Annotated in this window: 48 protein-coding genes and 2 pseudogenes; 10 read left to right on the top strand and 40 right to left on the bottom strand. The window is 58.7% G+C overall.

Features of this window, described 5'->3' with window-relative positions:
• Positions 1 to 34: 34 nt before the first annotated feature.
• The 15 genes and pseudogenes from KJQ12_RS01390 to KJQ12_RS01315 all read right to left on the bottom strand — a co-directional run bounded on the left by KJQ12_RS01390 (position 35) and on the right by KJQ12_RS01315 (position 11508).
• The gene (locus KJQ12_RS01390; protein WP_015255728.1) at positions 35 to 460 is read right to left on the bottom strand and encodes a hypothetical protein; all 426 of its coding nucleotides are present in this window, start codon (positions 458 to 460) and stop codon (positions 35 to 37) included.
• Between the two features lie 16 nt (positions 461 to 476).
• Positions 477 to 626, bottom strand: coding sequence for a hypothetical protein (locus KJQ12_RS01385; RefSeq protein WP_015255729.1), 150 nt, complete (start codon positions 624 to 626; stop codon positions 477 to 479).
• 36 nt (positions 627 to 662) lie between these two features.
• Complete coding sequence (locus KJQ12_RS01380) at positions 663 to 1562, bottom strand: hypothetical protein (protein WP_015255730.1); 900 nt, start codon at positions 1560 to 1562, stop codon at positions 663 to 665.
• Between the two features lie 15 nt (positions 1563 to 1577).
• Positions 1578 to 2546 (bottom strand): hypothetical protein, encoded by a 969-nt coding sequence (locus KJQ12_RS01375; RefSeq protein ID WP_244860357.1) that lies wholly within the window; start codon positions 2544 to 2546, stop codon positions 1578 to 1580.
• The gene (locus KJQ12_RS01370) at positions 2516 to 3847 is read right to left on the bottom strand and encodes an ATPase, T2SS/T4P/T4SS family (RefSeq protein ID WP_213483169.1); all 1332 of its coding nucleotides are present in this window, start codon (positions 3845 to 3847) and stop codon (positions 2516 to 2518) included. The genes KJQ12_RS01375 and KJQ12_RS01370 overlap by 31 nt, the downstream gene beginning before the upstream one ends.
• Positions 3847 to 4683 (bottom strand): hypothetical protein, encoded by an 837-nt coding sequence (locus tag KJQ12_RS01365; RefSeq protein WP_213483168.1) that lies wholly within the window; start codon positions 4681 to 4683, stop codon positions 3847 to 3849. Before KJQ12_RS01365 ends, KJQ12_RS01370 begins: the two co-directional genes overlap by 1 nt.
• Positions 4680 to 5420 carry an SAF domain-containing protein gene (locus tag KJQ12_RS01360; RefSeq protein ID WP_015255734.1) on the bottom strand — a complete coding sequence of 247 codons (741 nt, stop codon included), beginning with the start codon at positions 5418 to 5420 and terminating at the stop codon, positions 4680 to 4682. Before KJQ12_RS01360 ends, KJQ12_RS01365 begins: the two co-directional genes overlap by 4 nt.
• Positions 5421 to 5609: 189 nt before the next feature.
• Complete coding sequence (locus KJQ12_RS01355; RefSeq protein ID WP_425315948.1) at positions 5610 to 5891, bottom strand: ribbon-helix-helix protein, CopG family; 282 nt, start codon at positions 5889 to 5891, stop codon at positions 5610 to 5612.
• Between the two features lie 245 nt (positions 5892 to 6136).
• Positions 6137 to 6487, bottom strand: coding sequence for a type II toxin-antitoxin system PemK/MazF family toxin (locus KJQ12_RS01350; protein ID WP_015255736.1), 351 nt, complete (start codon positions 6485 to 6487; stop codon positions 6137 to 6139).
• A 4-nt stretch (positions 6488 to 6491) separates the two neighbouring features.
• Positions 6492 to 6773 (bottom strand): CopG family ribbon-helix-helix protein, encoded by a 282-nt coding sequence (locus KJQ12_RS01345; RefSeq protein ID WP_015255737.1) that lies wholly within the window; start codon positions 6771 to 6773, stop codon positions 6492 to 6494.
• Between the two features lie 118 nt (positions 6774 to 6891).
• Positions 6892 to 8070 carry an alanine racemase gene (gene alr / locus KJQ12_RS01340; RefSeq protein ID WP_213483167.1) on the bottom strand — a complete coding sequence of 393 codons (1179 nt, stop codon included), beginning with the start codon at positions 8068 to 8070 and terminating at the stop codon, positions 6892 to 6894.
• Positions 8071 to 8408: 338 nt separating this feature from the next.
• A pseudogene (locus KJQ12_RS19485) lies at positions 8409 to 9143 on the bottom strand (SDR family NAD(P)-dependent oxidoreductase).
• 114 nt (positions 9144 to 9257) lie between these two features.
• On the bottom strand, positions 9258 to 9695 hold the full coding sequence (locus KJQ12_RS01325) for a MarR family winged helix-turn-helix transcriptional regulator (protein WP_213483165.1): 438 nt from the start codon (positions 9693 to 9695) through the stop codon (positions 9258 to 9260).
• A 121-nt stretch (positions 9696 to 9816) separates the two neighbouring features.
• Positions 9817 to 11070 carry a DUF4367 domain-containing protein gene (locus KJQ12_RS01320; RefSeq protein ID WP_213483164.1) on the bottom strand — a complete coding sequence of 418 codons (1254 nt, stop codon included), beginning with the start codon at positions 11068 to 11070 and terminating at the stop codon, positions 9817 to 9819.
• 123 nt (positions 11071 to 11193) lie between these two features.
• A complete protein-coding gene (locus tag KJQ12_RS01315) occupies positions 11194 to 11508 on the bottom strand; it encodes a hypothetical protein (RefSeq protein WP_213483163.1) in 315 nt (104 codons plus the stop codon).
• Positions 11509 to 11753: 245 nt separating this feature from the next.
• On the opposite strand from KJQ12_RS01315, the gene KJQ12_RS01310 reads away from it, so the two are divergent.
• Positions 11754 to 12035 carry a hypothetical protein gene (locus KJQ12_RS01310; protein ID WP_213483162.1) on the top strand — a complete coding sequence of 94 codons (282 nt, stop codon included), beginning with the start codon at positions 11754 to 11756 and terminating at the stop codon, positions 12033 to 12035.
• A gap of 517 nt (positions 12036 to 12552) precedes the next feature.
• Here the strand turns inward: KJQ12_RS01310 and KJQ12_RS01305 are convergent.
• From KJQ12_RS01305 to KJQ12_RS01255, 11 genes are all read right to left on the bottom strand, one after another.
• Positions 12553 to 13419, bottom strand: coding sequence for a carbohydrate ABC transporter permease (locus KJQ12_RS01305; RefSeq protein ID WP_213483161.1), 867 nt, complete (start codon positions 13417 to 13419; stop codon positions 12553 to 12555).
• Positions 13420 to 13430: 11 nt separating this feature from the next.
• Complete coding sequence (locus tag KJQ12_RS01300; RefSeq protein WP_213483160.1) at positions 13431 to 14300, bottom strand: carbohydrate ABC transporter permease; 870 nt, start codon at positions 14298 to 14300, stop codon at positions 13431 to 13433.
• Positions 14301 to 14378: 78 nt separating this feature from the next.
• A complete protein-coding gene (locus KJQ12_RS01295) occupies positions 14379 to 15713 on the bottom strand; it encodes an extracellular solute-binding protein (protein WP_213483159.1) in 1335 nt (444 codons plus the stop codon).
• Positions 15714 to 15811: 98 nt separating this feature from the next.
• Positions 15812 to 17416: a response regulator gene (locus KJQ12_RS01290; protein ID WP_213483158.1), complete on the bottom strand. Its 1605-nt coding sequence runs from the start codon at positions 17414 to 17416 to the stop codon at positions 15812 to 15814.
• Positions 17404 to 19230, bottom strand: a complete 1827-nt coding sequence (locus KJQ12_RS01285) for a cache domain-containing sensor histidine kinase (protein ID WP_244860355.1) — start codon at positions 19228 to 19230, stop codon at positions 17404 to 17406. The genes KJQ12_RS01290 and KJQ12_RS01285 overlap by 13 nt, the downstream gene beginning before the upstream one ends.
• Before the next feature lie 818 nt (positions 19231 to 20048).
• Entirely contained in the window at positions 20049 to 21368 is a 1320-nt protein-coding gene (locus KJQ12_RS01280; protein WP_213483157.1) for an ABC transporter substrate-binding protein, read from the bottom strand.
• Positions 21369 to 21533: 165 nt separating this feature from the next.
• Positions 21534 to 23171: a response regulator transcription factor gene (locus KJQ12_RS01275; protein WP_213483156.1), complete on the bottom strand. Its 1638-nt coding sequence runs from the start codon at positions 23169 to 23171 to the stop codon at positions 21534 to 21536.
• 30 nt (positions 23172 to 23201) lie between these two features.
• On the bottom strand, positions 23202 to 24956 hold the full coding sequence (locus tag KJQ12_RS01270) for a cache domain-containing sensor histidine kinase (RefSeq protein WP_213483155.1): 1755 nt from the start codon (positions 24954 to 24956) through the stop codon (positions 23202 to 23204).
• A gap of 6 nt (positions 24957 to 24962) precedes the next feature.
• Positions 24963 to 25808, bottom strand: coding sequence for a carbohydrate ABC transporter permease (locus tag KJQ12_RS01265; protein WP_213483154.1), 846 nt, complete (start codon positions 25806 to 25808; stop codon positions 24963 to 24965).
• Positions 25805 to 26752: a carbohydrate ABC transporter permease gene (locus tag KJQ12_RS01260; RefSeq protein ID WP_244860354.1), complete on the bottom strand. Its 948-nt coding sequence runs from the start codon at positions 26750 to 26752 to the stop codon at positions 25805 to 25807. The genes KJQ12_RS01265 and KJQ12_RS01260 overlap by 4 nt, the downstream gene beginning before the upstream one ends.
• A gap of 232 nt (positions 26753 to 26984) precedes the next feature.
• Positions 26985 to 28202 carry an MFS transporter gene (locus tag KJQ12_RS01255; protein ID WP_213483153.1) on the bottom strand — a complete coding sequence of 406 codons (1218 nt, stop codon included), beginning with the start codon at positions 28200 to 28202 and terminating at the stop codon, positions 26985 to 26987.
• 156 nt (positions 28203 to 28358) lie between these two features.
• On the opposite strand from KJQ12_RS01255, the gene KJQ12_RS01250 reads away from it, so the two are divergent.
• Positions 28359 to 29252 carry a LysR family transcriptional regulator gene (locus KJQ12_RS01250; protein WP_213483152.1) on the top strand — a complete coding sequence of 298 codons (894 nt, stop codon included), beginning with the start codon at positions 28359 to 28361 and terminating at the stop codon, positions 29250 to 29252.
• 138 nt (positions 29253 to 29390) lie between these two features.
• Positions 29391 to 29527, top strand: a pseudogene (locus KJQ12_RS19480) (large conductance mechanosensitive channel protein MscL); the annotation flags it as partial.
• Positions 29528 to 29872: 345 nt separating this feature from the next.
• On the opposite strand, the gene KJQ12_RS01245 reads toward KJQ12_RS19480, so the two are convergent.
• Positions 29873 to 31024 (bottom strand): phosphotransferase family protein, encoded by a 1152-nt coding sequence (locus KJQ12_RS01245; protein ID WP_213483151.1) that lies wholly within the window; start codon positions 31022 to 31024, stop codon positions 29873 to 29875.
• On the opposite strand from KJQ12_RS01245, the gene KJQ12_RS01240 reads away from it, so the two are divergent.
• Both KJQ12_RS01240 and KJQ12_RS01235 read left to right on the top strand, forming a co-directional pair.
• Positions 31015 to 32313, top strand: a complete 1299-nt coding sequence (locus tag KJQ12_RS01240) for an APC family permease (protein ID WP_213483150.1) — start codon at positions 31015 to 31017, stop codon at positions 32311 to 32313. The two genes, KJQ12_RS01245 and KJQ12_RS01240, sit on opposite strands and share 10 nt — an antisense overlap.
• Complete coding sequence (locus tag KJQ12_RS01235) at positions 32297 to 32860, top strand: bifunctional transcriptional activator/DNA repair enzyme AdaA (protein WP_244860352.1); 564 nt, start codon at positions 32297 to 32299, stop codon at positions 32858 to 32860. The genes KJQ12_RS01240 and KJQ12_RS01235 overlap by 17 nt, the downstream gene beginning before the upstream one ends.
• Positions 32861 to 32911: 51 nt before the next feature.
• On the opposite strand, the gene KJQ12_RS01230 is transcribed toward KJQ12_RS01235, so the two are convergent.
• On the bottom strand, positions 32912 to 33373 hold the full coding sequence (locus KJQ12_RS01230) for a VOC family protein (RefSeq protein WP_213483149.1): 462 nt from the start codon (positions 33371 to 33373) through the stop codon (positions 32912 to 32914).
• 320 nt (positions 33374 to 33693) lie between these two features.
• Between KJQ12_RS01230 and KJQ12_RS01225 the strand changes: the two genes are divergently transcribed.
• A complete protein-coding gene (locus KJQ12_RS01225; protein ID WP_213483148.1) occupies positions 33694 to 35925 on the top strand; it encodes an S-layer homology domain-containing protein in 2232 nt (743 codons plus the stop codon).
• 141 nt (positions 35926 to 36066) lie between these two features.
• Here KJQ12_RS01225 and yidC read toward each other — a convergent pair whose 3' ends face one another.
• From yidC to KJQ12_RS01215, 3 genes are read right to left on the bottom strand one after another with little or no spacing between them, the layout of a single operon-like run.
• Positions 36067 to 36876: a membrane protein insertase YidC gene (yidC, locus tag KJQ12_RS01220; RefSeq protein WP_244860349.1), complete on the bottom strand. Its 810-nt coding sequence runs from the start codon at positions 36874 to 36876 to the stop codon at positions 36067 to 36069.
• A complete protein-coding gene (locus KJQ12_RS19475) occupies positions 36761 to 37165 on the bottom strand; it encodes a hypothetical protein (RefSeq protein WP_244860346.1) in 405 nt (134 codons plus the stop codon). The genes yidC and KJQ12_RS19475 overlap by 116 nt, the downstream gene beginning before the upstream one ends.
• A gap of 24 nt (positions 37166 to 37189) precedes the next feature.
• Complete coding sequence (locus KJQ12_RS01215) at positions 37190 to 37783, bottom strand: TetR/AcrR family transcriptional regulator (protein ID WP_213483146.1); 594 nt, start codon at positions 37781 to 37783, stop codon at positions 37190 to 37192.
• 134 nt (positions 37784 to 37917) lie between these two features.
• On the opposite strand from KJQ12_RS01215, the gene KJQ12_RS01210 reads away from it, so the two are divergent.
• Positions 37918 to 39330, top strand: a complete 1413-nt coding sequence (locus KJQ12_RS01210) for an MDR family MFS transporter (RefSeq protein ID WP_244860343.1) — start codon at positions 37918 to 37920, stop codon at positions 39328 to 39330.
• A gap of 135 nt (positions 39331 to 39465) precedes the next feature.
• Complete coding sequence (locus KJQ12_RS01205; protein WP_213483145.1) at positions 39466 to 40137, top strand: PDDEXK family nuclease; 672 nt, start codon at positions 39466 to 39468, stop codon at positions 40135 to 40137.
• A gap of 350 nt (positions 40138 to 40487) precedes the next feature.
• Here the strand turns inward: KJQ12_RS01205 and KJQ12_RS01200 are convergent, their stop codons facing one another.
• From KJQ12_RS01200 to KJQ12_RS01160, 9 genes are all read right to left on the bottom strand, one after another.
• Positions 40488 to 41192, bottom strand: coding sequence for an SGNH/GDSL hydrolase family protein (locus tag KJQ12_RS01200; protein ID WP_213483144.1), 705 nt, complete (start codon positions 41190 to 41192; stop codon positions 40488 to 40490).
• 91 nt (positions 41193 to 41283) lie between these two features.
• The gene (locus KJQ12_RS01195) at positions 41284 to 43350 is read right to left on the bottom strand and encodes a GxGYxYP domain-containing protein (RefSeq protein ID WP_213483143.1); all 2067 of its coding nucleotides are present in this window, start codon (positions 43348 to 43350) and stop codon (positions 41284 to 41286) included.
• 296 nt (positions 43351 to 43646) lie between these two features.
• Complete coding sequence (locus KJQ12_RS01190) at positions 43647 to 45653, bottom strand: glutaminase family protein (protein ID WP_213483142.1); 2007 nt, start codon at positions 45651 to 45653, stop codon at positions 43647 to 43649.
• A 17-nt stretch (positions 45654 to 45670) separates the two neighbouring features.
• Positions 45671 to 47848 carry a hypothetical protein gene (locus KJQ12_RS01185; RefSeq protein WP_213483141.1) on the bottom strand — a complete coding sequence of 726 codons (2178 nt, stop codon included), beginning with the start codon at positions 47846 to 47848 and terminating at the stop codon, positions 45671 to 45673.
• Positions 47849 to 47923: 75 nt separating this feature from the next.
• On the bottom strand, positions 47924 to 50938 hold the full coding sequence (locus tag KJQ12_RS01180) for an alpha-mannosidase (protein WP_213483140.1): 3015 nt from the start codon (positions 50936 to 50938) through the stop codon (positions 47924 to 47926).
• A 39-nt stretch (positions 50939 to 50977) separates the two neighbouring features.
• Positions 50978 to 52474: an extracellular solute-binding protein gene (locus KJQ12_RS01175; RefSeq protein ID WP_213483139.1), complete on the bottom strand. Its 1497-nt coding sequence runs from the start codon at positions 52472 to 52474 to the stop codon at positions 50978 to 50980.
• Positions 52475 to 52579: 105 nt separating this feature from the next.
• Complete coding sequence (locus KJQ12_RS01170) at positions 52580 to 53503, bottom strand: carbohydrate ABC transporter permease (RefSeq protein ID WP_213483138.1); 924 nt, start codon at positions 53501 to 53503, stop codon at positions 52580 to 52582.
• A gap of 3 nt (positions 53504 to 53506) precedes the next feature.
• Positions 53507 to 54460 (bottom strand): carbohydrate ABC transporter permease, encoded by a 954-nt coding sequence (locus tag KJQ12_RS01165; protein WP_213483137.1) that lies wholly within the window; start codon positions 54458 to 54460, stop codon positions 53507 to 53509.
• 166 nt (positions 54461 to 54626) lie between these two features.
• A complete protein-coding gene (locus KJQ12_RS01160) occupies positions 54627 to 55796 on the bottom strand; it encodes a GntR family transcriptional regulator (protein WP_213483136.1) in 1170 nt (389 codons plus the stop codon).
• Positions 55797 to 55943: 147 nt separating this feature from the next.
• Here KJQ12_RS01160 and KJQ12_RS01155 point away from each other — a divergent pair, with 147 nt between their 5' ends.
• Positions 55944 to 56675 carry a DNA alkylation repair protein gene (locus tag KJQ12_RS01155; RefSeq protein WP_280529237.1) on the top strand — a complete coding sequence of 244 codons (732 nt, stop codon included), beginning with the start codon at positions 55944 to 55946 and terminating at the stop codon, positions 56673 to 56675.
• Positions 56676 to 56739: 64 nt separating this feature from the next.
• A complete protein-coding gene (locus KJQ12_RS01150; protein WP_213483134.1) occupies positions 56740 to 57351 on the top strand; it encodes an SRPBCC domain-containing protein in 612 nt (203 codons plus the stop codon).
• Positions 57352 to 57671 lie beyond the last annotated feature (320 nt).

Raw genomic sequence — 57671 nt, 5'->3', positions numbered from 1 at the left:
GCCGGTTCGGCGAGCCGCCTGCATCCGCTCTGTCTCAAGGCACATATTCGCTCATTTTCATGCCTGTAGCGCTGATCAGCGCCTGTTCGTCCGGCGGCGCAATGCCGATCAGCCGGTCGATCTCGAACAACCGCTCGTAAGGGTAACGGATCGTCAGCACAATGCCGGCGCCCCGCCGAACCGGAGTCTGCGGATTCGTCGCATCCTCGCCCGACGTCGCGGCCACCTCGTAGATCAGCTTCCCGGGCTCAAGCCCGTAGGCCGCGAGCCGGTTACGGGATGCGGCGATCATCGCGCCGTCGATATAGCCGTGCGATCCGTTCGCGCCGATCTCCAGCAAATAGTCGACCTCCTGCTGCAGCACCGCCTGCCGGACGATGAACACATGCTTGTAGACCGGCGCGAACATCATCCAGCAGAGCAGGGCGGCGAACAGCACGAACACGAGAACCGAACGCATCCGCCTGCGTCACCGCTTACGGGTTCAAAGCGCCGATCCGGGTGTTCGCGTTGTTGCCTTGAACTTCGATCTGCCTTTTCGTGCCGCCGTTCGGATTCGCGATGATCGTGTTGAACAGCACCACCACCACGATAAGCAGCATGACCGTCATCAGAATGTTGCGCATTCCCGCATCTCCTTCCCGAGAAAATATGAATTCCTGTTACTGCAACGATTGAAACAATTGCTGACTTTCCTGCACCCACGGATAGATGAAGATCTGGAACATGTACAGAATCGGTACGCCCGCCAGCACGAACAGCACGTAGGACGCCGCTTCCTTGCGGCTCTCGCGGCTCAGCTCGATCTTCGCCTTGTAATCGGCGATCCGCTCGCGAAGCAACGCGTAGAACGCGTCGTCTTCGCGCAGGCGCAGCGCCTCGATCGTCTCCGCGAAGCTGTCCGCTTCGGCCGTGCCGACGCGGCGCTTGAACCGCGCGATCGCTTCCCCCGCGTCGTGGTACCATTCCGCCAGCATGCGCCGCAGATCGGAGCGGATGACCGACGTGTAGGGCAGGCAGCGCGTCAGCTTCACGTGCAGGTGCAGCGCGGCTCCCGCGAAATAGAGCAGCTGATTGCTGACGGCCAGAATCTCCCGCATGATGAGCTCGGAGCGCGCCTTGCGCACCGATTCGAGCAGCGGCTTGTCGCACAGCGCGCAGGCCGCGAGCGCGGCCCCCGCCGCCTGCAGCCACAGGATGCGGTCCGGCGGCAGCGGCACGTACGCGGGGAAGGCCGCTCCGCAGATAAGCGCGGCTGATCCGAAGAGGATCGCAACCCGCCGGGCGAACATGTACCAGGCCGGGTCATACGCGAAGCCGCATCCCGCAAGCAGCGTTTCGCGCGTCAGGAAGCTCTGGCTGCCGCGGCGAATGCCCGCCGCCCGCAGCAGCCATTTCGGCGCAGGCTGCGGTCCGTCATCTTCAAACTGCAGATGCGTCCAGCGCGGACGGCGCCGGATCCACGCCTGCAGCAGGGCCGAGACGGACAGCGCGCACAACCCGAACTGGGCGACCAGCAGCAGCAAGGTCAAGCCGCGCACGATCGATGGATCGGCCAGCACTGTCAATCCCCCCTTTCACAATTTGCGGCGCGACAGCCAGATGCCCATCAGGAACGAGGCGAAGATCAGGGCCGCCGCGTTCAGCAGCATGTCGCGTCCGTGCGGATCCAGCACGTAGTACCGGTAAGCGCCTTCCGGGTTGTAGCGGACATTGATGCTGATGAACAGGGCAAGGAACAGGATCGGCGAGAAGTTGGCCAGCCGGATCTCAAGCAGCCGGTTGCGCTCCTGCTGATCCGCCCGCGCCGCCCGCCGCATGTCGGCGATCAGCTCCTTCAGGTTTTCCGCGATCGGTGCGCCGTCCGTCAGCGCGACCCGGAGCATGTTCGCGAAATATTCCGCCCAGACGTGGCCCACGGCCGACGAGAAGACCCGCAGGCTCGCTTCGTCATCGCCTTTGACCGACAGGTTGATGTACAGCTGCTCGAACACCGGCAGCAGCGGACCGGTGAGCCGCCGTTCCTCGACGATGCGGCCGAGCGCGATCCGCACCTGCCGCCCGCCGGTCGACAGGTAGCTCTGGTAGAACAGCTCCAACGCCGGCAGAAAGTCGATCCGGCTCTGCATCTGCCGATGCATCAGCGTCATCCGGATAATGATGTACGGCAGGCCTCCGAGCAGCATGGCCGCAATGGCCGCCCCCTTCACGGTCTGGATGACAAGCGCCCCCGCCGCTCCGCCCGCCGCGGCGAGCAGCGCGGACAGCCCGAGGAACGCCGCCGGACCGATGCCGGCGCGCGCGCTCTCCAGCAGGAGGGAGAGCCGCGCATGCGGTCCGGATACATAAGCCGCCATGCGGCGCTCCGCGCGCTCGATAAGTCCCGCCCGGCGGCGATGGCTGAGCCTCGCGGCGGTCCCTGAGCGGGATACCGCGGCGGCCAGCCAGCCGCGGATCGCGGTGAACATCAGCAGGAACAGCGCGCCCGTCGCCGCGGCCAGCATCGCGTCCAGGCTCAGCATGGCGCATCCGGGGCGATCGTCCAATCGTCCCGCTCCGGATTATAGACCGCCCAGTCGCACACATGCGGGCCGTCCGGCCGCCATTCATACCGCCCGATGCGGACGATCCGCCGCTTGCCGCCGACGATGCGCATCTCGATGCCGACATCCGTCACCTGCCGGGTGATGCGGCGGACGAGCCGGTTGTCGTCCACCGCGCGCCCGTCGAGCATGCACATGTCGGCGATCGCCTCCGGCACGTCCTCCAGCGCGTTCGCGTGGACCGTCGTCATGCTGCCCCGATGGCCGCGTGTGCACGCCCGGACATACATGTTCGCGTCTTCGTCGCGGATCTCGGCATGGACGATGCGCTGCGGCGACTGGCGCAGCGCCAGCTTGAACGCCTGGGCGGAATCGTGCATCGGATCCTCCTCGTCGGCTTCGTACTCGATCACGTTTTTGTCCGGGAACGTCTTCCGCAGCATCAGCTCGAACCGACCTTCAATCGTCACGATCCGCTCCTCGTCGGGCAGTTCGGCGATCAGCGCCTTGATCAGATGCGTCTTGCCGGAGTTCGTCGGGCCGATGATGACGAGGTTCAGGCGCCGCTCCAGCACGTTCCGCAGCAGCCGCATCACCGCTTCGTTCATCGTGCCGTACTCCGGTCTGCACAGCTCGTCCAGCCGGTAGTGCCGCACCGTGTAAAACCGGATCGTCAGCGTCGGCTCGGCGGTATAGCCGAAGCCGGTCATCGTCACCCGCGACCCGTCGCTGAGGTTCACCTCCGCCCATCGCTTGCGCGGGCTGATCCGGTCGTTGTTGAACAGGACCAGGTTCTGCTGGATCCGCTCCACGTCCTTGACCGACTGGAACCGGTGAACCGATGGCACGGGCCTGCCGGACCGCACCTCGTAGATGCGCGTGCCGACCACCTGGATTTCCTCGAGTCCGTCCCTTGCCGCCAGAATCAGCTCCAGCACGTTCAGCCCGATCACTTCGGCGAAGATCGCTTCGGCAAGGCTCCCGTAAGGATGATGATAGCCCGGAAGCCGGTGAATCCGCTTGCGAAGCAGCCGCTCCTGGATGACGGCGAGCAGCTCGGCCCGCTCCTGCGGGAAGCCGAGAACGGCGCGGTTGAGCCGCTCGCCGTAGGATTGCCGCTGCTCCTCCGTCATCCCCTGCGGCGCCGTCAGATAGGCCCGCATCTCCTCGACCAGCCTGCGGAAGGCCGCCTCCCCTTCCGCGTCGTACGGGACGTCGGCCATCCCCGCATCATCCGGAACGGCCAGCCGCAATTTCGCCGCATAGTCGGTCGGCGAAAATTTCACCCGATCCGCGCCGCTCATCAGCTGACACCATTCCTGTGGGCGAGCAGCCGGCGATACCAGGGCTGCTGCGCGGCGCTGCGCCCGAACCGCACGCCGTGGCGGTTCATCAGCTCCCGGGCCGCATCGTCCATCGCTTTCCGGCCCGAGTCGTCCGTGAGCAGCCAGTCCATCAACGCGCCGTTGTCGAGCGCCGCCAGCAGCGGTTCCGTCAGGTTGAGCCGCCCGATGGCGCGGAGTCCGGTTTCTTTCTGCACATCTTTCAATGAGAACCCCCCATTTCTCCATGGCGGTGAAATGATGACCGCGTCGCAGTCCGCCGGTTCAATGCCGAACAGCGACTGGGCGAGTCCGAACCAGCGGCGTCCGTCTTCCTGGAAATGCGACAGCGCCGTCGTCGTGGCGACGATCCGGCTGTCCGCCGCCCGCATCGCGGCGACGGTGGCGGCGTTGTCCCAGTAGGCGCTCACGTCGGCGATCGTCAGGCAGAACGCCTCCCGCGCGGCATCGAGCAGATGCCCGATTTCCTCCGGCGCGTAGAACTCCGCCTGATCCCGCAGCAGATTGCCGAAGAAGACGAACAGATTGGGCATGCCGGACGGGCGGAAAGCCGCCGCCTTGAGCCGCTCCGGCGACAAGGTGGCCGCCTTCAGTTCGGGACGCATCCGGTCAAGCGACAGCGCCGGACGCTCGACGCGGACGTAGCGGTGCAGCTTGGAACTCTTGAGATTGAGGCAGAGATAGCCGACCGGCTGCCCGCTGTACTCCGCGATCCGGCAGGCGGCGGAGAATGCGCTGATCGTCGTGCCGATGTTCGGCGTCGTGCCGGTGAAGGTAACGAGCGTTCCCCGGTTCACGAGACCTCCACCTCCTCCGCCTTGCCGGCATCGGCCGCCGTATTCTCATGCGAATCCGGCACATAGGCGATGACCAGCTTCACCTTGCCGCTCCGGCACAGATTGTCGATGCGCAGCCACTGCTCCTCGGTCAGGTTCAGGTTGACGGCATCGATCGAACCGTTCGCGTCCCGCCGGGACAGGTAGAGCTGTTCGTAGTCGCCGCTGGCGCGGGATACGAGGCCGGTATGCTGCGGATCGTCGACCTCCAGGTTCGCCGGCGTCTTCACGGCGGCCACCGTCACCGGTTCCGGGAACAACCGGCCGGATTCGATCCCTTCACCCGACGCGTAAACAAGCGCCTTGTCCCCCGCGCGCAGCCCGTTCGACACCGAAAGAATATAGTCCTTCGGGATCTGGAACGTGGACTCGCCCCGCTTCGGCAGCAGCCGGAAACGGTCCAGCTTCCAGTCGAGCACGGGCTCGTCCCGGCCGAGCGGGACCGCCGTCTCCATGCCGGCGACCGCGTGGAGGTCGGTCACCATGCCCGGCATGAAGGCGGCCTTCGTGATCGTCTTCATCCCGAGCGCATCGGCCGACAACCGCTCGCCCGCGGGAATGAAGCGGACCGGCACGACGACCTGCACCGTCTCCTGCAGCTCGATCTGCCTGAGCTGCAGCTCATGGATGCAATAGATCAGCACGCCGGCGAGCACCGCCGCGGCCGCGCTGATCGCCAGGTTCCGTCTTCTGTTCATCGCGTCTCCTTTCCGCCTGCAACAAAAAAAGAACGCTGCACAAGGGACATTCCCTCTGCATGCGTTCTTCGCATGTCACAGACCATATGGCATTTACGTTGATTCCTATATTAGCAAAATATAACTGCCCTGTCTATATCATGGAGAAAAATTTTATTTGATGACCCTGCACGCTCCCATGGGGCTGCGCTAATCGCGTGCCACCATGCGGCCAAGCGTATGGTCCGCATCATCTTCCGCATGGAACGCTTCGGAGGCGATCATCAGGTTGATGCCCGCCATTTCCAGGTAACCGCGCTGCAGGGACTCCATGGTGTGGCGCCCGTTCCGTCCGCGCAGCCACTCCGCGACGGCCCGGCGGACGATCTCGCCCCGGCTCCGCCGTTCCTGCCTGGCGACGGCATCCATATCGCTTAGCAATGTTCCCGGCAGATGGATCGTTATCCGTTTCATTCTGCGCTGTTTTGACAATCGTGACGCACCTCCGCTGCTCTCCGTCCCGCATGGCCTCCACCGGTCATGCGGCTTGAACCTCACCCAAGTACAATTCGCCTCTTTCGGCGCAAATCCTCTCGCCCGCGCAGCATTTTCATCCGGTAATTCACTCCAAAGCATGCCATTTATTTCCTTTCAACAGCACAAAAAAAGAACCGATCGGCTCGGCTCGATGATCCGTATGAATCCGCCTGGCGAACGTCCATCGGTCCAGCCGCGCACTAGAAATCGATCAGACCGACACTGATGGAGAGCGATTCGTCGACTTTCTTCATCGTCTCGTCGTCCAGATGCGTGATTTTGTCCGTAAGACGCTGCTTGTCGATCGTGCGGATCTGCTCGAGCAGCACGACCGAATCCCGGTCGAAGCCGTGCGCTTCCGCGCTGAGCTCGACATGGGTGGGCAGCTTCGCTTTCTGAATCTTCGCCGTAATCGCCGCGACAATCACCGTCGGGCTGAACCGGTTGCCGATGTCGTTCTGGATGATCAGCACGGGGCGTACGCCGCCCTGCTCTGATCCGACCACCGGCGACAAATCTGCGAAAAACACATCCCCGCGTTTTACGATCAAACCTTTACACCCCGCTTACGAGACGGCCGAGCGTGTCGTCGGCATCATCCTCCGCCTGGAATGCTTCAGCGGCCATGTGCAGGTTGATGTTCGCCATCTCGAGATATCCCCGCTGCATGGAATCACGGATTTGACGCTTCTTCCGTTCGGTAAGATAGAGCTTCATCGCCTGGCGGATGAATTCGCTGCGGTTCGACTTCTCTCGCGCCACGATCCCGTCCACTTCCCGAAGCAACTGATCCGGCAGACTGATCATGATCCGTTTCGTGTTCCGCAGATCGGCCAAATCCGTCGCACCTCCAAAACATTTCCAATCCAGCCTCTTACCAGTATGCCGTTGCCATGGTTCGATTATACACCCATATCTATGATCGCGAAAACGCGGAAATGACGGGGACACGGCGTCATCCGGCAAGTCCGTTCCGCACTTCCACCGGCTTGCCGCCGCGGATATAGACCCGGGGCACCCGGGCGGCGATCATGCAGACGATTTCGTAGTTGATCGTACCGAGCAGCGACGCGATTTCGTCGGCCGTGATGACCTCATCGCCCTGCCGTCCGATGAGAACGACTTCTTCCCCGGCCTCCACCGGGCTGCCGAACCCTTCCGCCCGATCCGCCGGTCCCAGCGCGATCATGCATTGATCCATGCAGATCGTGCCGAGCACGGGTACGCGGACACCGCGCACCAGCGCCTCCGCCTTGCCGGTCAGCATCCGGCTGTAGCCGTCCGCGTAGCCGATCGGCAGCGTGCCGATCCGCTCTTCGCCGCGCGTCACATAGCGCGTGCCGTAGCTGATGCCCCACCCGGGCGGCGCGGTCTTCGTCATCACGATTTCGGTCTTCAGCGTCAGGACCGGCTCCAGCTCGATCCGCGTTTTCCCGACTTCCGCGGACGGATAGAGGCCGTACATGCCGATGCCGAGCCGCAGCATGCCGCCCGTCCATTCCGGCGTGTCGATGCCCGCCGCGCTGTTGCCGAGATGAATGAGCGGGATGTCGAGTCCGCGGCGGCGCACGGCTTCCGTCACGGCGGCGAACCGCTCGTGCTGCAGGCGGGTGTAGGATTTGTCCGCTTCATCCGCGCGTGCGAAGTGGGTGAACAGCCCTTCCACTTCGACGCCCGGCGTGCGCATGGCCCGCTCGACGAACCGGACCGCTTCCTCCGGCAGCACCCCGAGCCGGCCCATGCCGGTGTCCACCTTGACGTGCACGCGCAGCGGACGCGTGCCGGGCCGCGCCGCCGCTTCCAGCGCGTCTTCGCGGAACATGGCGACCGATATGTCCAATTCGCGGGCGACGGAGAAGCCCTCGGGCGGCACATACCCAAGCACGAGAATCGGCGCCTCTATCCCTCCGCGGCGGAGCTGCACCGCCTCGTCGAGAAACGCGACGCCGAGCATGTCCGCGCCTGCCGAGACCGACTCCCGCGCAATCTCGACGGCTCCGTGGCCGTAGGCGTTCGCCTTCACGGAAGCCATAAGCTTCGTTCCGGGCGCAAGCGCCCGCCGGAACGCCGCGATGTTCCGGCTCAGTGCATCCAGCGAAATTTCCGCGCGGGTCGGTCGATAATATGTGTCCATCCGGGTTTCACCTTCGTTTTCCGTTCTCCTGAACCATGCAATTATCGTATATGGTTCAATCCCGGACTGTCAAACGGGCGGCGGTGTTTCCAGTTGAAAATCATACTGTTGCCGGATTGTTTAAATTCAAAAAAACAGGTCCCCGGCCAGATTGCAAACGTGTCTCCGGTCAGCCGTCTATATGCTCCGGGATCATGCGTCGCGGGGCGTCTCCCAAAGAAATGGGAACCTGGCACCAGGTTCCCGCATTGTCATTTTTCCATTTCTTCCGGCACGGACCTTGCGATCTTCTCCATCTCGTAGCGCGAATCAGGAGATCCCGAATGCGTCTCCGGCGTTTATTCACCTCCCGAAACGCGGATAACTTCACCATTAATATTGCCGTTAGCCCGGGATCCAAGGAAAACAACGAGATTGGCGATATCGTCCGGGACGCTGTGCTTCCGGGTCGGAACTTTTATCCGTTCCCGTTCCAGCATTTCTTTGGGGAATTTCTCCATCGCCTTCTCGGTCAACGTGAAGCCGGGCATGACGACATTGACATAGATCCCTTCAGGGCCCAGTTCCTTGGCCAGCGTTGCCGTGAGGCCGTGGATTCCCGCCTTGGCTGCCGTATAAGATGCGCGTCCGGGCATCCCGTCCTCCGCCAGACCGGAAGAGATGTTGACGATTCGTCCCCAGCCCTACTTCCGGATATAGGGCAGCGCTTGTTGAATGGTGAAGTAATAACCTTCCAGATTGGCCCGGATTTCCTGACGCCAACTCTCGGGAGAGACATCTTCGAAGGCAAGTTGACGGGGTTCCGGCCAACGGACATCGTTGTTCACCAGCACATGAATCGAGCCCCATTTGCCGGCGACCGCTTGCACGGCCTGTTCCATCGAATGATCGTCGTTCAAATCATAACGAATCGACATCGCTTCGCCGCCGAGTCTTTCGATCTCGCGCACGACTCTGTCCGCCCCGCTAGCATCGCCGCGATACGTGAGCGCGACCTTCGCGCCTTCCGCGCCGAATTTTCTCGCCACGGCCGCTCCGATTCCGGAGGAGCCTCCTGCTACGACGGCGACCATGCCTTTCAGTCCCAAATCCACGCAAACCTCTCCTTATCTAAAATGAGCTGGCAAGTTATATGTTTAGCCGAACTTAAATTTAGTCAGGCTAAACAATAGAAGACAAAAAAACGACTACTTCTCCTCTTCAAGCGAACTTTCGCTTTTCTTGAGTAGCATCAGCAGGATCGCCGCCTCCTCGGACGACAGGTTTTTCCGGACAAGCCGCTCGACTTCGTGGAGAATTTCCGCGCAGACGTTTTCGATCGACCTGCCTGTTTCGGTCAGAAAAATGCGGTTCACCCGCGCATCATCCGCATCCTGCTTCCGTTCCACCCATCCTCCCGCGGCGAGCATATCCAGAACTTTCGTCAAGGAAGCCGGCCGAATGCACAGTCTCTCGTGAAGTTCCTTCTGCGTCTGGCCATCGCCGTGACTCCACAACAGCGACAGCACTTCGACTTGCGCCGTGGTCAAGCCGTATTGTGCGAGCCTGTCGTTAAAGAGATGTCCCGTCTTTTGATACATCTTCTTGATCCAAAAGCTGATGCTTCCTTCCAAAGTCATCTCCATATCATTTAGCCACCCTAAATATATCGTACACCAAAATCCAGGCATTGTCTATAAGTTTCCATTCGGATAAAAAAAAGGAACCTGAGATCAGTTCCCTGACATCAGGTTCCTTCGATTCCGTTCATTTCTCCATTTCCTCCAGCACGGATTGGGCAATCTTCACCATCTCGTCCTCGGGCAGCTCGGCCGACGTCAGCCGGTATTCATATCCCTGGTACGTCCAGGTGAGCGTCTGCTGCACGTCGCCCGCGAGCAGCCCCCACGTATGGCCGAGATCGAGCATGACGCCCGGGACAAGCGCAGCGTCCACATCCTTCGGCTTCGTCTGGAACAGCGTGTAATTGTAGGTGCCGGTGAAGCGCATCAGCACGCCTTTGCTGCCGTCGGCTTGCGTGATGTCGGTGATGTCCTTGAGCGCGACGCCCTCGGGATAATAGGAAGGCTCCATCGGAACAAAATCGTCCGCCGCTTCGCCGCCTGCCGCCGCTTCATCCGGAACGGTGCCGGCATCGGTCTCGTCCGTCGCCGAATCATCCGGGCTGTCGCCGGGCTCCGCTTCATCCGTTGCCGATTCGTCCGGGTTGTCGCCGGGTTCCGCATCGTCCGTCGCCGATTTGTCGGGATTGTCGCCGGTATTCGCATCGTCCGTTGCCGTCTTGTCCTGATCGCCGTGGCTGTCGTGGGCCCCTTGTTCCTCCTGACCGGGAGCATCCGCCGATTTGTCCTGCTCTTCCTGCTGCTGAGCGGCTCCGAGATTCGCTTCCATATCGAACGCTTTGTCGTCGAACGCAACGTCGAATCTGAACTGGTCGAACGTGACTTCGACCATCACGTTCGCGTTCGCGTCGCTCACTTCCACCCGCTGCGGCGCGTACGTTTTCTGGTCGAGCCATATTTTCTGCCGAGCCAGAGATCCGTTCTGGTAGTTCGCCATGACGTCAAACACATACGATTCCTTGTCGATCGCGAACTGTCGGGAATTGTCGAGCAGAATGCTCTGCACCAGCGTCTGGTACAGGTAAACCTGCCCCTGGTTCTGCGGCCAGTCGCTCTGGAAGCGGAAGCTCTTCTTCAGCTTCGGAGTCAGCACGAACACGCCTTCGTCGTTGCGCAGGACGATCTGGGTGATGTCCTTGGCGGCGTTGGTCAGCGCGACCCTGTAATAGGATGGTTTCTTGTACCAGACTTCCACCTGGTACTGGAGCGGCTGCTGCCCGGTATGAAGCGTCATCGTCCCTTTGCCCTGATAGCTCTTCAAGCCGCCGAGCACGCCGTCCAGGTCTTTCACAACAGACTCGGCGCTTTTGGCTCCGCATCCCGCAAGGATGAGGGTGACGCACAGGACGACGGCTGCCGCCCACTTCATGCGACGCATTGGATCATCCCCTCTACACAGTGGTTTTCCGACTGATAACATGTCTATGAGGGGACTTGACCGATTATGCGGACAGGATTGACGAGCCGGAGCGGGGATGGCTTGCGACCCGGAACGTATCGCTCAATCCTGGGAAGCAACCATGGCCGTGCTGACAATCCAAATCACAACTGCCGGGATATAATAAATCACCGCAACGTTTGCATCCGTGGCGGGCAGAATGGAGTTGAAAAACAGCGCATTGTACAAGACAAAAAGAGCAAACGCAACAATGCCTTTCAACCAGGAGCTTCCGTACACCACAAATCCGATTCCCGGGATGAACAGATTGGCAAGAACGCTGATTCGTTTTTTGAAAGCGCGGTGCTCCCTCTTCAGTTCGTCAATCTCTTTGTAAACTTCCCTTTTGAGTTCCCTTGACCATTCTTCATTTTCCACAATCCCCCCCCTTTGATTACAATATTACAATAAATATGCAAGAAGCGCTGCTCCCGGAATCGTGATCCGCAACTTTCATTTGGATATGCTCCCGCAACACCCATCTCTTTACGAAAATACACGCACATCGGAGAAACTGCCTGCCGCAACGTTCTCCCTGCTTCATTCGTAGTATTGCTTGACGCGGGAAAGATGGAGTGGTCGTGATTCGCTGATCGGCCGCAAAGCGCGATCCGTGGGGGCGCGTGATTCGCACGACGAATCTGCCGAAAAATGTTTCGGACTTCCCGTACATTTTGGAAGACATTCCGAATGAAATGTACGAAATGCCGTTCTTCCTATCTGAACGTGTCGATTATTTCAAAACGCCGAAGCAAGTTTTCGACGAAGGGTATTTTACGAAAGAGGGGCTGGATGTAAGTCTCGCCCGATTTGCTATTTCTTTTAACATTTTGGTTGATATTTTTCCTTCGACAGATTTGGAAATGTTAAATTGCAAGCCATCAACAAAAATTGCATCTTTCTGACTGTCAATTGAAGCAGCGGCGCCAAAAGCAGTTAGTGAGAAGCACGACGTCAATAAAAATTTTTGGAGGCGGGTATGTCTAAATTTTCTTATTATGGTTTTCTTCTTCTGATGGTTGGCGGCATCCTTTATACCGTAGAACGTATCGTGTTCTACATTTTCTACTATCTTTATGTCAGCAGAATTCCGGAAAAGCCCTACCTGTGGAGTAATGTCTTTGTTCTGCTATTTTTGGTAATCGGGTTGATTTTGATCTTCATCGATCTTATCAACCGAAAAAAGGGCAAAAATAACGCGTCAATCTGATACCTCGCGGTATGCGAAATCTGCCAATTGACCAGCTATGCGGACGGGTTTGACAAGCCGTATGCCGTTGGACGGGGTACAATGCGAGGTTTCGCATGCCTGCGGCAGGAGACTATGAAGCTTGGCAAACAGCATAAATAAACGGACTCCTTCATTAACGGAGTCCGGCAAATACGATTTGTTTTTTATCTGTCTATGGGCACTGCCGGCCGTCATCCCTTGACGGCTCCCGCAATCATGCTTTCCTGCACCTGTTTGTTGAGCAGGAGGTAAATGAGAATCGTCGGAATCGTGGCGATCATCAGCCCGGCGCCGACCACGCCCCAATGGGTAATGTACGTGCCGACCATGGACATCATGCCGACCGTCAGCGTCTGGTACTCGGTGTCATTGATGAAGGTGACGGCAAACATGAGCTCGTTCCAGGCGGAAATGAACGTAAAGATCGCCACGGTGGCCAAGGCCGGCCGGACAAGCGGCAAGATGATGAGAAAGAACGCCCGGTAAACGCCACATCCGTCCATGACCGCCGATTCCTCCATTTCGCGGGGAACGCTTTTGAAAAAGCTGGCGGTGATATATACGGCAATCGGCAGACCGAAGGCCACGTAGGGAATGATCAGCGCCCAGTAGGTATTCAGCAGGTTCAGGTTTCTCAGCACCATGAACAGCGGCAGCAGCGCGGAATGGATCGGCACCATCATGCCCAGCAGGATCAGCGTCATCGTCGCATTGCTCAGTTTCCATTTCATCCGGGCGATGGCGTATGCGGACATTGCGGACAGGATCAGGACGAGCACAATCGTCGCTGCCGTCACCAGCACGCTGTTCCCGAAATAGGTGAGCACATTGCCCTCCGACAGGGCTTTGACGTAGTTGCTCCAGAGAAACTTTCGTGGAAGCCCCAGCACCTCGCCGCTGAAAATTTCGCTGTTGTCTTTCAACGAAAAGAACGCGAGCCAGACGAGCGGGTATATCTGCACGAAGGCAAACAGAATCAGAAACATCTGCAACAGGATCGAACCGACGGTGCCCTTCGAGCCGTACCGGCCGGGACGTTCCGATATTGCCGCTGGCATGTTTCCCACTCCTATTCCGTTTTGAAAAGTTTGTTGATAACGATGGTGAACACCAGGCACTCCAGAATGATGAAAACGGATATTGCACTTCCGTAGCCGTATCGGAACGTATCGAAAATGGTCGTGTACATCAAGGTGCTCGGCACTTCGGTGACAAAGAAGGGGCCGCCGCCGGTCAGCACGTAAATCAGGTCAAAAATTTTCAGCGCACCGATGACGGAAAACACCAGACTCACCTTGAGTACCGGCTTCATCAGCGGAATGATGACGGAAAAGGCCGTCCGGATGGTCGAAGCCCCGTCAATCTTCGCCGCCTCGATGATTTCCGAAGAGATGGATTTGGCTCCCGCATACATGAGCAGCATATGATAACCGACATATTGCCACAGAATGGGAATGAAAGAAGCCACCAAGGCGGTTTTCCGCTGGCCGAGCCAGTCACTGGCAAGGTCGGGCAGCCCGACGGTTTTCAGCAGCGTGTTCAGCAATCCGTAGTCGGCATTGTAGATTTTGGACCAGAGCTGGGCGATGACCACGGTCGAAATCAAAACCGGGATGAAATAGACCGTGCGGTAAAATCCTTCACCCTTGACTGAAGAAGCCAGGATCAAGGCGAGCAGCAACGAAACGGGCAACTGGAAGAAGACCGATGCCGCGGCGAACAGCAGCGAGTTTTTCATCGAATTGAGCGCCCGGGAATCCGTGAACATTTCAACGTAGTTGTCCAGACCGATGAATTTTCCATTGCCGATGCCGTTCCAGTCCAGCAGACTGTAATAGCTGGAAACGAAGATCGGAACCAGCACGATTGCGACAAACAAAAGAAGGGTCGGACCGACGAAAACGGCGATGTCCCTTTTGTTCGAAAAAACTCTGTCCATGCGTACCCTCCCGACAAAGAGGCGGCCGGATGCGCCGGAGGGCGGAATCACCACCAGCGCAGCGGCCGTCCTTTTTCATTACAGATGCAGTTCCGTCGGTTCCAATTGCGCCATCCGCTCGGCGAATTGTTCCGGGGTAATTTCGCCGGCCAACAGTTGAGCGATCAGATTTTTGTGGGTGTCCGCCGAACTTGCCGGGAAGACGTTGTCCCACCAGGGGATGAACGCTTCCGCCGTGTCCATCAGCTCTGCGAACGTCAGATCAAGTTGGGAAAGGCTCGACGTGTCCAACCCTTCCGTGTTCCAGGTCGGCAGCCCCGCACCGGCGAGGAACCCGCGGGTGCCAAGCTGCTCGCTGAGGTACAGCAGGAACTCGTATGCTTCATCCGGGTATTTCGTGTTTGCGCTGATATAGAACCCGTCGGAAGAGCCTCCCAAAAATTCATGCGCGGTGCCCTTGCCGTCCTCGAAGACCGGGAACGGCACCACGACCACTTTGCCGCTGGTGGCCGAAGACGGATCTTCGATGCCGGCATTGACCCAGTTGGCCTGGAACATCATTGCGGCGTTGCCCGCGTTGTACGCGCCGAGCATCTCTTCATAGCTCATGCTGAACAGGCTGTCGTTGAACATGCCCGCATTGGCCAGTTCCTGCAATTTTCTCGCCGCTTCGATGATGTCCGGCGAATTCCATTTGGAAGGATTGTGGAAGGCTTCCACCACCGCATCATAGCCGGCTTGCCGCAAGGCGATGATGTTGAACCAGTACATGCCCGGCCAGCGGTCCTTCTCTCCGATGACAGCCGGCGTAATGCCCGCGGCCCGCAGCTTGTCGACGGCATCCAGCAGTTCCGAGTAAGTGGTCGGAATGTCGGCGCCCGCTTTTTCGAACAGCTCGGTATTGATGTACAGATTGGCGATGTGGGTATACACGGGCAGCGTGTAGAGTTTTTCTTCGTATTCCAGCGTTTCAAGCACGCCGGGCTTGATCTTGGCCTTGACTTCGTCCGTCACGTAAGACGTGATTTCCAGGACGTTTCCGTTTTCGATGTACGGCTGCATGAAGCTGCCGCCGCCCATGCCGTAGAAGATGTCCGGCGCTTCGTTGGCGGCGAGGGCCGTCTTGATTTTCGTCTTGTACTGTTCACCCGGCGTCCCCGTCCGTTTCACCTGGATATGGGGGTTCGCCTTGTTCCACTCGTCGACGATTTCCGGAATCAGTTGGGCCGACGGGTCCGTGGAGCCCACCGATTGGTCCCAAAGCGTCAGTTCGATCGTTTTGTCAGAGGACGCCCCTTCTCCATTTCCGCCCGGGGTCGTCGCATCGCCGGCCTCTTTTCCGCAGGCCGCCAGACCGATGGCCAGCACGAGGGCCAGCGCCGCCAGCAAAACGTTCTTTCGCAGCGCTTTCATAAATGCTTCCTCCCCTTTGTCAGTTCAAGAATTCGTTTTCATTATAGAATCGCCCCGGTTGAAAGACGATGCAAGATTCCGGCATGATGTTGCAAAATTCAAACATCCGCTTTTTTCCATTCTTGGGCAATCTGCTCCCGGTATTCGCTGACGGACATGCCGGTCATCTTTTTGAACACATGACTGAAATAGTGGGGATCGGGGATGCCGACCCGCTCGCCGATCTGATAGCTCCGCAGATCGGTCTCGCGGAGCAGGGCGGCCGCCTTCCGGATTCGCAGGTTCGTCAGATACGCCACAAAGGACATGCCGGTTTCCTGCTTAATCAGCCGGCCGAGATGTCCCGGACTGACATAAAACGTTTCAGACACGGACTGCAGCCCGAGATCCGGATTCCCGATGTTTTCTTCAAGGTACGCCTTCACGCGGCTGATCAAGTCTTCTTTCTTCCCCTGCAAGCTGTCATCGATCCGGTCGGCCAGGAAACGCACATACGCCTCCATCTGCCGTTGGATTTCAGGCAAATTGTCGGCGGTCAGGATCGCCGTCAGCGTGTCCTGCCTGAATACGAGTTCACCGTCAATCTGCTGCTCAATGGCGGCATGCATGCTTTGGGTGAGGACCTCCATGGCCGCCAGCCGAACCTGGTATTCGTCGGAAAACGGCACGGCAAAGATGTGCCGCAGAAGCTCCGCTGCACGATCCGCCGAACCGACGCTGATGAAAAATTTCAATTGCTGGAGCAAATCCGGATTGGGATGATGGGGCTGCTCCCCGTTCGCCATCACGTCGTCATGGCAAATCACCTGATTTTTGCCGACCAGCACTTTATAGCGAAGGGCGCGGCACGCTTCCCGGTAGGATTCGGGAACGCGGTCCGGTTGTTCGTGCTTCCGTCCGACGCCGATGTTGACCTCGCAATCGAACGTTTTGGCCAAAACGTTTTTCAGCCTTTCGCAAACGTGCGGCAAATGGCCATCCCGATTCATGGCCAGCATGACGATGCGGTTTTTGGCGTCGGACAGGATCATCATGCGCTCATCGTTGCGAAAGAACGCCTCCGTCCGGTTTCTGCACTTCATTTCCAGCAGCAGCAGCTGCTCTTCCGTTCTGTCCGCCGCAGGCAGCACTTCCATGACGGCGACCTGCACGTTTCCGTCCCGGATCGCTTCCGGCATGTTGTAATATCGCCACTTGTCTTCCAGCTCTTCGCCGGCGATGTGGCCTTCCAGCCAGCGGGCAACGAAATTTTCCCGCAGCACGGGCAGGTTCCGTTCCAATTCCTTTTTGAGCGTTTCCAGTTGTTCGTCACGGAAACGCTCTTCCGCGATCTGCCGTTTCAGCCTGTCCGCCACGCCCGTCAGTTCCGCGGCGCGGATCGGTTTCAGGATAAAATCGGAAACGCCGATCTTGATGCTTTTTTGCGCATATTCAAATTCGTCATAGCCCGTCACAATAACGATCTTCACTTCAGGATGGGATTCGAGCACCCTGCTGCTGAAGGTGATCCCGTCCATGTGCGGCATGCAGATATCCGTAAAGATGACATCCGGCTGCAATTCTTCCACCAGATCAAGCGCTTCCAGTGCGCTTGCCGCTTCACCCGCAATGGCAAAACCGTGCTTTTCCCATTCAACGCTCATGCGGATCAGATTCCGGATCAGATACTCGTCGTCCACGATCAGCACTTTCAATGTTTCCATGCGCCTTCTTCTCCTGTCGGGATCAAAATGGTGACGGTCGTCCCTTTTCCCGGTTCGCTGTCGATGCGGAATTCGTTAGTTCCGTTGTAATGGATACGCAGTCTTTCCATTGTTCCTTTCAAGCCGAAGCCGCCCGCTTCGCCGTTTCCGCTGCTTTCCAGCACCTGCCGGACTTTCTCCGGCGGCATGCCGACGCCGTCATCGCTGACGGCCAACCGCAGCCAGCCGTCCCCGCGGCGTGCACTGATTTTGATCGTCCCTTTGCCGCCCATGTTTCGGATGCCGTGATACAATGCATTTTCCGCCAGCGGTTGGAGCACCAGCTTCAAGATTGGCACTTGCAGGCAATCCTCATCAATGTCATATTCCGCTTCGAACAGATCGCGGTAGCGGACTTTTTGAATGCGCAGGTAGTTTCGCACCATCTCGATTTCTTCGCCGACGGTGATGACTTCCCGCCCTTTGCTGACGCTCAGCCGGTAGTAGTTGCCCAGCGCTTCCAACATGTCGCAGACCTGATCGTTCAAGCCGGACATGGCCAGGGAAGAGATGGAATCCAGGGTGTTGTACAGGAAATGCGGTTTGATCTGGGCCTGCAGCATGTTGAGTTCGGCTTTGCGGATCATGTTCTGCTCGTCGATGATCCGTTTCAGCAATTGCCGGATTTGGTCGATCATCCGGTTGTATCCGGCGAATAACCGCCCGAATTCCTGGTTGTTCGGAACCGTATCCATTTTGACGAACGTTTCGTTACCCGTGCTGTCCATGGCCGTCAGCAACTGATTGATCGGATTGAGCACGTTTCTGGAAATGATGATGGAACTGACGTAAAACACAATGCCGTTGACGACCAGAAGGACCAATGCGAACAGGACAAGCGTCGACTGTTCTGCATTCAGCGGCTGGTTCGGGGTCACGCTCAGAAACGTCCAGCCGGTCTCCTCGTTCACTTTCCAGGACACGGTATATTCGCCGCCGCCGTATGCCATGGAAAAGAACCCCGAAGCTTCCATGCCGGAAACGGGAGCCACCGTGTCCGCAAAATAGGCCGTCAGATACTCCAGCACGCCGGCATGGCTTTCTTCCGCCGCACCGGCCGTAATCGGCCGATGCCGTTCATCGAGGATGGCAAACAGCCTGCCGCCAGGGCCGCCCAGCATGGAATAAGCCTCCGCAAAAGCGCTCTGAGGAATATTGATGACCAGGATGCCGAGGGGGGACGTATCATCAATGTCCCGGATCAGGCGAATGAACGATACAAAATTCTCACCCCGGTCGTCCGCAAACGTCCCGCCGTCGTTCAATCGCAACAGGAATTTTCCCTCCCGCTTGACGGCTTCGTCATACCACGCCGCATCTTCCACCCGGGCTTTTGCAAAAAACGTGTGCAGCGAACCGACGGAAAACCAGTTGCCGGACCGGTCAAATACAAAGACGGAATCGATGTTCGGAAACGTCTGGATCAGGTTGTGCAAATCCCGTCCGACTCTCGACTGCGTATTGATGTCGGCATACAAATCGCCCAGCCGCAACAAACGTTGCAGATTGACATCCAACAGGATCATTTTGGAGAAGTTGTTTACGTTGTCCACCAGCAGACGGACGTTTGTCTCGATGGAAGAGACGGTCTGCAAGGCGGCTTCATTAATTTTGGTTTGTGCCGAATGCCAGACGATCCGGTGTAGGATGACGGAGCTGCATGAAACGGTAAGGACGATCACCAGAAAATAGACCAGCGGGATCATCAGCGACAGTCTTTTCGGTCTGCGCCAGAACGATACCATGATGCGGTTCACCATCAACTTTTTATTCATGATATCAACCATTATAGCGATCCTTCGCCATCGTCTTCCATGGATCGGGAAATTTCCCTTGGCAATGTCGAAGAAGCGCTGAACTTGAACGCAGATTCAGGTTACTAACGTTTACTGAAGCTCGGCGGGACGGAACTCAAGGCAATATTTTGAAAACGGGAAGAAGAGAGAATGCCCGCCCGCAAAGGTTCCGGAAGATGCCTTTCGATCATTCCGGGTTGCCAATTGACCGATTATGCGGACGGGTTTGACAAGCTTTAGAGGGGCTGGAGGCGAAGAGCCTAAAAGAGATCTCGCCGGAGACTAGCGCTGAAAGTACGCGTTTGCATTGACCGGCATGGAAAAAGGGAACCTTCAGGCGGGTTTCCGTCCCGGTATTGATGGACCCATTCCCTCAGCGTATGGCACCAAACGCAATTTTATCATCCGCTGATACATCTTTAATTTTATAGATTTTTGTTCTTTTAGGGTATTTGTTTGAGAAAGTCGCTTTTGTGTCAAAGATTTATTCTCATGATCGCTAAAATTTTTAGTCTGCCTACCTCAACCCCATTTTTATTAAAAACTAAGTGAGACCTGGGAAGTTTCCCAATTGTCCAATTAATGGGGACGGCGACCTCATATTCTTTCAGTTTTAATCACTTGCAATGACGATTGATGTTGCTCAATTCCTGTTTGTTGATACCCACAAGAGGCAATGGATGCGGACGGGTTTGACGAGCCTCGGCAAGGTTGCCGCCGCAAGGAAAAAGCCGCAAGGCGTTGCCTGCGCCTTGCGGCCCGATACGCTCCCGGACGAGCCCCGTCCGATGCGTCCGTTATTCGTAATCTTTCGCGATCGCCACCAGCTCTTCCCATGCCTTTTCGGGCGTCACTTCGCCGAATATGATTTTCTCGGCAAGCGTCGAATAATCTTTCTCGCGGAAGATTTGCCATCCTTTCGGGTCGGGCTGGAACGGCTGCGCGATCGGGGCGGTGCTTTCGATGAGCTGGATGCCCATCTTGTCGGCTTCCGTGAAATTCGGGGACAGATGCTCCAGCACGGGCTTGGAGACCGGAACGCCCCGGGTCGTGCCGAGAATTTCGCCCGCCTCTTTGTCGTTGATGAACCAGTCGATAAACTTCTTCGCTTCTTCAATGTAAGGCGAATCGGCCGAAACGCTCCAGTACATGGACGGCTTCAGCCAGCCGGCGCCCTCCTGGCCGCGCGGCATCGTCACCATGCCGTAGACGCCGGGGTTCATGCTGTCCAGCGCACCGGCTTGCGCCGCGTGGTAGTTGCGGAACAGCACGTTTCCGTTGACCAGGAGGTCCAGCGCCGGATCCAGTTCCTTGTCGGTGACGTTGATATCGCCCGGCGGGACGACGCCTTCCTTCCGCAATTCGGCGAACGTATTCGCCCATTCGAGCCACGTGTCCTTGTCCATGTTGAACTTGCCGTCCTGTGTGACGTAATAGCCCAGACCGCGGCTCATTTGGAAGATGCCGTAAATATCGAGCCGTGCCGTTAGATCGGCGCTGATATATTGATCGCCCGCTTTCGCTTTCGCGTCGCGGAGGTATTGGAAAAATTCTTCCCAGGTCCAACCGTCCTTCGGCAGCGGCATGCCCAGTTTCTCAAGCACCTGCTTGTTGTATCCCAGTCCGATGGCGTTGTTGCCGAGCGCAACCGCGTACAGCTTGCCGTCGGACATCCCGGAGTTCACCAGCGCTTCGTCCATATTGGACGTGTCGATGCCCTCCGACAAATCAGCGAGCAGGTTCCGCTGCACATAATCCGCGAAATAGGCGGGGTCCATCTGGATGATATCGGGCGCGTTCTTCGCCGCCACTTGCGTGGACAGTTTGTCCCAATAACCGTCCCATCCCGAATATTCGGGCTCGAACGTGATGTGGGGGTTAAGTTCGGAATACTTCTCCAGCGCTTTCAGTGTGGCGTCGTGCCGTTCCTGGGCTCCCCACCACATGATGCGCAATTTGATCGGTTCGTTCGATGATGCGCTCTGGCCTCCGCCTTCGCTTTGGGTTCCGCCGGAGTTCGCCGTGTTGCCGCTCTTCTGCCCGCCGCCGCAGGCCGCCAGGGTGAGCGTCAACGCAGCCGCCAGCAAGATGATGCCGGTTTTCTTGAACAAACGCATGCGCAATCCCCTTTCTTCTCTGTCGCCGGAATGTTTTTTGTTTGCGCTTTCAACTGTATCATGACCGATGCGCCATCGATATACGAAGAATGCACAATAATTTTCAATTATCGACAAAGAAGGCGAAACCCGGAATAAATTCCGTTATTCGCCTCGGCCTTCCGGTTATTTCATGAAATCGCTCGGGTTGAGACCGGTCGTTTTCTTGAACAGCGTGCTGAAATACGGGATGTTCTTGTAGCCCACCATATCGGCCACTTCGTAGATCAAATATTTGCCTTCCGCCAGCAGACGTTTCGCCTTCTCCATCCGTACCTTCGTCACGTATTGGTTGAACGATTCGCCGACGTATTCCCGGAACAGCTGGCTCAAATAATTGCGCGACAAATACACTTTGCCCGCCAGCTCCGACAAGGTCAGGTCCTCGGCGTAATGTTCCTGGATATATTGAAGGACGTATTCCACCGCCTGCTTGTGCCGCAGGTTCTCCTGACCCGTTTCCTCCCGGCACACCTGTTCGACGACGTCCATCAGCCACCGCTCCAGGGCTTCGGGCGTGTCCACCGTCTCCAGACGCTTCTCCAGCCCGGAGGTGGATAACCGGTGCTCCATGTTTTTGCCCGTATCGAACAGCGTGAAGCGGATGATTGTCAGACATTCCCGGCCGTGCATGCGCAGGGAAGCCGGCTTCGTCTCGCCGATGTCCTCCAGCGTGCGGATGAATCGCCCGATGACGTCGGCCGCCCGCTGTTCCTGGAAAAGCCGGATCGCTTCGGCCAGTTCGTGATAGAAGCGGATCGGTTTCAATTTCTGGATGGACAAATCCGGAATTCCATCCTCGGGCTTTCTGTATATATAGAGTTCCACGTCCCCGTATGCCGCGTTTCCTTCGTTGGCCAGGGCCAGGAACGCTTCTTCCGTGGACAGCGAGATGCGGCGCCAGTCGTGCTGCAGGGTGCCGACGCCGATGCGCAGACGGATCCTGAGCACTTCGTACACCGTGCGAATGAGCCGTTTGCCCAGACGAATCGCATCATCCACGGCGGCTTCCTGCGGACGGCGGTGATCGGCGTGCAGCAGAACGGCCACATGATGGGCATGCAGATCCACCATTTCGAAGGCGCCCCAGAACGTTTGCAGGAGCTCGCCCAGCACGTTGCGGATGGCGAAGCGGAACAGTTGCCGGTCGGCCGGCGCCGCTTCCGATATGCGCGACGAGGCGGCGATTTCCACCCCGAGCACCAGATGCGCGTCGGTTTCCAGACGCGGATGCTTCCGCAAAAACAGCGCTTCGTCTTCCCCGCCGTGCGAAAGGCAAACGGAGCGGGCGCCGGTCATAACATTTTTCAGCCATTCCTGCTCCAGGAACGTCTCGTAATGCGAAATTTTCTGCTCGAGCTGCTCCAGCGTTTCCTTCTCCCGCCGTTCTTCCTGCAGCTGCCGCACGGCTTGCCCGATGACTTCGCGGATCGTCGTCAACGACGCGGGTTTGGATAAATAATCGTCCACCTGCAGTTTCAGCGCCTGCCGCGCGTACTCGAATTCGGAATAGCCGCTCAGGATGACGATTTTGCCCGGGTACCCCTGCCTGCGCAGCTCCCGGATCATTTCCAGACCGTCCATGACGGGCATGTAAATATCGGTAATCACGATGTCCGGCGAAAGTTCCCCGATCAGCCGGAGCCCTTCCCTGCCGTCACCGGCCACCCCCAGGCACACGGTGCCCATTTCCGTCCACGGGATCGATTTTTCCATGCTCCGCAACACTTGCCGGTCGTCGTCAATGACCACCACTCCGTACACGCCCCGTTCCCCCTTGATGCGTCAAGCTGTTCATAAATTCTCCGGAATTTCCGCGAGGGCGGGCATCGCGATGATGACCTCGGTTCCCCCGGCTTCCAGCGGTTGAACCGTTACGGAGGCGCGCTGTCCGAAATAGACGTAAAGCCGTTCCTCCACGTTGCGAATGCCGTAACCGCCCTTTTTGCTGCCGCGCATGCGGCGCCAGTCGGGCGTCACGCCGACGCCGTCGTCGACGATCCGGATCACGAGCCGTTCGCCTTCTCTTCTCGCTTCGACGCGGATCAACCCGCTGTCCCTGTCGTGAAAACCGTGAATGATGCTGTTTTCGACGAACGGCTGCAGCGTCAGTTTGGGGACATACAAGGGTTCGGCATCCGGACCTGCGTCCAGATTGTAGTCCAGCCCGTCTCCCAGACGAATGCGCTGAATGTCCAGGTAACATTGCAAATATTCCATTTCATCCTTCAGCGGGATGAACCGCTCGCCGTTGGACAGCCCCAGCCGCAGCATGCGGCCGAGCAGTTCCAGCGCGTGGCTGATCTTCTCCTGGCCGGCGTCGATCGCCATCCAGTTGAGCTGATTGAGCGTATTGTACAGAAAATGCGGATTGATGTTGGCCTGCAAGGCGCTGATTTCCGCTTCTTTCTTCCGCCGGTATTCTTCCTTCAGCGACCCGTACAGTTCGGTGATCCGGTCCGTCAGCTTGCGGAAGCCGGCGAACAGGACGCCGAATTCGTTGCGGTAATCATTCGGCAAATCGTACTGCCGCATGCCGATCGAGAAACTGCCCATCGCGTTCAGCAGCAGACTGATCGGCCGGGTGTAAAATTTGGAGAACACGAGGGTGAACAGCAGGAGCAGGGCCGATCCCGCCACGCTGATGAGGGTGAGCAGCCGCGCCACCTGCACGCTGCCGGCGACAATCTCCGACCAGGGCGTCACTTCCAGCAGCACCCATCCCGTGTTCAGCATCTGGACCCAGACGACGAACTGGTCGTCCCGCTTGCCGTCGGAAGACAGCCTGATGCGCTTGCCACCGCCCGTTCCGTCCATATGTTGCAGGATCAAAACGATATGGTCGGCGGACAGACGATTGCCGACGCCGACCATCTGATTCCCGCGGCCGTCCAGCAGCACGCGTCCGGATCCTTCCCCGTTCGATTCGCCTCCCAGCATGATCGATTCCAGATGCGCGGGCTTCACGTGAATGAGCAGCCAGCCGAGGGGGTTGCCGCTTTTGGAGACGGCTTTGCGGGCGAAACTGACCACTTCCACATCGCCGCGGGGCGTCCCGATGCGGTGCGGCGCGATCCACGCCGCATCCGCGCTTTGCAGCTCGTCGGACCACGGCGCCCGCGTGATCGCTTCCGCGTCGAAGAAGCGGACGGCAAACGGGTTGTCGATCGGGTACGCCTTGCCTTCCACCAGATAATATTCAATGGAATCGATGGCCGGAGAACTGTAGGTCAGCTGCGCCAGATAGGTGCCGAGCGACTGGAAGAACGTGAACCGCTCGTACTCCGACACACGCACCTGCACATTTTCCGAACTTTCGATATGGCGGACCGCCGTCAGGGACAGCTGCTCGATATAGTCGATTTGCTGCATCAGCTGCCGGTTGATTTGATTCAGCACCGTTTGCTGATAGCGGGTCGCGTTTTCCGCCAATTTCTTCGCCGACAGCGTATAGCCGACATACACGACCACCGCCAGCACGGCGATCGAAATCGTCGCCACCGTCCCGAACAACAAGCGGTCGATTCGCTGAGACTTGAACAGGTTCACCCGACCTCATCCCTTGATGCCCGTGGTCGCAATTCCCTCCACGAAATATCGCTGCGCGGACAGAAAGACAACGACGGCCGGCACGATGGAAACCAGGGACATCGCCAGCAATTGCCCCCAGGCCGACGCGCTTTGCGTATCGATAAACATGCGCAGCGCCAACTGCACGGTATATTTATCGACAGAATTAATGTAAATCATTTGCCCGAAGAAATCGTCCCAATTCCACAGGAAACAGTAAATGAAGACGGTCACGAGCGCGGGCTTGGTCAGCGGCAGCACGATGCGCCAATAGATGCCGAACTGCGTGCAGCCGTCCATCTTCGCCGACTCGTCCAGCTCCCGCGGAATCCCCCGGATAAACTGCACGAGCAAATAAATGAAGAACGATCCGCCGATGCCGCCGGCCAGCGCGTGCGGCATATAGAACGGCCAATACGTGTTGACCCATCCGAACGTATGGAACAGGACGTATTGCGGCACGAGCGTGACCTGGCTCGGCAGCATCAGCGTGACCAGCACGATCGCAAACCAGAAGTTGCGGAGCGGAAAGTCGAGCCGGGCGAAGGCGTAGGCCACCAGGCTGGTGGACACCAGCGTCGTAAGCAGCACGCCGAGAATCAATTTGAACGTATTCAGATAGAAATGCGTAAAGCTGAACTTTGGAATCGCGAACCAGCCTTCGGTAAAGTTGGACCATTGGGGCACGGCCGGGAACAGGCTTGGCGAACCGAGCTCCGCCGTCGTTTTCAACGAAGCGCCGATCCACCAGACGACCGGATACAGCATCAACGCGCTGAAGGCGATCAACAGCAGATGGCTGCCGATATGGCGTCTCCTCCTGGCGGTCATTTCGCCTTCCTCCCTTCGTTTTCATAGAACACCCAGAATTTAGACGAAAGGAAGATGAGCGCGGTGGCGGCGGCAATGACGACCAGCATGATCCAGGCCAGTGCGGAAGCGTATCCCATTTGCAGCCGGCCGAACGCGCGGTCATACAAATAAAGCGTATACATATAGGTCGATTGCATCGGACCGCCTTCCGTAATGATGAACGCCTGGGTGAACATCTGGAACGAATTGATTGTCTGCAGCACGAGGTTAAACAGAATGATCGGCGACAGTAGCGGCAGCGTGATCATGAAAAATTGCCGCACCTTCCCCGCGCCGTCAACGGAAGAGGCCTCGTAGTAATCCCGCGGAATCTGCTTCAGTCCCGCCAGGAAAATGACCATCGACGAGCCGAATTGCCAGACGACGAGAATGACGAGCGTCCCGAGCGCCGTGCGCGGTTCGTTGACCCAGTTGAGCCCCTGGATCCCGAGCATGCCCAGGATTTCATTGATGAAGCCGTCCCTGCTCCAGATGCGCTGCCACAGCACGGCCACGGCCAGACTGGCGCCGATCAGCGACGGGAAATAAATGAACAGACGGTACAGACTCATGCCGCGCAATTCCTTGTTCAGGAGCATCGCGACGGCGAGCGCGAACATCAGTTTCAGCGGAACGGAGAATGCGACGAATAGAAGCGTGACCTGGAGCGACTTCTTGAATGTGCTGTCGTTGAAGAGGATGCGGGAAAAGTTGGATGAGCCGACCCAGTTGGCCTTCTCCAGCAGGGAGTAATCGGTAAACGCGTAATAGACCGACATGATCATCGGTCCCAGCGTCAATGCGAAGAAACCGATCAGCCACGGTGACAGAAACGCGTAACCGACAAACGGATGCTCCCAGCGTCTGAAATATTGCCTGATTGCACGATGTTTCACGGGGGCTTCAACGGCCGGTGTGCTCAATAAAATGCCTCCTTCCTCGATTCAATCCGATTCGATCTGATTCGAATTCTAGCATCCGGACCGGAGGCGAAAGAATGCGAACGATGAACAATCTCTTTCAAAAATTCACCGACATTCGGCGATTCCTTGACGCCCGAAGGCTGAAGGTGTACACATCTGTACCTAATGGGTAAAGAGAAGAAGGCATTCTCAAGAATGCCTTCTTCTCTTTATGTGCGGCGTGACCAGCTTTTCAGACGGTATCGCCAAGAGAGTTTGAGGATTTCGGGAATGCGAGCAGTTCTCTGTCCGGCCCCTTTTTTGATCCGATCAACAGTTGCACGAGAATCATCGCTGTACAGATAACGGCAAGTCCGACGAAAGCGAAAACAAAGCTGTCGGTCATGTCTTGTATCCATCCGACCAAAATCGGCCCGAGTGCCCCAATTGCGTATCCCACTGATTGTGTCATGGCGGACCATGAGCTGGCATCTTGTGCGTTCGAGGTTTCTTCAATCGGCAGCATCAACGCTATAGGGAAGAGACCGCCATTGCCAATGCCGAGCAGGATCGCAGCAATCCATGGTGAACCGGAGAAGATGATCAGCAGTATCCCGGCTAAATTGAACAAAGCGCACGCAATCATCCATAGAAGTCGATTGGAAAAACGGTTAACCAGCATCGGAATCAAGAACGTTGCCGGAATTTGAACCAATGTGCAAAGTGTAAGCATATTGCCGGCGTAAAGCTTGCTGTACCCCATGTTTGAGACGGCTGGCGGAAGCCATGCTGTAATGGAGTAGAACATGATGGCCATCATTCCGAAAAATAATGTCAAAAGCCATGCCCTGCTATTTCTCCAGGGCAGCCGCCCCGTGTCATTCAGAGAAGAGATTTGAACATGCTTCGGCTCCGAACGTCTGAGTACAAACCACCACCAGGCCGGCAAAGCGATAACGGCAAATATTGCCCAAAGCCCCAATGCTGATCGCCAGGAGCCGTTAAAAGCGTTCTGGAAGGGAACGGATAGTCCTGCGCTTAGGGCTGCTCCAATCACCATTGCGACGGAATAGACGCCGATCATTGAAGCGACCTGGCCGGGAAAATAACGTTTGACGAATCCGGACAAAAGCGGGCCGGCAGCTGCAATACCGATGCCAGCGATAAGTGATGTAATCAGCAGGAATGCATAAGAAGGCGTAAACCATCGGATCAAAGTGGCTCCTCCCACGAGCACTAGAGCGAACGCCAAGATCCGTTCGATGCCATGACGAATTCCCAACTTGACAGCTATCGGGGAGAAGAGTCCCATACAAAGAACCGGTATAGAGGTGAGGAGACTGGCAGAGGACGCGCTCATACCGAGATCGTTCCGTATCGTCTCCAAAAGCGGCGCAATTGAGGAAATCACCGGCCTCAAGTTTAAAGACGCCAAAAATAGGGCTATGGCCAAAAGTGTTGAACGTTTCATTACTCTCTCTCCTTAGAGCCTGATTCGCTTGGTTCCTTCTTAGAGCATAAGATTTTCATGGTTGCCAAGTTTAAAGCATAAAGTTCTATTGATCAATATAATCATTTCTATTAAAATAATAGAAATAATAAATGATTAAACAGAGCTGGGGCAATTATGGATCTGAGGCAATTGGAATACTTCGCCGCTGTTTGCGAGGAACTGCATTTTACCAAAGCGGCGGAGAAATTGGGGATGTCGCAACCGACGCTCAGTCACCAGATACGTTTGTTGGAAAATGAACTTGGGACGCCGTTGTTTGATCGGATTGGCAAACGGATCGCCCTGACCGAAGCAGGCAGACTGCTGCTGGAATACAGTATCCAGATGTTCAGGACCCGCAAAAATGCAGTTGACGCGATTAATGAACTGCGCAATCAACAGCGCGGAACACTGGTCATTGGCGCGATCCCATCTGATCTCGATTACAGGATTTCACAACTCATAATTGATTTTCACAACGAATTCCCTCATATACGACTTACCGTATTGACATCAGTCGAAATCTTGAAGCAAGTGTTGGAGATGGAGGTAGACATCGGCATTTCGATTCTGCCTCTCCCGGATGAGCGGATCGTGAGAATTCCCTTATCCAGCGAAGAGTATGTGATGGTCGTACCGGCAAACCACGAATTGGCGGGTCGAAGCTCGGTCGAACTGGAGGAACTTCGCCATATCCGCACTGTCATGTATCCGAAAGGCACTCTCGGACGCGAGATAGTCGATGATTGTTGCAGAAAGATTGGCTTCAGTTTAAATCCGATTATAGAAACGACGACACCTTTTTCGCTTGTTCGTTTAGTTAAAGCGAATATCGGTGCGACAATTCTGCCTTTACCACTTGTTCTGTCCATGAATGATCCCGGCTTGCGTGCCATCAAGATCAAGGGAGGCCCGACTCGCAATCTCGGTATTATTTATCGCGTTGACAGGTTTCTCAGCCATGCGGCGAAAACATTTATCAAGCGATTGCAGGATGATTTACAAGGGGCAAACCTGGAAGGCGCGTAGGCATACCTAAAGCCCCGATCCGCGAACGGACCGGGGTCGAAGGATCTTACTTATTTCATTACATGACGTCGTCAACCAATTCCTGCACGAACTGCTCGCTGCCGTTCGGATTGCGCTGCGCTTCATGGGAGAAAGACGCTTTCCATCTTCCTTTTTGTCAAAGGAATAAACCAATTCAGCGAAAAAAAGAAGAGCAGCCGGAAGCTCCGCCGTCGCCCTCTCCGGAAGAAGTTTTGCTTGCCGAAATCCGGGATTTGTTGAAGCAATCAAGGTAATGCGGAACAAACCTTGCTAAACACCTCCCTGATCATGCCGATAGGGAGGTGTTTTGCACCTTAGGCCTGTCCAAAGGCTCAACCGGTTGCTGTGGGGTTCCCTTTCAGAGTGTCATGCTCGGACCATGTCCCGGGAATACCTTCTTTTCAATCGTGCTTCTCAGTCTCGACCAACTCGTTTCAACGCGTCGATCAGAAGGGGCGTCGGCTGGCAGAAATTGCAGCCCGCGGTTTCCATCGGCAATGCGGCCTGTCATCTCATTGAAAATGTCGAAACATTCGAATACGCCGCGTGAGTGTCAACAGGTGGTTGACAAATCCGACGGTTCGCCGGCTGACGCCGGATCATTGGAGCAAGCAACGGACGCAATCCTCCAATGAAGCAAGCGTTTCGGCTTGCGCTTGCAGCAAATCGGACGGCTCCCAGACATCCCGTTGCAGATCGTCTTGAATCAGCAGCAGCATCCAGACGGAGTGGACGGCGGCATATTCGTAATAGGATCGGATAAAGCCGGGCGGTTCTTCCCAACCAAGACGGCGCCTTGATGCGATGTAGGCGTTCAGCGCGGATTGTCTGAGCGCGTCGCTCGTTTGTCTGCGAAAGACCGGATGGGTCAAATCGAGCAGATTGTACAGGTCCCAAAACGGCGAATTTCGATGGGCGTGTTCCCAGTCCAAAATGACAATTTCGCCGCCGGCAACGGCGATGTTCCCGCGATGGAAATCGCCGTGCGAGACGACCGTTTCGGAATCAACCGTCTGTTCCGCTCCAAGAATGATCTGTCGCAGCGGGCTGATCCATTTTGGCGGCATGCCGAGGCGAAGCAAAAGGCTCTCCGCCTGTTCCCGGTTCCGGTGAACATGGCGCAAAATATCGCGGTACAGCGGTTTGTTTCCTGTCAAACTGCGGGGAATGAGGGACAGCGGCAGCTGATGCCAGCAAGGAATGAGCGAGGCAGCCTGCACCACTTCATTTTCGGACAATTGATGCTCGAGCGGCCCCAAATCTTCGAAAATGGTCCAATAGCGGTCAGGATCATGGTGAGGGGCTGAGGCGAGCAGTTTCGGCACGGCAATCCGCGGCAAATGCGGCAGAAGGCTGCGGTGCACCCACGCTTCCCGGCCGACCGCTTCCCGGTTGTTCAACGGCTTGAAAATATAGGATGCGACGCCCTTATCGGTGCGGATTGTAAACCGTTCAACCGTCTTTCCGCCCATGCCTTTGTAAAGGGCTTCCCACTCCAGCACTTTTGTTTTGTCCAGCAATCCATCGCCGGTAACGAGATCGGAAAACATGCGAACTTCTCCTTCTATGATCGGGGCTTCGTCGTGCATTAAGAATACGCGCAACAGGACCGCTGTATCAAGCGGCCCGGCAGGAATTGAATCGCAACAATCCGCGATGATTTCCGGTTCGCCAACCGGTAAAGTGTTTGGCAGACGCGCGTCCATCAACCAGTTTTGCGGTCTGAAGGAGGCCATCTGCCATGAACGCACAGATCACCCTGCCGCAGGCGATCGCGCTGTACATCGCGGCCATTCTCGGGTCGGGCATTCTGTTTGTGTCTTCCGGCGCGGCAACCGTCGCCGGTCCCGCCTCGCTCCTCTCCTGGATCATCATGATCCTGTTCAGTTTTCCGCTTGCGTACACCTTCGCTTCGCTGTCCCGCGCCTTTCCCGATGCCGGCGGAGCCGCCACCTTCGTCCGGATCGCTTTCGGCGAACATCCGGGCAATCTGGTCGGCTGGTTTTATTTTCTGACCGCATCGGTCGGACAGATGATCGTGGCCCAGACGGGAGCTTACTATACGGCTTCCGCCTTCGGGCTGTCCGCAGGAGAAACTTCGCTGCTTGCCTGTTTGATCCTGCTTCTCGGCGGCGTATCCAACCATTTCGGCATCCGGATCAGCGGGAAGGTGTCCCTGCTCTTCAGCTCGCTGCTTCTGGGCATCCTGCTCATCGCCGTCGTAACGACGATCCCCCACGTTCGGCCGGACCAGTTCAGTCCGTTCTTTGCAAATGGGCGGCAGGCGGTCGGCGAGGCGATTGTCCTCATTTTCTGGTCTTTTTTTGGCTGGGAGGCGATCTGCAGCCTGGCGGACCGATTCGCTCGCCCGGAGAAGGACATGGTCCGGAGCGCCATGATCAGCGCGGCGATCACGGGAGCGGTATTCCTGGCACTGAGCTTCGTGACCATCGGCAGCGGAACCTACGGAAGTCCGGAAACCGATTCCGCGCCCCTCGGCATCATGCTGGGCCGCTCTCTCGGCCTCGCCGCGCAATACGCCACGACCGTTCTGGCGTTCATCATCTGCACGGGCACCGTGAACGCGTATGTCGCCAGTCTGGCGCAGCTCGGGTATGCCTTGAGCCGGGATCAGGCTTTTCCCGCCTGGCTTCAATATCAACATCCGCGCACCGGAACGCCGACCCGGGTGGTCTGGCTGGTCATTCTCTTTGCGTGCGCCGGCATTGCGGTTTCCATGCTGTTTCATGTTCATTTCACGCAATTGTTGTTTATTCCGAACGCGCTGGGGATGGTCGTCTATGTGTTGTCGATGGCCGCGGCTGTGAAAATCTACAGAAGATTATCGCTGCCTTGGCTGAGCGGACTCGTTTCCCTTGTCATGCTGTGTGCGTTCATCCCTTTTCTGGGCATTCACGTGATGCTGCCCATCCTGGTTTCAATCTTGTATATTTTGTATAAGAGAAAAAGCATGACACGAACAATCGCAATCCGGCGCAACGGGACGAGGAGAGGCGACGGGCATGCGGATGCAACCTGAAAATCTGTGGGACGCGGTGATCGCGTGCCGCGCGGAATATGACGGGATCTTCTACTACGGCGTGAAGACAACGAGGATTTTCTGCCGTCCATCCTGCAAATCGAAAACACCGAAACGGGAAAATGTGGATTTCTTCATCAATGCCCGGGAAGCGATGGAGAAAGGATACCGCCCGTGCAAACGATGCCGCCCCGACCTGCTGGAAGCGGTGTACGATCCCCATGAACCATGGGTTCGGGAGGTCCGTGAACTGCTGGAAAAGGAGTACCACATCATGTGGACGCTCGACAGGCTGTCCAGACGCGTGGGCATGAGCGCCTTTCATCTGCAGCGGATGTTCAAGAAATACACGGGAATGAGCCCGAAACAGTATCTGAACCGGATTCGCGTGGAAGAGGCGAAGCGTCTGCTGGCGGACAGCGGTCAGACGATTACCGAAATCTGTTTCACCGTCGGCTTTCCCGGACTTACTCCGTTTAACCGGGTATTCCGCCGGTTCACGGGCCGGTCCCCGCGGGCGTATCGGAAGCTTTGCTGCCGCAAGTAAGCGGACGAAGACCCGCCTGCGGTTATTGCCGCGGGGCGGGCCTTCGCGCCTTCAGCTCCAGTTCTGGATTTCGATGAAATTGCCTTCCGGATCGGCCGCGTACACGACGGTCAACGTCCCGATCCCTTCGTATTTCCAGGTGACGACTTCCCCGAGCGGCTTCCCGCCGTGCTCGATCAGTCGGTTCAACACGTCTTCCACCGAATCCGCGTGGAAGGCGATGTGCCCGAACCCCTGATGGTTGATCTTGTTCGGGAGATCTCTGAGGCTGTCCGGTTCATATTCGAAAATTTCGAGCGTCGGCCCGCCTTCTTCGTACCCGGGCAGCGCCAAATGCATCCCGCGGATTCTCACGTTTTCAATGCCGGTGACCTTGTCGATCCATGCCCCGGACAGATCCCTCTCCGGATACAGGGGCTTGCACCCGAAAACGTTGATATAGAAGTCCGCCAGCTTCCTCCAGTCTTTCGCGACCAGGTTGGTGTGTACGTACTTGATTTGACCGCTCGTCATCTGCGCACCCGCCTTAAGAAATTTGACCGCAAATCAACATGATTATGCCATACGAGGAAAAAAGCGTCTACTGCGAAAACCAACGCCCAAAAATTTGTCTACTTTCTATTTCGTGTGAATTGATATAATGTTATCGATTCCTATCCATAATCCGATATAAAATTAGACAGCAATGGAGAACGCCAGACATCCAGGATCATGAATACGCTGTGGGAGGGGTGAACCTGCGGATTCGAACCGATTAAAGACACGCCAGCCATCCGGCATGGTTGTAAAATGGACGTTTGTGAATGGATGAGCATGAAAGGAGTGATCCGAACTTGTGGAGAAGGATGATCCACGTATTCACCGCATTGCTGCTGATCGCCGCGATCGCGAATCCGATTGCGGGCCACGCGGCGGACACGAGCGCCGAGGAAAAATACAATAAGCTGGTTGAGGCGGGCGTCTTCGAAGGATTTCCGGACGGCCAGGCTCACCTCGATCAAAATATGACGCGGGCTCAGGCCGCCAAGATCATTGCGTTGATTTTGGGTTTGGACGAAAATGCCGGCGCAGCCGACATTTACAAGGATCTCGACGAAGCGAAATGGGCCAAGGGCTTCATCGGCGCGGCGACCGAGGCGGGCATTCTGGAAGGACGGGGCGGCGGCATTTTCGACCCGTCGGCAGACGTCACCATCCAGGAACTGGCCAAGATCATGGTGGAGGCGCTGGGAATCGAAGTCAACGAGGACGCCACGGTGGAAGGCGTCGACGAATGGGCCGGTATGTATGTCGCGGCCGCCGTGGCGGCCGGGCTGATTCCGGAGCAGTCGGATTACACCGTGCCTGCATCCCGGCAATTGCTGGTTGAGGCCTCGTACTTCGCATATGAATCGGTCTCGAATGAAAAGTGGATCAAGTCCGCGAAACAGACCGGTGTTCGCACGGTGAGCATCGATCTCCAGGGATCATTCGATCCGGACGCGACGTCCGTCGCGATCGAACGGATCGGCGAAGTCGGCGATCGAACGGCCGTCGGCATCGAATCGCTGGAATGGGACGGCGGCAGCGCGGTCACGGTCGTCCTGAGCGATGTTGCCGAAGCCGGCAAATATGAAGCCAAGCTCACCGTCGAGCAGGACGGAGAAACAGCCGTCTATACGTTTAGCTACACGGTAGAGCCCGAACAAGTGTCCCGGGTCGAGCTCGGCGGTTCCGGCAAGCTTCCCCGCGCGGACAACGTCGAAGTGCCGTACATCCTGTACAACCAATACGGCGAACCGATGTCCGAACCGCCCGCAGATCTGAAGTTACAGGTCGCGTCGTCCGCCAATGTCAAGCCGCACCCCGACCGCCAAGCCTTGCTGGTGAATCTGGCCGGCTGGAACGAGAACCGGGTCGATATCCACCTTCTGGTGACTGAAAAAATTTACACGAACCGCACCTACCAGGTCGGCGACAAACCGGTTATCGAGTCCGTCGAGACGGACGGTTTTGTCAACGAAGCAGGATCGCCCGTCGACCGTCTGAAAAAAGGCGAATCCGCTTGGCTGCTGCTGCGGCCTTATGATCAATACGGCAATCTCATCACGGATGTCGATTGGTTGAACGAGAATTTGAAGGCGGAAGAGTCGGTGAGCGGCCGGCAGTCGGCGAAGGAACTGGCGCCGGGACCGGGCGGCGCAGCCGCCGTCCGCGTAACGGCAGGCTCGCATTTGGCGAAAACGTCGCTCACCGTCACCATTCGCTCGCTGTCGGATGAAGTACTGGCGCAAGCCTCGATTGCGGTGGAATCCGATCCGGAGTTCTACGTGCCGCCGGCACCGTCACCGGCGCCGACGCCGACACCTGAGCCTGAGCCGGAGCCGACACCGGAAGCGACCGTTTCCGTTGATCCGGACTCGATTGTCACAGTGGATAAAGATTCCTTCAATGTGACCACCTCCGTGTACGTCACATCCACCAATGTGACCACGCTGTACTATGCGCTGGTCATCGAATCCGACCCGGAAGTCCCGACCGCGGACGACTTGATTCATGACCGGCTTCCCAGCGGTACCATGGATTCCGGCAAAGTCTCGACCGACGGCAAGGTGAAGCTGGAATTCGAGACGCCTGTGGATCTGAAATTCAACCTTTACATCGTCGGCACCGACGACAGCGGTTCGCTGGTGTCCAATCTGTTGACCGTAGAGATTGATACGGACACTTCCAAGGTTTTCAGGCTGCATGCGGTCGTCGACGCAACCACGGATGATGACTACTGGAAGATCTGCCTGTCCCATACGCCGGATGACGCCGAGGGAACGGTGTATTACGTCATCAGCGACAATCCGATCCACGACGCTTCGGAGGACGATCTTGTCCGGATCGCAACGGAACCGGACGTTCCCGATGATGTTCCGGCTCAAGTGATAGCTAGAGGCACGAAACACTGGAGCGGCACTTCCGATCAGATTCGGGTGGATAAGAAAGGTTGGACACCGGGCACCTACCATGTCTACGTCGTGCTCGAATACCGGGGCGTTCGTCTGAAGGCGGAAGGCGCTTTGGGCTTGACCAACTGAAGTGATGAAAGGGTTGTTCCCCCTCAAGTCTCATCGGGGAACAACCTTTTTTTGCCGTTTGTCCATAAACTCCTTTCCGGGCAGTCGACGCCAAAACGGATGCACCTTCCATCAGCGGAGGTTGCATCCGTTTTTGCGTTGTCACGCGGACTTTCGGTCAGAAGCGAACATTTTTTTGAACACGAGCGTCTGCAGAATGATGTAGATGCCGCCGACCGCCCAGTATAAAGGCAGCGCCGCGGGCATCGCAAACGAAAATATCCCCATCATGATCGGCGACAGAAGCCCGAGCACGGCAAATGGCTTGTTCTCTCCCTGCTGCGCCGACATGCTGAACGATTGAGACACGCGAAACTGGAAATAATACACGGCAGCGGCAATCACCGGCAGGATCATGTCGGGTTTCCCCAGGCTGAACCACAGAAAATCATGTTCGGCGATTTCCGGCGTGCGGCGGATCGCGTAATAAAAGCCGAGCGTAATGGGCAACTGCAAGAGCAGCGGCAGGCAGCCGATGTTGAGCGGATTGAACTGGTGCTTCTGATAAATCTGCATCGTTTCCAGCTGCATCTTTTTCGCCGCCTCGGGGCTCTTGTCGTTCTTGTACTTGTCCTTCAGCGCCTGCAGCTCCGGTTGGATGGCCTCCATCTTCTTGCGCATCGCGAGCTGCTTCTTCGTCTGGTTCAGCATCAGGGGCATGATCGCCGTGCGGATGATGAACGTCATTAAGATGATCGACAGCCCGTAATCGCCGTTGAACAGGTTGGCGAAATAGATGATCAGAAACGAGAAGGGATAGACGAAATAATGGTTCCACACGCCCGGGGTATTCGCGTCAATCGGCGCGTTGTATCCCGACGCCGAACACCCGCCGAGCGCAAAGGGCAGCACTGCGGCAAAGAGCGCGATGACGGCCGGCTTGAGCCAAGGATGCTTCGAATTTTTTTTCACGGTTGCCCTCCCGAATTCGTTTCTTGGTGATGTGCAGGAGCGGACAACCCGTGTCTTCTTCATCACCCGGCGCTTCCTTCCGCTGCGCTTTACCCGCAATCCACCGCCGGATCGGGTTGATCGCGGTGTTGCGGCAGACGGACAACAGGGTTGCACCGGCGTCAGCCTCACGGCGGCAGGCGTACAGCTCCGGAACGGAATGCGGCCTTGCGAATGTCAGCATCACAATGGAACAGAAGATGCAGACCGACATGACAAACGGTGTCGCCAGTTCAACCAGGTTGTCCATCCGCCTTCACCTCCGTCGGGCAGCTTAATGTTTCTTGGAGAACACCGGCAGCAGCACCTCATCCACCAGACGGGTCAAATACGCCGCAGTGACTCTCTCGTGGCGGATCACATTTTCGATACGCAAAAGATCGAAGGGGAGACGCATTTGCATCTCGGTAAAATCATGAGTAATTTCTCCGCGCCGCTTGGCATTTGCTTCTACGATCTTCATCATCCTCACATTGCTGTCGAGCGCCCGTTCGAACCAGTCCCGGAACCGTTCATAATTTCGGCTGAATTCGGTCATCACGGCGCTCATCAGCTTCTGCCCGACAGCGTCGAAAAACCGCTGGTAGATGCCGACGACCTCAAGCAAATCGGCGCGAAGACTTCCCTGGTCCCGGAACAAGTCGATCATTCTGCCGCCCATCGCCCGGGTGGACCTGTACAGGACCAGGGCATGCAGCAAATCAACGGGTGTTTCGTACCGGCGGTAAATGACCGTTCGGCTGGTTTGCGCCTGTCGGGCGACGCGTTGAAAGGTCATTTCCTCGTACCCCGATGTTTCGATGATTTCGTACGCAGCGTCCAGAATCGCCTTTTCCAGTTCCTCTCCCCGCCTGCGTTCCGATTTCAAAGGCTTTTCCTCCCGAAAGATGCTGCAATCATTATACAACATATAAGATACATGTTGCACCTTATTCGAAAAGCGTGTATACTTCATTCCGGAAATAAGATACATCATGTACCTTAATTGAGGAGTGGACGCAAGTGAAGCAAACCGACGGAACACTGCCGAAGGAACTGGTCCGCGTCGCGCTGGTGCTGGTGTTTGGAGCGGTTGCCCCCATGCTGGACACCACCATGGTGAACATCGCGGTGAATCATTTCAGCCGGGATTTTCATGCTTCACTGGAGACGGTGCAATGGGTCATGACCGGCTATGTGCTGGCCCTGGCCATCGCCGTCCCTTTCTCCGGCTGGCTGGTCCAGCGGTTTGAGGGCAAAGCCGTATATTTCATCGCGGAGCTGCTGTTCCTGCTCAGTTCCCTGCTGGCGGGGTTGGCCTGGAACATCGAAAGCCTGATTGCGTTCCGCATTGTGCAAGGGTTCGCCGCGAGGCTGATCATCCCTCTGCTGACCACGCTGCTTGTTCAAGCCGCGGGACAGGATCAAATGGGGCGTTTGATGGCCATCGTGGGCCTGCCCATCATTCTCGGCCCCATCCTCGGTCCGGTCGCCGGCGGTCTGCTCGTGGAGTATGTCTCGTGGCGCTGGATTTTCTACATCAACGTCCCGATCGGAATCATCGCCCTGGCTTTGATTTACATGAAAATGCCGCGATTTCCCGCCACCAACAGACGCGCTGCACTGGATTGGATCGGCATTCTGCTGCTGGGCGGACTTTCCGCCAGTTTCATCTACGGGATCTCGCGGGGGACGGAAGGCGACGGTTTTGGCGGCGGAGCTTCGATCGGCTTTATCGCGCTGGGCGTTATCTTGACGATCGCCTATGTCGTCTACGCCCAAGTCCGTTCCTCGGCCGTCATCGTGCCCCTCGGCCTGTTCCGATACAGAAGCTTCACCGGGTCCGTCATCGCCTTGTTCCTGGCCGGCTTCGGGACGAACGGCGCCATGCTGCTGCTGCCTTTGTACTTTCAAAATGTACGGCATGACTCCGTCATTCTCGCCGCGCTATCGCTCATTCCGCAAGGCGCGGGCATGCTGCTCGCAAGACCCGTGATCGGGACGCTCACCGACAGAATCGGAGCCCGGATTATCGTCCTGGCCGCCACGGCGATTACGGTCGCGGGAACCGTTCCGTTCATTCTTTTCCCGCCGGACGTTCCTTATTGGCAGATCGGCCTTGCGCTGTTCATTCGGGGAATCGGCGTCGGCGGTATCACGATTCCGGTGATGACGGATTCCTATACGGGGCTCGCCGGCCATCAGGTCCCGCAAGCGAGCGTCGCCACGCGCATTATCCAGAATATCGGCGGCGCCTTCGGTTCCGCCGTACTGGCAACGGTCGTGGCGCTGCAGTTGCGGCAAGCCGTTCCCGATCTCCCGCATGAAGCCGCCGCCTATCACACCGGCTTTCTTGTCGCCACCGTGCTGACCGCGGCGATGGCCGTACCCGCCTTGCTCTTGACGAACAAAGCGAAGGCAATGGCCCGGGCGTGACCAGGTGCTCTTGACGAAACTTGAGCCCGTTTGTAAGATAAAGGAAAATTGCGGCGAAGCACGCCCCGAACTCCCCTGCCGATCAGGGAGTTCGGGGTTTTGCTTTTTGCAAGCCGCGGTGACGGGGGAGTCTGGATGGGATTCGAAGACATGCATGCGCAATGGTTGAATGCTCATTTGAAACGGAGAACCGGGGAGAGAAGAAGCCGCCTGCAGCGGGGGCATGGCCACGGCGAACGTCTGTTTCTGGAACGCGTATGGTGGCCGATTTTCGGACATTTCGACGATCTGCATCCTGAATATGAGGTCATCGATTGGAGAGGACATCCCTATTTCGTCGACTTTGTCTGGATTCGGGGACAGCTGCGATTCGCCTTCGAGATCAAAGGGTACGGCCCCCATGTGCAGCATGCCGACCGGACCCGCTACCGCCGTGAACTGAACCGGGAAACGTTCCTGCAAACGCTCGGTTACCGCGTCGTGTCCATCCCGTACGACGACCTGGAAGAGAGCCCGGAAGTTACGCGATTCCTGATCAAATCCTTGATGGCGCCGTGCATGACGGCCGGTCCATCTGATCCGTACCCGCTCGTCGAGCGCGAAGCGCTGCGGTTCGCCATGCGTGCGGGCGGACCGATCCGGCCGATTGACCTGGTCCGCGAGCTGTCCATCAATAAACGCACAGCGTTGAAGGTGCTCAAACAGTTGTGCTTCAAAGGGAAATTGCGGCCGATCGCTTGCGGCGCAAGCGGCAGGGTCACGCGCTATGAACCGGTCCGGTCGCTCGAAGACGGAGCCGTCTGGTGATGCGGCGTCGCGGGTGACGATCCGGTTCAGGCGTTCGAAATCCAATCTGGTGCAAATATGCACCACGTTCGGGTGAAATCTGATGAACATGGCGAATTTGGTGCAATCATGCACCAGATTCAGGGCAGTTCGAAGCCGTCTTGCAAAATCTGGTGCAAATACGCACCATATACAGCCAATCCGGGGGGTTTCGGGCCATATGTGGTGCATTTTTGCACCAGATGGGCCGCCGTCACCCCCGATGGCGGCAATGTGGTGCATTTTTGCACCACAGCCCCCGCAGCCGCCCCCGGCGGCCGGAGGAAGCGCGCCGGACCCGCCGTTACGGGACGCTGCTTGCGCGGCCCGGGTTACGGACGGAGCCGCGGCGCGCATTCGTCCATTCGGGCGAGCATCGCTTCGGCTTCCCGGGACAGATCCTGCGGCGCCGGAATCGGCGGCAGGCCGAGCCGGTCGCAAAGGTTCTGCGCCATCAGCAGGTTGCCCAGCGGGTTCAGATGGAGCCAGTCGCGCATCAGCTTCGCGTAATCGTCCGGATACCGGCGGTACAGCGGTTCGAACCGGCGGTACTGGTCGATCAGCACGAGCCCCAGTTCTTCCGCAATCTCGCGCTTCGCCTGCATATTCGCCTCGAACAGGGCGGCGTAGCCGTCGCCGGCTTCGTGATACAGCGGGCAGTAATAGGTTTGCAATATCGGCACCGCCCCGCTTGCCTGCAAGATCCGGCAGATCTCGCGAATTTGGCCGGCATAGACCGCAGGCGGCACGCCTTGACCCGCGTCGTTGCCGCCGATCGTGACGATGACAACATCGGGCCGGTACGAGACGACGTCCCGGTCGATCCGCGCAAGCAGCATCGCCGCCGTGTCGCCGCTGATGCCCTGGTTGATTACATGCACGTGCCGGCCGACATGCAGCCGCAGTTGAATGCTCAGCCAGTCGACCCAATTGTGCCGGCCCGCGTTCTCCAGGGTCACCTCCGTGTTGCTGGAGCCGAAAGCGATGACCCGGACGGCGCCGTCCGCCTTCGCTTTCCATTGTTCGATCAAGTGCATGCCCCGCCTCTCTCCTTCAACAGTCATCATGGGAAAAGGGAACCCGCAACCGAACAAGCGAGTTCCCTCATTATAGCACAGCTTCAGGTCTTTACGGACGAAGCCCGTACGCTTTCCGGACCAGCTCGAAATATTGATCGGCCCGCACGGTTTCGAATTCCGGCCCGAGCGAACGGTTCAGCTCGAGTATATCCGTCGGCGTCATGCTCCACGCCAGAATGCCGAGCGACACGAACAGCGGGGACTGTCCGTCCCAGTTCGCCTTGGCCGCTTCCAGCACGTTCTTGCCGTCCTGCACCGTGCTGATGCCGTGAACGATCGATACCGGCATGCCGTTATCGAGTACTTCCACGCCGTGCCGGCCTTCCCAGCTGAGGAACAGCCCCGGGACATGATACTTCTCCTTGTAGGCGTCCGCTTTCCGATCGCTGAGCGGGACGTTGTCGCCGCTGATGCGGTTCAGCACGTACGGAATCGTCATCCCCGTCTTCTGCAGGTACGGATACGTTTCTCTCAGGAACGTCGGGAACGAGTTGTCCGGCCATACGTTGGGATAGAAGTATCCCGCACCGGACGGCCCGGCGATGATCTGGTCGTTCGGCGTCGCCGTGCGGAAATAGTAGTCCAGAAATGCCGGCGCCGCGTCGTACAGCAGCGGATTCGACGTCCAGTTGATCGGCACTTTGCCGCGGTTCGGATCGTCCCACAGGACGCGCATCCGGTGCTGGTTGTACTGCAGGTTGTCGCCTTCGCTGTACACGTAGGTCACATAGATTTTGTTTTCCAGCTCGGGCGCCTTCGCTTTTTGCTTCGGCGCGGGCGCGGTGAGCTTCGTGCCGGAGAACACCGTCATGTTGCTGAACCAGTCGGCGGCCAGCACATACACGCCGTAGCTGGACGTAATCTCGACGCCGGTAAATTCCCCGGCCACGTCATTGCTGAACCACCCAAGGTAAGGCGTTCCCGGTTCGACCGCGGCCAGAATCCGCTCGAACAGCGCCCGCTCTTCCGTTACGTTCGATTCGAGCCAGAAGACCATCGCCCGGTTCGCCACCGCGTAGTCGCGCAGGAAGCCGTACGGCTCTTTCTGCTCCGAATTCAGCGGCTGCTTGTTGCCGGCGGACACTTTGAACTGGTTCCACATGTCCACATGGGCGACCAGCTGCTGCGTGCCTTCCGGCGGCGTGAACCGGTAGACGAAGTAGCGGCCGTTGTCGGCGAACCGGTGACCGCCGGAGCCGGGCGAAAGCTGGGAGTTGTTGCGGTCGTACAGGAACAGCTCTTCTTCCGGCGTGCCGGCGATGAAATGGGCGATCACCTGCCCGTCCGCTTCCACCCTCACTTCATGGACGGCGGGGCCCCAACCGTCCTGCGGGAACGCGTCGTCAAAGCGAAGGTAGACGGATTCTTCTCCCAGAAACTCGGTCAGGTCGAGCGCGTACACCTGGCGGTTGGCAGCGCCGCGCTCCTGCGTCGGCTCTTCGGCGATGACCCGGAAGCCTTCCGGCAGCCCCGGCGGAATCCGGATCTGTTTGTCGGGGCTCAGACCGATGAGCATGCGGTGCGTCGTCTGGCTCCACAGATTTTCAAACTGCCAGGTGTAAGCGTCGAGGCGATTCGCGAATCTTCCCCGCAAGTCTTCCAGCACCGGCAGATTGTAGGGCGCGGCGGCCAGCATCTCGGCATAATCCGGGCTTGCCGCCACCGCGTCCCGGATCCCCGCCAGCGTCGTCGCGACGTTGATCGAATCCGGCACGGCGGGATCGTACACGATGACGCCTTTCACTTCGTTCTTGTACTTTTTGACGATCTCCCAATAGTCTTCATGCACGGTGTAGGGCACGTTCAGATCGTTCAACCAGGTGTATTTGCCTTCCTCTTCGCTTTCGATCAAATAAATGCGCGGCTGCTTGCGGTTGACGATCCCTTGCAGCGTGGACAGGACCAGCTTGGCGTCGCCCGGTGCATCGAAAACGTCCGCCACGTCGAGCCGCTTCACTTTCGCAAAACTCGGAAGCGCCTGCGATTTCGGCCAGACGATGGAGCCCGGCATGGCATCCGGACCGTTCGGCGCGCCGGCAGCCGCTGCCGAACCTCCGACGGCAAGCGTCAGCACCAGAACGGTTGCCAACAGGACGGAAGCGAGTCTGCGATACATCACGCCATCCCCTTTTCCCCTTGAAATCGGTTGGAGCCGTCGCGGTGCGCCCTGTTCCCGTGTCACCTCCCGCTCGGGCTTACGTTCGGAAGCGGTTACAACCATTCCGTTTCTTCACCGCAGCATATTGCCCCTATTTGTTATATTGATAATATCAATTATATTTTTCAAGGTGTTCGACAGTTTTAGCCAAAAAAATGATGCTTTCGGAGCAGCCGATCCGCCAACGGTCTTCCCCGCCGAAAAAAATCCCCCGCCTCCTCGGCAGGGGATCCCCCATGTGTTCGGTCCGTTCGTTACCCGAGCCCTTTGGCCTTGAGCAGCTGAATGAAGATGCCGCCGACGACGCTGCGGTGCTGGAAGCCGACCTGACGCGCCGTCACCGTGTCGTACCAGTCCGTGAACGGGACGCGGTCGGGCGTCTCGTGCAGCATATGCCACAGCGGTTCGATCAACCGGGCGAACACCGAAGGGTCGGACGACAGGGACGCCGCCCACACCAGCCAGTCGGCCTTCGTATACGTTGCCCGGTTGTCGAGCGGCGTGCCGTACCGGTTGCGCCGGGCTTCATACCAAGCGGTCTCCGTCCGCGGCAATTCATCGCCGAACAGGCGGGTGCCGAAGATCTGGTCCCACACCAGATTGTATTTCAGGCTCCAGGTGTTGTCCGCCCCGAACGCCAGCCGGGTGTGGTCGTCTTCGACCGCCATTTGCTTCCAACGTTCAACCATGCTGCCGGCCGCCAGGCGCCAGCGCTCCGCGTCAATGGCGCGGCCCATCCGCTCCAGCATCAGCGCGTAGCCGGCGAGCCCCATGATCGCCTTGACCGACAGATTGGCGTTGCGCGCGAGGTGCCCCGCGAAATCGTCCGTGCACAATTGGTTTTCGGGGTCCAGACCGTGCTTGAGCAAATATTCCGCCCACTTCGACAGCAGCCCCCAGTGCTCCTCGGCGAAGCGCGCATCCCCTTCCGCCAGCGTAACCGCCGCGGCCATGATCAGCATGTTGCCGCATTCCTCCACCGGCATTTGCCCTTCGAGCTTGTTGTCCCCGTACACCTGCCCGCCCGCGAGCGGATATTGCCCGACGTCATGCGGCGCGAAATCGAACGGCCACGCCTCGCTTGCCGCGTACTTGAAGATCGGCCGCATCATCCCTTTGACCAGTTCGGGGTTGTACAGCAGGAACAGCGGCGTGGACGGATAGCTCACGTCCACCGTGGCGATGCAGCCGTTGCTGAAGCATTCCTTGGACATGAACAGGACGCGGCCTTCCGGGTCCAGCACCAGCTTGTGCGCGGCAATCGCCTGCCGGTACGCCAGGGCGAGCAGGTCGGCGTACTTGCCGCCCCCCGCCCGGGCGCCGTCTTCCAGCAGCCGCCGGTCGAACGCGTCGCACCGCGCCATAATGCCTTCGCATTGGTCGAAGGCGGCGGCGATCATCTCAAACGCGCTCATCCCGTTCCGCTTCCAGTAAGCCTTGAGCTTCTCGCCGAAATATTCGATCGCATAAATGTCGTCGTACGCCAGCACCGCCGTGTTCGACACGGCCTCCGCCCCGACCTCGCCGCAATCCCACGTGAAGGCGAGCACCGGCTGCCGGTCCCGCACCGCCTGCGGCATCTCCATCCGGCAGGATGCGCCGTCGATTTCCCCGCTGCGCACGAACTGCTTCCGGATGTCGGCCGGGCCGATATACGTTCGGACAGCCGGCGACTTGCCCACCGCCAGATAGAACTGCCCCCAGTCGATCCGATGGTCGTCTCCCGACCGGTTCAGCACCGTCTGCTCATGATGGCTGAACTGCAGAATATGCCGCCCGGCTGCCTCGTCCTCGCGCCAGACGACCTGCTGGCCGCTGTTGTCCACGCACCATTCCGCGCTGACATCGTAGTAGAGCTGCACGCGGTGCGGCTTCCCGTCTGCCGAGCCGACCGTGAACGCCACATAGGACGCCGGCCGCGACAGCAGGTCGAGGTCGTCGAGCAGAAGCGGCGTCGTGAACCGCACTTGCAGCCGTACGCCCGCCTCCTCGAACTCGTAGATGCTGCTGAGCGGCGTCACCTGCACCCGCTTCTGGGTCATCGGCTGCGGTTCCGTGTAGTAGTTTTCCGCGTTCGGTTCCACCTTGCCGGCGAACCTGAACGGCCTTCCGTCGATGCGGATCAGGCCGGTCATGGCGTTGCGCTTGCCCGTCCAATGCCGGGTGAAATCGTCGGTCAGCCGGTCCGCCATGGACCAGACGCTGAAATACGGGTCCACCGTGACCAGCGGCACGGCAGGCGCGCGAAGCATCGTCTCCATATTGCTCCTCCATTCGCTTAAATGTAGATGGCAATGCGTACGCCCGCCGGGCGGTTGTCGTACCGGATCAGCACCGTCTTCGTCGCTTCGTCCCAGTCGAAGGGCAGCGCCTCGCCGCCTTCTCCGGCGTCAAGCACAACGTGCGACGGCCTGTGCGGACAGCGGATGCGCGCCGCCGCCCGCACCCCCAGCGGCCCCTTCGCGGTGAAAGCTAACGACCGGTCGTCCTCGTCGATTCTCTCGATCCGCGAAGACGCGGCGATGATCCTGCCGTCCGCCGCCCGGTACTCCAGATCATACAGGAGCGCCTGCCGGCCCGGCGCGACGGCGACATCCCGCACGACGGGCAGATCGGGTTCGAACAGATCGACGTACGTGCCGCCGATCCGCAGCGGACGGTCATGGGCGGACTCCTCCATCACCGACGCGATGACGTACGGGCCGCGGCGGATCATGAACGCGTTGTCCGGCGTCCAACGGACCTGCGGGTCACCCAGCGCTTCCATCGCTTCCCGCACCGCGTCGCGCAGCTTCCGCGCCGACGCCGCGCTTTCCGCGAAACGCGCCGGATGCGCGCGCACGAATTGCACAAGCCCGCGGCCCGCCCGCGCGATCCCTTCCGGACCTTGCGGGTCCAGCCCGAGGCAGGCGAACAGGTGCTCACGCGGCGAGCGCCAGACGCGCTTCCCGGTGTTCCACCATTCCCGGACCCGGTGATAAGGGTCGCTGTCGTCGCCGACGTACACGAGCGCGCCGCCGTCCCGGACCCATTGCGCGATGGCGGGATGCAGGTCCGGATGTTCGGGTTTCATGAACTCGTAGCTCAGAATCAGGACGCGGTAATCGTCCAGATAGCCGGGGAAACGCCGCACATTGTCGAGCTGCAACGGCCGGACCGGCAGCCCGTGCTTCACGAGCGGCAGCGCGAGTCCGTAGAACGGCGAAAAATGCAGCAGCTCCAGCGCGTATTCGTCCGTCAGCTCCACGGCGTTCGTGCCGTCATACTTCATCATGAAGCCGGACGTGTCGGCCCCCGGGCGCAGCCGCTGGTACATCGCCGAATCGGCGTACAGCAGGCCGACCGGCGCGCTGTTTCCGAACCATTCCACATCCGGCTGGTCCATGTTGCCGAGCGTGTGCATGATCGTAAGCAGCACCGTCGCGTAGTCCGCCGGAATGCCTTCCTTGCCGCTGCCGTCCTCGCGGGGATATTTCCCTTCGAAAATTCTCCTCGGCCACGGCGCCACTTCGTAATGCGAAACACCAGGATGCAGGAGCGACGCGGTCAGCGTTTTGAAATAATTATCCCGGTAGTCCGCCCACGTCCGCTTCGGATCGTCCTCGATCGGATCGTGCAGGAACCACATGCGGCGGCTGGTGCCGCGCACAAGCTCCTGCATGATCCCGTATTCGAGAAACGCCGTCTCGAACGTCCGCTCCGCCCGCCGGCCTTCATACACGTTCGCGGTCCGGGACGTGCCCGTCCAGATCTGCGCGATGTACCCGTCGATCGATGGCAGATCGAGCAGCTTCGACTCCGGGCTGACGATGCGCCACTGCGTGTAGTTGATCAGGCTGTGGGTCGGCACGTAGAACCGGAGCGGCCGGTTGTACCGGACCATCGCGTACGCTTTGAGCGCCGAACAGAGCCGGTCGAGGCAGCGCGTGTACAGATACGCCTTCAGCTTCGAGGCGCGGTATTGCGCGTCCTCCGACTCGTGGGGCGGAACCCACGGCTCGCCGTAGTAATTGCGCCATTCCCGCTTGAACGCCTCCGAGTATCCGCCTTCGACCCAGAACTCCGGCTCTTCCAGATGGATCGCGTCCACGCCCGCGTCCACGGCGGGGCGGATGCGCGCAAGCAGAAAGTCGGAATAGGCGATCGTCGGCACCATATAGGGGATGTCCTCCGACGTGCCGTGGATGATGCGCTCTCCGGAACGGTACGTCTGCGCTTCGTCCCAGTGATCCCGGCCGTCGAATTGGCCGTTCAGATAATCCTGATAGCCGCCCCAGGAGACGCCGGTCATCAGATGCACCCGGTAGCCCCGCTCCTTCCACTGGCGGATGCGCTCGGGCATCGATTCATTAATGCCGTACACCATGACAAAATCGGTCTGCAGATCGTACGTTTCCCCGTACGCGCCGCCTTCCTGGAAGCCGGTGCGCTCTTCTTCGCGGCTTCGCTCGATCATGATCCACCTCCGAAAATGCGGCGGGGCGGACGGCCTCGCCTGAAGGCCTCGCCAGAAGGCCGCGCACCCCCGTCATTATCTGCGAATGTCCGCCCGGATCGTCTTGACCTCGAACGGCGCGAAGGACAGCTCAATCTCCTGGCCGTTCTCGCGCAGAACGGCGAGCGGATTTTCCATCAGGTCCGTCTCTTCGACCGAAACGCACGGCAGCCCGAACCGGACCTTCGCGCGGGCGGCGGCGCCGGCCGTCTCATACAGCCGGACGATGAGATGGTCGCTGTCCTCCGCCTTCTTCACGGCTTCCACCATCACGTTCGGATGGTCGACGAGGACGAGCTGCACCGGTTCGCGCTTGCCGGCAGCCGGCGGATCCTGCGGGTCCTGCGGTTCCACCAGCGTCAGCGGCACGTTCAGCTCGTAGCCCCGGCGCCAGACGCCGGCCTGAACCAGATCGCCCTCGTGGGGGTACAGCGCATAGGTGAACCGGTGCACGGCCCGGTCCGCCTCCGGATCGGGATACGACGGGCTGCGGAGCAGATTCAGGTCCAGGATATGGCCGAGCGCGCTGTGCCCGTATTTGCAGTCGTTGAGCAGCGCCACGCCGTAATCCGGCCGGGACAGATCGATGTAATGATGCGCGCAGACTTCATCCCTTGCATATTCCAGCATCGTATTGCGGGTCGTCGGCCGCTTCAGGTAGCCGAACTGGATCTCGCAGTTCGCATGATCGGTGTGGATGCCGGTCGGGAACGACACCCGCAGCATTTTCCCAGACTCCTTCCAGTCCGCCTCCGTCTCGAAGACGATGAGGGGCGAGCCCGCCGTCAGCACGATGTTCTGGGTGAGCCGGGTTTCGCCGTACGCGTATTCCTGCCGGACGATCGCCCTCGGGCCGTCCACTTCATAGCCCATGCTTCGCAGCTCCATCGTGCCGGCCGGATGCTCGCGGTAGTCCCGCGGGAAATCCCAGGCGTCGCCGTCGTCGTGGTAGAGGCGCAAGACGTTCGCTTTTTCCCCGGACTTGAGCGCCTCCCGGCCGGTCCGCTTGTCAACCACCGAGACGATGCTGCCGTCCGCGTCGAACCGGACCGCGAGCAGCTCGTTCTCCAGCACGCCGTCCGCGGCCGCCAGCCCTCGGGTGTCCCCCGGCTGCGCCGCTTCCTTCAGCGTCCGGCTACCCATCGCCGGCACGTGGACATGATGCCACTCGCCGTTCCACCGCACCCATTCCTTCCGGTCCCAGGGAAGGGAGTTGAACAGCACCGGCTCGCCCGACCGGCCCGTCAGGGCGGCCAGCCGCGCGTACGTGTCCCGGATCATGCCGTGAACCTTGCCGTACAGCTGTTCATACCGCTCCAGCGATTCCGCGTACACCCTGGTAATCGAAGAGCCGGGCAAAATATCGTGGAACTGGTACAGCAGCACTTCTTTCCAGACGGTCTCCAGTTCCCCGCGGGGATACGCCTCGCCGCCGAGCGCCCAGAGCAGCGATTCGGCGAATTCCAGTTCGCGCAGCGCCTTCTCCATCTTCCGGTTGTACCATTTGTTCCGCCCCTGCGTCGTCAGCGTGCCCTGATGCCGCTCCAGGTACAGCTCGCCGCGGAACGACGGGAAGCGGTCCGCCTCGGCCTCGAGCTTCCGGAAGAACGCGGTCGACGGCTCCTGGACGACCGGCGGCAGGCCGGCCAGATTCCGCTCCCGGGCGAGCCGCTCCAGATGCTCCTCGCCGGGACCGCCGCCGCCGTCGCCGATGCCGAACAGCATGAGCGCGTGCTTCGACACGTTCTTGTCCGCGTAGTTCCGCTCGATCTTGACGAGCGAGCGCGGCGCGGCCGGGCTGTTGTACGTGTCTTCCGGCGGAAGATGGGCGAGCACCCGGCTGCCGTCGAGCCCTTCCCAGTGGAAGCTGTGGTGCGGATGCGTGTTGTACACGTTCCAGGACAGCTTCTGGGTGACCAGGTAGTCGACCCCGGACTTCTTCATGAGCTGCGGCAGGCTGGCCGTGTACCCGAACGCGTCCGGCAGCCAGAGCACCCGGACGTCCACGCCGAATTCGTCCCTGAAGAACCGCTTGCCGTACAGAATCTGCCGGACAAGCGCCTCGCCGCCTGACAGGTTCGTGTCCGGTTCCACCCACATCGCGCCCTGGGGCTCCCAGCGGCCTTCCTTGACGCGCCGCTTCACCTGGTCGTACAGCTTCGGATGGCGCTCCTTGATCCACTGGTACAGCTGCGGCTGGCTGGCGCCGAACAGGTAATCGGGGTACTTCTCCATGTTGCGCAACGCCGTGGCGAACGTCCGCGCGCCCTTGCGGATCGTCTCGCGGATCGGCCACAGCCAGGCGAGGTCGATGTGCGCGTGTCCGATCGCGCTGACCGTAAGCGCCGGGTCGCCGCCGCGGCCGGCCAGTTCGGCGGCCAGCCGGCCTGCGGCCTCGCGCGCCCGTTCCGCGTCGATGACGGACAGCAGGTTCGACGCTTCGTACAGGCTCTGGCAGATCTGCGCCTTCCGCGCGCTCGTGTCCGGCAATTGCTCGGCGAGATCGACCAGCACTTCGAAGTCGTAGTACAGCCTGCGAATGTCCTCATGGCATACGGCGATGACGGCTTCCTTCAGCGTTCCGCCGTGGAAGCGGCCGAACAGATCGTTGCAGCCGGCATCTCCCCACAGATCGATCGCTTCTCCGCCCCGGGCCGCCGGACTGACGTCGACGACCCGCTTGCCGGGGCGGCCGAGCGTGTAGTCGAACTCGGAGGTGACGTTGGTCAGGCCCTGAAGGGGCGTGCCTTCGCCGTCCACCAGGCACAGTTCGCCGTTCACATCGATGAGCAGCACGACCTTGCGGCCTTTCGCCTCATCGGGCACCACCCCTTCAAAATGAAACCACGCGCAATCCCAAAGCTCTCCCCATTGGTCGCCCGGCTGCAGCCGGATCCGCCTGCCGCTTTCCCGATCCTCGAACGGTACCGGCTCTTTCGTCACCCAGGCCGTCACCGTCAGCGCCGATACGGGTTCGTAGATGGACTTGTGCAAACGGGACATCGTCCGCTTCGCTTTACTCAACATGTTCGGAATCGGTTCGTACGGCATGCTCCCAAAACTCCTATCCCTTGCGATTTTCCGGTACGGTTACTTGACCGCGGTTTCCGCGCTCTTCTGGGCATCATCCAGAATTTGCCTGACGTCGCCTTTCGTCATGATGGCCTTGGCCACCGCGTCGCCGAAGATTTGCCATACTTTCGAGTTTTCTTTCGCGAACGTCGGCAGCCCCTGCACGTTGCCCGCCATGGCGAGGTAGTGCTGGTACATTTCCGGATGCTTCGCCTGATAATCCCCGTTTTCAGCGACCGACTTCAGCACCGGCGAGCGGACGCCGGTATCCGCGATGAGCTGCTGGATCTCCTCGCTGTACATTGCCCGGATGTATTCGAAAGCGGCTTCCTTGTTCTTCGCGTCCTTCGGCACGGCATGGAACGCGGCGCCGATCGTAATGTTGCCGGGCTGGCCGTCCGGCGACAGCGGAATCGTCGCCATGCCGTACTCGATACCGAGCGCGGCGCTTTCGGCGGCCCGCCACGGCCCGTCGATCAGATACGCGATCTGCTCTTTCTTGAACGCGTCGAAATACGTGCCCTCGTTCGTGTTCACCATCAGGCCGGGCGGATGGTAGCCGTTCAGTTCCCGGAGGAAGGTGACCGTCTCCACGTTGGCGTCGCTGTTGAACACCGGATAGCCCTGATCGTCCGCGAATCCGCCGCCGTTGATCACGAGCAGCGTGCCGAAGCGCAAGTACCCGCCGAAGTTCGGTCCCGCGTAGACGCCGCCGCCGTAGAACTTGCCTTTTCCGGCTTCCGTCACAGCACGCAGGTTCGCGGCGAATTCTTCCCACGTCTCCGGCGCCTTGTCCGGGTCAAGCCCGGCTTCCCGCACGAGCCGCTTGTTCCAGAACAGGCTGCTGACGCCCGGCTGAGCGGCGAAGCCGTAGATTTTGCCGTCGTACTCCATCGGCTTCCAGGCCGCCGGCGCGATGTTCTCGCGGATGTAATCCGCCATGTCGTCCGGGAACGGCTCCAGCAGCCCCTGCTGCGCGAACCCGGGCATCTGCGTCTCGCCGACAATGATGTCGGGGATGTTCTTCGCCAGGAATCCGGCCGTCTGCTTCTGGATCAGCGGCTCGCCCCAGCCCCAGTCCTCCGTTTTCAGCACGATGTTCTTTTCTTTCATTTTTTCGTTGATGATCTGTTGATAGAGATAGCCGAACAAGTGCGGGTTCACCGTTTTGCCGGGTTCGTAGTTGAAATCTTCCTCCTTCACCCGCGGCGTGAGCGTCTCGTCTTCCATCAGCCCTTTCTTTTTCTCGACCAGCAAATCCGACACGACGCCGACGCCGATGCCGACCGCGCCTTCATTCAGCACGATGATCGTCACGGCGCCATCCGATCCGGACCCGCCGGCATTGCCGGAATCGCCGGAATTCCCGGAATTCGCGTCCCCGCCGGCGCCGCCGGATGGGTTCGACCCGCCGTCCGCGCCGTTCGAATTTCCGCCGCCGCCCGACGAGCAAGCCGCCATGCCGAGAGCCAGCAGCAGCGCCAGAATGGTGATGAAGACCCGTTTGAAACGCATTGCCCAACCCTCCATTTTTTGATGAAATATGCAGCCTTACCATAGCACAACGATTCACCATATTCAATATGTCCAATATGTCATATTGAAAACTTTTTTTGCTCGTCACCCCTTGATGCCGGTGTTGGCCAGCCCCTGCACGATGTACTTCTGGAAGAAGAAGAAGATCAACATGGCGGGAACCGTGATCCCGAGGCTCAGCGTGATGATGAGCGGATAGTTGATGACCGCTCCCGGACTCGCGCCGACCGAGGAGATGCGCGTAATGGCTGACGGCAGCGTCTGCAGCTTGTCGCTGTTCGTGTAGAAGAAAGGCGTGATGAAATCGTTCCACGTGCCGAGCGCGGTCGTGATGGCGATGAACGCCATGATCGGAAGCTGGAGCGGAAGCAGAATCTGAAAAATGATGCGCAGCGTGCCGGCTCCGTCCACGATCGCCGCTTCGTCGAGCTCGATCGGCACTTTCTCCAGCGACTGTTTGACCAGGAAGGTGCCCATGATGTTGATGGCCGGTCCGCCGATCAGATACACCCACCAAGTGTTCAGAATGCCGGTTCCGCCCGTGAAGATGTAGTTGCCGCCGGCGAACGGGAACCGCGCGAATTCCAGGTAAGTCGGGATGATGGCCAGCGTGCCCGGGATCATCTGCGTCGCGAGCATGATCAGGAACAACTGCTCCCGGCCTTTGAATTTCAGGCGGGCGAACACGTAGCCGGCCAGGAAGGACGTCAGCAGCGCCCAGAAGGTGTTGTATGCCGTGCGGATGAGGGAGTTCGTCATGTACGTCGAGACGGCGGCGTCCTTCGAGCCGAGGATCAGCGCGCGGTAGTTGGCCAGGGTCGGCTCCTCCGGGATCGGGATGACGCGCAGCACCGTCGTCATGAATTCGTTCTTGTCGTAAAATCCGGCCAGAATCATGAAAATGAGCGGATACAGCAGCACCAGACCGACGCCGAACAGCACCGCGTGCCCCAGCAGATGGATCGGCGTGAACTGTTTTCTAAGCGACAGCCAGAACGGTTCGGCCAACGTTTATCGCCCTCCCTTGACCGGTTTGACCGGGATCGTCGTCCGTCTGTCCGATTTGGTGGACCAGTTGTAGTAGAGCACCGCGATCACGATGACGATGACCGCCATGATGAGCGACGAAGCGCCGGCCATCCCCAGATTGAAGTCCCAGAAACCGTCCCGGTAAATCCGGAACACGAGCACTTCCGTCTGTCCGTACGGTCCGCCGTTCGTGATGAACAGCACCTGCTCGTAGATTTGAATCGCTCCGATCAGGCTCGTGATCATGATGTAGGTTGCAATCGGTTTCAATCCCGGCAGCGTCACATACCGCAGCTTGCCCCATCGGCCCGCGCCGTCGATGGCAGCCGCCTCATACAGCACCGGGTCGACCGACTGCAGCCCCGCCAGCCAGATCAGCGCCGCGCCGCCGACGCCTTTCCACACCGAGTACACCACGATCCAGAAAATGCCCCACGCCGCCGAGTACTGCCACACGATCGGCTCCTTGCCGAACGATTTCAGCACGTTGTTGATGACGCCGTTGTTCGTGTCGAGGAATATGTTGAACACCTGGGTCGTGGCAACGGTGGACGTAATGGCGGGAATGTACCAGATCGAGCGGTAGAACCCTTTGCCGAACAGCGGGAGATTCATGAGCAGCGCCGCGCCGAAGCCGGCGAGCAGCGTAAGGGCGGTCACCAGCCCGCCGAGCCAGATCGATCGCCACAGCGCGTCGGTGTACACCTTGTTCTGGAAGAAGTGAACAAAATTGCCGAATCCGATGAAATTCGGCGTATCGTTCAACCCCACCCAGTCGAAGAAACCGAGGAAAAATCCGAACAGGGTGGGAAAACCCGAAACGATAAGCCAGAACAAAAACATCGGGGCCAGGATGACGAAGGCTATGAGGCCGTCTCTGTTCCTCTTCGTCCGCCTTTTTGCGGCCGTCGCGGCCGGCGGATCCGCATGTCCCATCCCATTGCGCCTCCTTCAATCGCAGGTTTTGACATATTTGCATTATTGAATATATTTTACTATGTCTTTTATGTCAAGATGCGTGCGAACGAAAAAAAATAGCACCTGCGTCTCGAATGACGCAAGTGCTGTCCTGCGAAGCGGCGATGCTGTTGTGCGGCTGCCTTTATTGCGCTGGCGCCGGGCCGGTCGACCTGCGCTTCACAAGCACCGGCTCGAGCACGATTTTGTGATACTTCGGCTCTTGTGCCAGCGGAGATTCGAGCAAATCCAGCAAAATGCGCGCCGCCTTCTCGCCCATCTCGTGCTCCGACTGGGAAATGTGCGAGAAGAAGCCGAACTGCTCCAGCTCGGGAGACGGGTCGTCGAAAGTTAAGATCGACACATCTTCCGGGACGCGGAGCCCGATTTGCCGGCAGATGGCGTGAATGTGCAGCCCGAGCCGCCCGTTCAGCGTGATGTAGGCGGTGGCCATCCGGTTTTTGACGAACCGGTACAGCGGATGCCGGGTGTCCACCCCGTCGTAGTCGACGGTGAAATCGGTCAGGATGAGCGCCGGGTTGATCATCGCCTTCTTGTTCTTCAGTTCTTCCAGATATCCGTTGATGCGGTCTTCGACCGTAATGGTCGACAGGGGAGAGTCCGAGCAGATCGCGATGTCCCGGTGCCCGAGGCTCCACAGGTAATCGACGGCCAGCTTCCCGCCCAGGAAGCCGTCGCTGTGCACGACGTTCGTCTCCACGCCCTGAAAATACCGGTCGACGAGCACGAACGGATACCCGTTCAGCTTCAGCGCCAGAATGTCCTCGTTGTACGTTTCCGCGTCGCTCGGAAAAATGATGAGTCCCGCCGCGCCTTTCTCGATGAAGTCGGCGATCGCTTCCTTCTCCCGCTCGATCGAGTTGAACGTCTGCACGATCTGCAGCCGGTACGGACTGTCTCCGATCACCCGGTTGATGCCGTGGATGAGCCGCAGCGCGAAATAGTCGACCAGCACCGGCATGATGAGGCCGATGACTTTCGTCGACACCTGGCGCTCCGAATCCGAAGACGACCACGAGCCGGGCCCGAATTCCGGCCGCGCGGCGGCCTGGCTCAGCAGCCGCTTGTCGATATGGCCGCTGACGAAGCTGCCCCTGCCCGGAATGCGGTAGATCCAGCCGTCCTTCGCGAGCTGGATCAGGGCGTTGGCGACGGTAATCCGGCTGACGTCGAACTGCTCCATCAGCTCTTTCTCCGAAGGAATCTTGTCGTTTTCCTTCAGTTCGCCTTTCAGGATCAACTGCTTGAAGTGATCCTGGATTTTCATATAAAGGGGTTGCCGATCACTGTTCATTCCTTATTGCTCCTGTCGCCTGATTCTTCCACTGTTGCACGTCTCAATGATATGTCATTTATGTCATTTCGTCAACGTCTGCCGCACATTGTTGATCGGGTATCTCGATTGCTATACTCAATTATAATGGCGGTCAGGAGGGATTTTGTGAATCATCAGACAATCAGAGCACAACTGATGGAATTGGCGGATGAGCAGTATCGGAAGTTCTCGTCGTCGCTGATCCCGAACATCGGCATCGATCGCATCCTGGGCGTCCGGCTGCCGGCGCTGCGCAAGCTGGCGAAGTCGATCGCGAGAGGCGATTTGGGCGATTGGCGCGCCTATCTCCGGCACACCGACAATCTCTATTTCGAGGAGACGATGCTGCAGGGGCTGGTCATCGGCTATGCCAAAGCCGATCTTGAGGAGAAATTGCGCCATGCGGCCGCATTCGTGCCGCGCATCGACAACTGGTCCGTCTGCGACAGTTTCTGCACCGGGCTGAAGTTCGCGGAGGAGCACAAGCAGCGGGTATGGGAGTTCCTGCAGCCGTATCTGGCCTCCGACCGGGAATACGAGATCCGTTTCGGCGTCGTCATGCTGCTCAACTATTTTGCGGATGACAAATACCTCGACCGCGTGCTGCAAAGGTTCGACCGCATCAAGCACGAGGGCTACTATGTCAAAATGGCCGTCGCGTGGGCCGTCTCGGTCTGCTATGTCCATAACCCCGAGCGGACCATGGCGTATTTGAAGGACAATGCGCTGGATGATTTCACCTACAACAAGGCGCTGCAGAAAATCATCGAATCGTTGCGCGTCGATGCGGAAACGAAAAACAGGCTGCGCGGCATGAAGCGCAAAACGGGAACAGCCCGCCGTTCACCTCAACACTGACAGCCCCTGTCAGTGTTGTCGTTCTATAATGGGGCCATGACCGGCCGAAGGAGGGAAGGCGGAAGTGGCGAGCATCGTTTTCAGACAGGATGTCAAGGATGCGACGGGTGTCTCCTGGGAGGAGTGGATCGCGAGGCTGGAGTGGGACATCGACCCGATGTGGTCACACGAACAGATGAAAAATCATATTTGCGAGACCTGGCGGCTCACGGACGAATGGGGCGAATGGCTGGCCGTTCTGTACGGGCAAAGGCTGGGCCGCACGCCGGTCGGCGTCACGAAGGACGCGGGCGTGCAGATCGGCGTTCGCCGGACGCTCGCGGCAAGCAAGGAGCGGATATGGAACTTCATGCTCTCCTCCGGCGGACGCAAGCTCTGGATCGGCAGCGTCCCGGAATTCCGATTGGAGAAAGGATTCGAGTTCACATCCGCGGAAGGCGTGACGGGCAAGCTGACGGTCATCGAGCCGCTCCGCAAGCTGCGCATGACCTGGAAGCGGCCGGAATGGGAGCGTCCGTCCCGGCTGCAGCTGTATGTCCTGCCCGCGAGCCAGGGCAAGACGACCGTCGCGATCCATCAGGAAATGCTCGATGACGTCTATATCCGGGAACTGATGCGGCGGCATTGGGAAGAAGCGCTGCGCAGGATTCAACAGGAAACGGAGGGAGCGCCGTGAACAAGTACAGCCATATCGATCTCCGGGTGAACGCTTGGGAGAAAGTCCGCGCGTTTTACGGGCAGCGGCCTTGACCGGGTTTCCGCCGTTTTCCCGCCCGCTCCGGATCGGCCGGCCGCCTTCCGTCCCCGTGCGGGCGGTTCGCCTCTTTTGCCGCCCTTTTTCCTGCAGCCCGGGAACAAGGCGAAAGTGATCCGGCCCGGGGATCTGCGCAATGCGCAAGAATCTGGTGCATTTGTGCACCAGATCCGCCCATACGCGCACCAACCGCCCCGATCTGGTGCATTTGTGCACCAGATCCGCCCATACGCGCACCAACT

The organism is Thermobacillus xylanilyticus, assembly GCF_907165215.1.
Lineage (GTDB): Bacteria > Bacillota > Bacilli > Paenibacillales > Paenibacillaceae > Thermobacillus > Thermobacillus xylanilyticus.
Note: the sequence above shows the minus strand (reverse complement) of the source record. Positions and strands in the feature narration are given on the sequence as shown.

What these genes read in the sequence shown, in the direction of transcription:
- KJQ12_RS01385 (WP_015255729.1), bottom strand. Translation starts at nt 626, where the DNA reads ATGCGCAACATTCTGATGACGGTCATGCTGCTTATCGTGGTGGTGGTG.
- KJQ12_RS01370 (WP_213483169.1), bottom strand. Translation starts at nt 3,847, where the DNA reads ATGAGCGGCGCGGATCGGGTGAAATTTTCGCCGACCGACTATGCGGCG.
- KJQ12_RS01190 (WP_213483142.1), bottom strand. Translation starts at nt 45,653, where the DNA reads ATGGAGACGATGCTTCGCGCGCCTGCCGTGCCGCTGGTCACGGTGGAC.
- KJQ12_RS01295 (WP_213483159.1), bottom strand. Translation starts at nt 15,713, where the DNA reads ATGAAAGCGCTGCGAAAGAACGTTTTGCTGGCGGCGCTGGCCCTCGTG.
- KJQ12_RS01250 (WP_213483152.1), top strand. Translation starts at nt 28,359, where the DNA reads ATGGATCTGAGGCAATTGGAATACTTCGCCGCTGTTTGCGAGGAACTG.
- KJQ12_RS01240 (WP_213483150.1), top strand. Translation starts at nt 31,015, where the DNA reads ATGAACGCACAGATCACCCTGCCGCAGGCGATCGCGCTGTACATCGCG.
- KJQ12_RS01180 (WP_213483140.1), bottom strand. Translation starts at nt 50,938, where the DNA reads ATGCCGTACGAACCGATTCCGAACATGTTGAGTAAAGCGAAGCGGACG.
- KJQ12_RS01165 (WP_213483137.1), bottom strand. Translation starts at nt 54,460, where the DNA reads ATGGGACATGCGGATCCGCCGGCCGCGACGGCCGCAAAAAGGCGGACG.
- KJQ12_RS01265 (WP_213483154.1), bottom strand. Translation starts at nt 25,808, where the DNA reads ATGACCGCCAGGAGGAGACGCCATATCGGCAGCCATCTGCTGTTGATC.
- KJQ12_RS01195 (WP_213483143.1), bottom strand. Translation starts at nt 43,350, where the DNA reads ATGTATCGCAGACTCGCTTCCGTCCTGTTGGCAACCGTTCTGGTGCTG.
- KJQ12_RS01175 (WP_213483139.1), bottom strand. Translation starts at nt 52,474, where the DNA reads ATGCGTTTCAAACGGGTCTTCATCACCATTCTGGCGCTGCTGCTGGCT.
- KJQ12_RS01360 (WP_015255734.1), bottom strand. Translation starts at nt 5,420, where the DNA reads ATGAACAGAAGACGGAACCTGGCGATCAGCGCGGCCGCGGCGGTGCTC.
- alr (WP_213483167.1), bottom strand. Translation starts at nt 8,070, where the DNA reads ATGGACACATATTATCGACCGACCCGCGCGGAAATTTCGCTGGATGCA.
- KJQ12_RS01280 (WP_213483157.1), bottom strand. Translation starts at nt 21,368, where the DNA reads ATGCGTTTGTTCAAGAAAACCGGCATCATCTTGCTGGCGGCTGCGTTG.
- KJQ12_RS01325 (WP_213483165.1), bottom strand. Translation starts at nt 9,695, where the DNA reads ATGGAGATGACTTTGGAAGGAAGCATCAGCTTTTGGATCAAGAAGATG.
- KJQ12_RS01205 (WP_213483145.1), top strand. Translation starts at nt 39,466, where the DNA reads ATGGGATTCGAAGACATGCATGCGCAATGGTTGAATGCTCATTTGAAA.
- KJQ12_RS01200 (WP_213483144.1), bottom strand. Translation starts at nt 41,192, where the DNA reads ATGCACTTGATCGAACAATGGAAAGCGAAGGCGGACGGCGCCGTCCGG.
- KJQ12_RS01290 (WP_213483158.1), bottom strand. Translation starts at nt 17,416, where the DNA reads ATGGAAACATTGAAAGTGCTGATCGTGGACGACGAGTATCTGATCCGG.
- KJQ12_RS01185 (WP_213483141.1), bottom strand. Translation starts at nt 47,848, where the DNA reads ATGATCGAGCGAAGCCGCGAAGAAGAGCGCACCGGCTTCCAGGAAGGC.
- KJQ12_RS01300 (WP_213483160.1), bottom strand. Translation starts at nt 14,300, where the DNA reads ATGGACAGAGTTTTTTCGAACAAAAGGGACATCGCCGTTTTCGTCGGT.
- KJQ12_RS01235 (WP_244860352.1), top strand. Translation starts at nt 32,297, where the DNA reads ATGCGGATGCAACCTGAAAATCTGTGGGACGCGGTGATCGCGTGCCGC.
- KJQ12_RS01160 (WP_213483136.1), bottom strand. Translation starts at nt 55,796, where the DNA reads ATGAACAGTGATCGGCAACCCCTTTATATGAAAATCCAGGATCACTTC.
- KJQ12_RS01230 (WP_213483149.1), bottom strand. Translation starts at nt 33,373, where the DNA reads ATGACGAGCGGTCAAATCAAGTACGTACACACCAACCTGGTCGCGAAA.
- KJQ12_RS01285 (WP_244860355.1), bottom strand. Translation starts at nt 19,230, where the DNA reads ATGAATAAAAAGTTGATGGTGAACCGCATCATGGTATCGTTCTGGCGC.
- KJQ12_RS01320 (WP_213483164.1), bottom strand. Translation starts at nt 11,070, where the DNA reads ATGCGTCGCATGAAGTGGGCGGCAGCCGTCGTCCTGTGCGTCACCCTC.
- KJQ12_RS19475 (WP_244860346.1), bottom strand. Translation starts at nt 37,165, where the DNA reads ATGGACAACCTGGTTGAACTGGCGACACCGTTTGTCATGTCGGTCTGC.
- KJQ12_RS01390 (WP_015255728.1), bottom strand. Translation starts at nt 460, where the DNA reads ATGCGTTCGGTTCTCGTGTTCGTGCTGTTCGCCGCCCTGCTCTGCTGG.
- KJQ12_RS01255 (WP_213483153.1), bottom strand. Translation starts at nt 28,202, where the DNA reads ATGAAACGTTCAACACTTTTGGCCATAGCCCTATTTTTGGCGTCTTTA.
- KJQ12_RS01305 (WP_213483161.1), bottom strand. Translation starts at nt 13,419, where the DNA reads ATGCCAGCGGCAATATCGGAACGTCCCGGCCGGTACGGCTCGAAGGGC.